The 55441-nt window shown below is 64.0% G+C and carries 52 protein-coding genes and 1 tRNA gene (1 of these 53 only partly in view); 26 read left to right on the top strand and 27 right to left on the bottom strand.

All coding sequences use genetic code 11. The annotated features are described in order from the left end of the window. Together pbpC and ISM_RS06865 are read right to left on the bottom strand one after the other, a co-directional pair. On the bottom strand, positions 1-1802 hold the 5' portion of the coding sequence (gene pbpC / locus ISM_RS06860; RefSeq protein ID WP_040617919.1) for a penicillin-binding protein 1C. 244 nt of this gene lie to the left of the window's left edge; the window shows 1802 of its 2046 coding nt (coding positions 1-1802); its start codon is at positions 1800-1802; its stop codon lies beyond the left edge, outside the window. 18 nt (positions 1803-1820) lie between these two features. After that, a complete protein-coding gene (locus ISM_RS06865) occupies positions 1821-7265 on the bottom strand; it encodes an alpha-2-macroglobulin family protein (protein WP_009813408.1) in 5445 nt (1814 codons plus the stop codon). A gap of 198 nt (positions 7266-7463) precedes the next feature. Between ISM_RS06865 and ISM_RS06870 the strand changes: the two genes are divergently transcribed. Continuing rightward, on the top strand, positions 7464-9653 hold the full coding sequence (locus tag ISM_RS06870) for an ATP-binding protein (RefSeq protein WP_009813409.1): 2190 nt from the start codon (positions 7464-7466) through the stop codon (positions 9651-9653). Here the strand turns inward: ISM_RS06870 and yaaA are convergent. The 3 genes from yaaA to ISM_RS06885 all read right to left on the bottom strand — a co-directional run bounded on the left by yaaA (position 9637) and on the right by ISM_RS06885 (position 12860). Then, positions 9637-10392 (bottom strand): peroxide stress protein YaaA, encoded by a 756-nt coding sequence (gene yaaA / locus ISM_RS06875; protein WP_009813410.1) that lies wholly within the window; start codon positions 10390-10392, stop codon positions 9637-9639. The genes ISM_RS06870 and yaaA overlap by 17 nt on opposite strands. Before the next feature lie 33 nt (positions 10393-10425). After that, complete coding sequence (recQ, locus tag ISM_RS06880) at positions 10426-12468, bottom strand: DNA helicase RecQ (RefSeq protein WP_009813411.1); 2043 nt, start codon at positions 12466-12468, stop codon at positions 10426-10428. Between the two features lie 104 nt (positions 12469-12572). Next, a complete protein-coding gene (locus tag ISM_RS06885) occupies positions 12573-12860 on the bottom strand; it encodes a YggT family protein (RefSeq protein WP_040617920.1) in 288 nt (95 codons plus the stop codon). Between the two features lie 126 nt (positions 12861-12986). Between ISM_RS06885 and ISM_RS06890 the strand changes: the two genes are divergently transcribed. The 11 genes from ISM_RS06890 to ptsN all read left to right on the top strand — a co-directional run bounded on the left by ISM_RS06890 (position 12987) and on the right by ptsN (position 21191). Next, positions 12987-13535: an acyl-CoA thioesterase gene (locus tag ISM_RS06890; RefSeq protein ID WP_009813413.1), complete on the top strand. Its 549-nt coding sequence runs from the start codon at positions 12987-12989 to the stop codon at positions 13533-13535. A 75-nt stretch (positions 13536-13610) separates the two neighbouring features. Next, the gene (locus ISM_RS06895) at positions 13611-14978 is read left to right on the top strand and encodes an MFS transporter (protein ID WP_009813414.1); all 1368 of its coding nucleotides are present in this window, start codon (positions 13611-13613) and stop codon (positions 14976-14978) included. A 26-nt stretch (positions 14979-15004) separates the two neighbouring features. Beyond that, on the top strand, positions 15005-15862 hold the full coding sequence (gene mepA / locus ISM_RS06900; protein WP_009813415.1) for a penicillin-insensitive murein endopeptidase: 858 nt from the start codon (positions 15005-15007) through the stop codon (positions 15860-15862). 121 nt (positions 15863-15983) lie between these two features. Next, on the top strand, positions 15984-16610 hold the full coding sequence (locus tag ISM_RS06905) for a queuosine precursor transporter (RefSeq protein ID WP_009813416.1): 627 nt from the start codon (positions 15984-15986) through the stop codon (positions 16608-16610). A gap of 257 nt (positions 16611-16867) precedes the next feature. Beyond that, positions 16868-17290: an alternative ribosome rescue aminoacyl-tRNA hydrolase ArfB gene (arfB, locus tag ISM_RS06910; protein WP_009813417.1), complete on the top strand. Its 423-nt coding sequence runs from the start codon at positions 16868-16870 to the stop codon at positions 17288-17290. Positions 17291-17376: 86 nt separating this feature from the next. Then, entirely contained in the window at positions 17377-17988 is a 612-nt protein-coding gene (locus tag ISM_RS06915; RefSeq protein WP_009813418.1) for a ribonuclease D, read from the top strand. 8 nt (positions 17989-17996) lie between these two features. Beyond that, positions 17997-18608 carry an LPS export ABC transporter periplasmic protein LptC gene (lptC, locus tag ISM_RS06920; RefSeq protein WP_009813419.1) on the top strand — a complete coding sequence of 204 codons (612 nt, stop codon included), beginning with the start codon at positions 17997-17999 and terminating at the stop codon, positions 18606-18608. Continuing rightward, positions 18605-19111 (top strand): LptA/OstA family protein, encoded by a 507-nt coding sequence (locus tag ISM_RS06925; RefSeq protein WP_040617921.1) that lies wholly within the window; start codon positions 18605-18607, stop codon positions 19109-19111. Before lptC ends, ISM_RS06925 begins: the two co-directional genes overlap by 4 nt. Further along, complete coding sequence (lptB, locus tag ISM_RS06930; RefSeq protein WP_009813421.1) at positions 19108-19866, top strand: LPS export ABC transporter ATP-binding protein; 759 nt, start codon at positions 19108-19110, stop codon at positions 19864-19866. Before ISM_RS06925 ends, lptB begins: the two co-directional genes overlap by 4 nt. Positions 19867-20115: 249 nt before the next feature. Then, entirely contained in the window at positions 20116-20679 is a 564-nt protein-coding gene (gene hpf, locus ISM_RS06935; protein ID WP_009813422.1) for a ribosome hibernation-promoting factor, HPF/YfiA family, read from the top strand. 47 nt (positions 20680-20726) lie between these two features. Then, positions 20727-21191 carry a PTS IIA-like nitrogen regulatory protein PtsN gene (gene ptsN, locus ISM_RS06940; protein WP_009813423.1) on the top strand — a complete coding sequence of 155 codons (465 nt, stop codon included), beginning with the start codon at positions 20727-20729 and terminating at the stop codon, positions 21189-21191. Between the two features lie 40 nt (positions 21192-21231). Here the strand turns inward: ptsN and ISM_RS06945 are convergent, their stop codons facing one another. The 8 genes from ISM_RS06945 to cysQ all read right to left on the bottom strand — a co-directional run bounded on the left by ISM_RS06945 (position 21232) and on the right by cysQ (position 30361). After that, positions 21232-22656: a nodulation protein NodH gene (locus ISM_RS06945; protein ID WP_009813424.1), complete on the bottom strand. Its 1425-nt coding sequence runs from the start codon at positions 22654-22656 to the stop codon at positions 21232-21234. A 6-nt stretch (positions 22657-22662) separates the two neighbouring features. After that, positions 22663-24363: a DUF5927 domain-containing protein gene (locus ISM_RS06950; RefSeq protein WP_009813425.1), complete on the bottom strand. Its 1701-nt coding sequence runs from the start codon at positions 24361-24363 to the stop codon at positions 22663-22665. A 19-nt stretch (positions 24364-24382) separates the two neighbouring features. Beyond that, complete coding sequence (locus ISM_RS06955) at positions 24383-25369, bottom strand: glycosyltransferase family 2 protein (RefSeq protein WP_009813426.1); 987 nt, start codon at positions 25367-25369, stop codon at positions 24383-24385. 169 nt (positions 25370-25538) lie between these two features. Further along, the gene (locus ISM_RS06960; RefSeq protein ID WP_009813427.1) at positions 25539-26582 is read right to left on the bottom strand and encodes a glycosyltransferase family 2 protein; all 1044 of its coding nucleotides are present in this window, start codon (positions 26580-26582) and stop codon (positions 25539-25541) included. Positions 26583-26658: 76 nt separating this feature from the next. Continuing rightward, positions 26659-27642: a UDP-glucose 4-epimerase GalE gene (galE, locus tag ISM_RS06965; RefSeq protein ID WP_040617922.1), complete on the bottom strand. Its 984-nt coding sequence runs from the start codon at positions 27640-27642 to the stop codon at positions 26659-26661. Positions 27643-27660: 18 nt separating this feature from the next. Beyond that, complete coding sequence (gene galU, locus ISM_RS06970) at positions 27661-28554, bottom strand: UTP--glucose-1-phosphate uridylyltransferase GalU (RefSeq protein WP_040617923.1); 894 nt, start codon at positions 28552-28554, stop codon at positions 27661-27663. A gap of 167 nt (positions 28555-28721) precedes the next feature. Continuing rightward, complete coding sequence (locus ISM_RS06975; protein WP_009813430.1) at positions 28722-29522, bottom strand: 3-deoxy-manno-octulosonate cytidylyltransferase; 801 nt, start codon at positions 29520-29522, stop codon at positions 28722-28724. Continuing rightward, on the bottom strand, positions 29522-30361 hold the full coding sequence (gene cysQ / locus ISM_RS06980; protein ID WP_420806182.1) for a 3'(2'),5'-bisphosphate nucleotidase CysQ: 840 nt from the start codon (positions 30359-30361) through the stop codon (positions 29522-29524). Before cysQ ends, ISM_RS06975 begins: the two co-directional genes overlap by 1 nt. A gap of 86 nt (positions 30362-30447) precedes the next feature. On the opposite strand from cysQ, the gene ISM_RS06985 reads away from it, so the two are divergent. Then, positions 30448-31269, top strand: coding sequence for an ABC transporter permease (locus ISM_RS06985; protein ID WP_009813432.1), 822 nt, complete (start codon positions 30448-30450; stop codon positions 31267-31269). A 40-nt stretch (positions 31270-31309) separates the two neighbouring features. Here ISM_RS06985 and glmM read toward each other — a convergent pair whose 3' ends face one another. Continuing rightward, positions 31310-32665, bottom strand: coding sequence for a phosphoglucosamine mutase (gene glmM, locus ISM_RS06990; RefSeq protein ID WP_009813433.1), 1356 nt, complete (start codon positions 32663-32665; stop codon positions 31310-31312). A 231-nt stretch (positions 32666-32896) separates the two neighbouring features. On the opposite strand from glmM, the gene ISM_RS06995 reads away from it, so the two are divergent. Further along, positions 32897-33292: a VanZ family protein gene (locus ISM_RS06995; RefSeq protein WP_050754121.1), complete on the top strand. Its 396-nt coding sequence runs from the start codon at positions 32897-32899 to the stop codon at positions 33290-33292. Here the strand turns inward: ISM_RS06995 and pncA are convergent. Beyond that, on the bottom strand, positions 33279-33875 hold the full coding sequence (pncA, locus tag ISM_RS07000) for a bifunctional nicotinamidase/pyrazinamidase (protein WP_009813435.1): 597 nt from the start codon (positions 33873-33875) through the stop codon (positions 33279-33281). The genes ISM_RS06995 and pncA overlap by 14 nt on opposite strands. A 112-nt stretch (positions 33876-33987) precedes the next feature. On the opposite strand from pncA, the gene trhO reads away from it, so the two are divergent. Then, positions 33988-34896: an oxygen-dependent tRNA uridine(34) hydroxylase TrhO gene (gene trhO, locus ISM_RS07005; protein WP_009813436.1), complete on the top strand. Its 909-nt coding sequence runs from the start codon at positions 33988-33990 to the stop codon at positions 34894-34896. A gap of 404 nt (positions 34897-35300) precedes the next feature. On the opposite strand, the gene ISM_RS07010 is transcribed toward trhO, so the two are convergent. Beyond that, the gene (locus ISM_RS07010; RefSeq protein WP_156783331.1) at positions 35301-35462 is read right to left on the bottom strand and encodes a hypothetical protein; all 162 of its coding nucleotides are present in this window, start codon (positions 35460-35462) and stop codon (positions 35301-35303) included. 637 nt (positions 35463-36099) lie between these two features. Between ISM_RS07010 and ISM_RS07015 the strand changes: the two genes are divergently transcribed. Beyond that, positions 36100-36753, top strand: coding sequence for a hypothetical protein (locus ISM_RS07015; protein ID WP_217622867.1), 654 nt, complete (start codon positions 36100-36102; stop codon positions 36751-36753). 200 nt (positions 36754-36953) lie between these two features. Here ISM_RS07015 and ISM_RS07020 read toward each other — a convergent pair whose 3' ends face one another. Next, a complete protein-coding gene (locus tag ISM_RS07020; RefSeq protein ID WP_009813439.1) occupies positions 36954-38279 on the bottom strand; it encodes a UDP-glucose dehydrogenase family protein in 1326 nt (441 codons plus the stop codon). A 185-nt stretch (positions 38280-38464) separates the two neighbouring features. Here ISM_RS07020 and ISM_RS07025 point away from each other — a divergent pair, with 185 nt between their 5' ends. Further along, a complete protein-coding gene (locus ISM_RS07025; RefSeq protein WP_050754122.1) occupies positions 38465-39445 on the top strand; it encodes a KpsF/GutQ family sugar-phosphate isomerase in 981 nt (326 codons plus the stop codon). Positions 39446-39701: 256 nt separating this feature from the next. Here the strand turns inward: ISM_RS07025 and ISM_RS07030 are convergent, their stop codons facing one another. After that, positions 39702-39926 carry a DUF1127 domain-containing protein gene (locus ISM_RS07030; RefSeq protein WP_009813441.1) on the bottom strand — a complete coding sequence of 75 codons (225 nt, stop codon included), beginning with the start codon at positions 39924-39926 and terminating at the stop codon, positions 39702-39704. 237 nt (positions 39927-40163) lie between these two features. On the opposite strand from ISM_RS07030, the gene ISM_RS07035 reads away from it, so the two are divergent. Further along, the gene (locus ISM_RS07035; RefSeq protein WP_009813443.1) at positions 40164-41237 is read left to right on the top strand and encodes an Mrp/NBP35 family ATP-binding protein; all 1074 of its coding nucleotides are present in this window, start codon (positions 40164-40166) and stop codon (positions 41235-41237) included. Positions 41238-41241: 4 nt separating this feature from the next. Here ISM_RS07035 and ISM_RS07040 read toward each other — a convergent pair whose 3' ends face one another. Continuing rightward, positions 41242-41763: a peptidoglycan-binding domain-containing protein gene (locus tag ISM_RS07040; RefSeq protein ID WP_040617926.1), complete on the bottom strand. Its 522-nt coding sequence runs from the start codon at positions 41761-41763 to the stop codon at positions 41242-41244. 253 nt (positions 41764-42016) lie between these two features. On the opposite strand from ISM_RS07040, the gene ISM_RS07045 reads away from it, so the two are divergent. The 3 genes from ISM_RS07045 to ISM_RS07055 all read left to right on the top strand — a co-directional run bounded on the left by ISM_RS07045 (position 42017) and on the right by ISM_RS07055 (position 43637). Further along, positions 42017-42340: a 2Fe-2S iron-sulfur cluster-binding protein gene (locus ISM_RS07045; protein ID WP_009813445.1), complete on the top strand. Its 324-nt coding sequence runs from the start codon at positions 42017-42019 to the stop codon at positions 42338-42340. A 32-nt stretch (positions 42341-42372) separates the two neighbouring features. Further along, positions 42373-43089: an FG-GAP repeat domain-containing protein gene (locus ISM_RS07050; protein ID WP_254655659.1), complete on the top strand. Its 717-nt coding sequence runs from the start codon at positions 42373-42375 to the stop codon at positions 43087-43089. Positions 43090-43178: 89 nt separating this feature from the next. Beyond that, positions 43179-43637 (top strand): DUF6789 family protein, encoded by a 459-nt coding sequence (locus ISM_RS07055; RefSeq protein WP_040617927.1) that lies wholly within the window; start codon positions 43179-43181, stop codon positions 43635-43637. Here the strand turns inward: ISM_RS07055 and ISM_RS07060 are convergent. Both ISM_RS07060 and purD read right to left on the bottom strand, forming a co-directional pair. Then, positions 43634-44521 (bottom strand): bestrophin family protein, encoded by an 888-nt coding sequence (locus ISM_RS07060; protein WP_009813448.1) that lies wholly within the window; start codon positions 44519-44521, stop codon positions 43634-43636. The two genes, ISM_RS07055 and ISM_RS07060, sit on opposite strands and share 4 nt — an antisense overlap. Before the next feature lie 141 nt (positions 44522-44662). Beyond that, positions 44663-45928, bottom strand: coding sequence for a phosphoribosylamine--glycine ligase (gene purD / locus ISM_RS07065; RefSeq protein ID WP_009813449.1), 1266 nt, complete (start codon positions 45926-45928; stop codon positions 44663-44665). A 148-nt stretch (positions 45929-46076) separates the two neighbouring features. On the opposite strand from purD, the gene ISM_RS07070 reads away from it, so the two are divergent. From ISM_RS07070 to ISM_RS07085, 4 genes are all read left to right on the top strand, one after another. Continuing rightward, positions 46077-46637, top strand: coding sequence for a type 1 glutamine amidotransferase domain-containing protein (locus ISM_RS07070; RefSeq protein WP_009813450.1), 561 nt, complete (start codon positions 46077-46079; stop codon positions 46635-46637). Positions 46638-46674: 37 nt separating this feature from the next. Next, positions 46675-48234, top strand: a complete 1560-nt coding sequence (xseA, locus tag ISM_RS07075; RefSeq protein WP_009813451.1) for an exodeoxyribonuclease VII large subunit — start codon at positions 46675-46677, stop codon at positions 48232-48234. Between the two features lie 170 nt (positions 48235-48404). Beyond that, the gene (locus ISM_RS07080) at positions 48405-49310 is read left to right on the top strand and encodes a LysR family transcriptional regulator (RefSeq protein ID WP_009813452.1); all 906 of its coding nucleotides are present in this window, start codon (positions 48405-48407) and stop codon (positions 49308-49310) included. Between the two features lie 207 nt (positions 49311-49517). Beyond that, positions 49518-50060 carry an NADPH-dependent FMN reductase gene (locus tag ISM_RS07085; RefSeq protein ID WP_040617928.1) on the top strand — a complete coding sequence of 181 codons (543 nt, stop codon included), beginning with the start codon at positions 49518-49520 and terminating at the stop codon, positions 50058-50060. Between the two features lie 10 nt (positions 50061-50070). Here the strand turns inward: ISM_RS07085 and ISM_RS07090 are convergent, their stop codons facing one another. From ISM_RS07090 to ISM_RS07100, 3 genes are all read right to left on the bottom strand, one after another. Then, positions 50071-51312 carry an NAD(P)/FAD-dependent oxidoreductase gene (locus ISM_RS07090; RefSeq protein WP_009813454.1) on the bottom strand — a complete coding sequence of 414 codons (1242 nt, stop codon included), beginning with the start codon at positions 51310-51312 and terminating at the stop codon, positions 50071-50073. A 123-nt stretch (positions 51313-51435) separates the two neighbouring features. Beyond that, complete coding sequence (ykgO, locus tag ISM_RS07095; RefSeq protein WP_005850168.1) at positions 51436-51561, bottom strand: type B 50S ribosomal protein L36; 126 nt, start codon at positions 51559-51561, stop codon at positions 51436-51438. An 82-nt stretch (positions 51562-51643) separates the two neighbouring features. Further along, positions 51644-51718: transfer RNA gene (locus ISM_RS07100), tRNA-Val, on the bottom strand. Between the two features lie 155 nt (positions 51719-51873). Between ISM_RS07100 and ISM_RS07105 the strand changes: the two genes are divergently transcribed. Then, positions 51874-52737: an N-formylglutamate amidohydrolase gene (locus ISM_RS07105; RefSeq protein ID WP_009813455.1), complete on the top strand. Its 864-nt coding sequence runs from the start codon at positions 51874-51876 to the stop codon at positions 52735-52737. A gap of 3 nt (positions 52738-52740) precedes the next feature. Here the strand turns inward: ISM_RS07105 and ISM_RS07110 are convergent, their stop codons facing one another. The 3 genes from ISM_RS07110 to ISM_RS07120 form a co-directional block, all read right to left on the bottom strand. Continuing rightward, on the bottom strand, positions 52741-54000 hold the full coding sequence (locus ISM_RS07110; protein WP_009813456.1) for a DNA polymerase IV: 1260 nt from the start codon (positions 53998-54000) through the stop codon (positions 52741-52743). 202 nt (positions 54001-54202) lie between these two features. After that, positions 54203-54913 (bottom strand): orotidine-5'-phosphate decarboxylase, encoded by a 711-nt coding sequence (gene pyrF, locus ISM_RS07115; protein ID WP_009813457.1) that lies wholly within the window; start codon positions 54911-54913, stop codon positions 54203-54205. A gap of 154 nt (positions 54914-55067) precedes the next feature. After that, complete coding sequence (locus tag ISM_RS07120; RefSeq protein WP_156783332.1) at positions 55068-55337, bottom strand: hypothetical protein; 270 nt, start codon at positions 55335-55337, stop codon at positions 55068-55070. Between the last annotated feature and the right edge of the window lie 104 nt (positions 55338-55441).

Below are 55441 nucleotides of genomic sequence, written 5' to 3' on the forward strand. Positions count from 1 at the left end.
GCGGGGGCAAAGGCCGCCTCGCGCCCGGTGAAACGGCGCAGCGGCTGCGGCAGGTTGGCGGTGGCCAGCAGCAAGGTCTCGGGCGGCGGCGGCGGCAAGGGCTCGGGCGCGGTGTCGAGCCGTTGATAGGCCTCGAAGAGCAGCGGCGCGGCGAGATCGCCGCCAAAGGCCCCGGGCACCGGCGTGCCATCGGGGCGACCGATCCAGACGCCGATCACATGCCGCCCGTCATAGCCCACAGCCCAGGCGTCGCGGTGGCCATAGGAGGTGCCCGTCTTATAGGCGAGCCGTCCGGGCGGCGCGCCCGGCGGCGGCGCGAGCGAGGCGAGGATATGCCCGACCTGCCAGGCGGCGGCGGGGCTGATGACCTGGCGCTGTGGCACGTCGGGCGCGACACCCTGGTGCCAATGGAGCGGCACGGTCTGGCCGCCCTGGGCCAGCATGGCGTAGAGCCGGGTGAGATCCATCAGGCTCACCCCGACGCCGCCGAGACCGACGGCGAGGCCCGGCTGATCGCCGGGCAGGGCGGGGCGCATGCCGCTCTGGCGCATGGCGGACATGAGATGGGCCGGGCCGATCTCATCGAGCAAGAGCGCCACGGGGATGTTGAGCGATTGGCGCAGCGCCTCGGCGATGGTGACCTCGCCGCGAAACTGACCGTCGAAATTCTGGGGCGCATAGCGGCCAAAGGCCACCGGCCGATCGGCGATGAGCGTTTGCGGATGGGCGAGGCCGCGGTCGAATCCCATGGCGTAGATCAGCGGTTTGAGCGTCGAGCCGGGCGAGCGCAGCGCCTGTGTCATGTCGACATAGCCCTGATGCGCGTCGCCGCTGGCATAGCTCGCCGAGCCCACCGCGCCGAGCAGTTCGCCCGTCTGGTGATCGGCGACGACCATGGCGAGGGACACGCTCGGCGGCAGGTCGCGCAGGGCGTTGCGCGCGAGGGTCTCGAGCCGCGATTGCAGCCCTGCGTCTAGGGTCAGGTGATGCCGCGTGGTGAGCGGATCAAGGGCGCGCGCCCGGTCCGACAGATGCGGCGCGAGGGCAGGAAAATCGCGACGTTGGGCGGGAACAGGGTCGAAAAGAGCCGCCTGAGCTTCGGGCTTGGGCAGGGTTCCGGCGCCGGTCATCCGCTCCAGCACCCGGTCGCGGGCGGTACGGGCGGTTTCGGGATGGCGGTCGGGGCGGCGGGCCTCAGGCGATTGCGGCAGGGCCACGAGCAGTGCGGCTTCGGCCGGGGTGAGCCGGGCGGGTTCCTTGCCGAACCAGCTCAGCGTTGCGGCGCGGATGCCTTCGATATTGCCGCCATAGGGCGCGTGGGTCAGGTAGAGCCCGAGGATCTGCCGTTTCGTCAGGCGGCGTTCAAGGGCGAGCGCGAGGCGCATCTGGCGCAGTTTGCCGGACCATTGGCCGGTGCCGCTATCCTCGAGGAGCCGTGCCACCTGCATCGTCAGGGTCGAGCTGCCCGAGACCACGCGGCCATGGCGCAGCGCCTGCCCTCCGGCACGGAGCATGGCGAGAAAATCGACCCCAACATGGCGGAAAAAGCGTTTGTCCTCGTAAGCGATCAGCATGTCGAGATAGCGCGGATCGACCTCTTCGGGGCTGACAGCGAGCCGCCAGCGCCCGTCATCGACCGTATAGACGCGCAGCATCTCGCCCGCGCGGTCGCGGATTTCGACCGAGGTTTCCGCGACGAGCGGCGGCAGGTCGGTGCGGTCGATCCAGAGGTCGATGCCGTCGCGGGCCAGCCCCCCGGCCAAGAGCAGGGCGACGGCGAGGAGGGGCGTCCTAGCGCGCATCGGAGGGGTGTGCGCCCGTCATGGCGCGGTGACCATGACCCGGCCCGTGTCGCTATGGGCGCGGTATTCGGGGCGGTACATGTCCTCGACCGTGGCAGCGGGGTGGTGGAAGCTGCCCGGGGTGACCGCGCGGACCATATAGGCGAGGCGGAAGGGGGCGCTGCCGCTCCAGTTCACCGCGGCGAGGAACCGGTCCGAGCGATATTCGGCGGTCTCGGTGGGGGCGCTTTGCAGCCAGTCGAGCCCGTTCGCCTGACCCGAGCGCAGGAGGTTCGGGTTGTCGATCTCGAGCCCGGCGGGGAGCGGGTCGTCCACCATCAGCCGCCCGGCGGTTTCGCCTGCCGGGGTGATCGTCAGCACCGCCACCAGCCGGGTGCCGGTGGCAACCGCGTCGAGGGTCGCGGGCTGGCCGTCGGTGGTGAAGTAGCTGCGGGCGATCTGATAGCCATAGCCGCCAGCGGGCTCGGGGATCTCCGGCACGCCGATCGTCGTGAGCGTGACCTGCGTGTCGCTGTTGCCGGTGTTGGCGATGGTCTGTGGCGCCATGGTGTCGGCCTCGAGCAGGCGGACCAGTGCGCCGGTGACCGCGTCGCCATTGAGGGTGAGCCCGGCGCGCGTCGGATCGTCGATCAGCGCATGGGCGGCGAGGAGCGTCCAGCTCTGTTCCTGGGTCGACATATGCGGGCCGGTCTGGCCGAGCGTGGCGGAGAGCTCGGAGAGCCCGCCCACCGTGCTGCCCGCCTCATGCATGAGCGCCACGACCCCGGCCCGGTCGCGGGCATGGGTGCCGTAATCGGCGCGCCAGAGCTGTGCTTCGCGGCGCGTGGCCTCCTGGGCGATGCGGGTCATGGCCTGGGCGAAGATCCGGTCGGCGCGGGTCTGATCGCCGTAGGAGGCGAGGGCCGCGCCGAGCTGGGCCAGCGCCAGAGGGGTGGCGAAAGCATCGGATTTCACGTCGGCATAGTAGCGCAGATCGCCCATCTTGGCGGCGCCTTCGCGGGCGAGCACCATCAGCGCATAGGCGATGTCTTCGCCGCCATCGTCGAACTCGGGGGCGTAGTTCACCCGGTTGCGCAGATTGTCCATCGCCATGGTGAAGGCGCGGTCGGGGATCGCATGACCGGCGGCGCGGGCGCGGGAGAGGAAATCGCCGACATAGGCATCGAGCCAGAAATCACCTGACTCAGCCCGCCAGAGGCCGAAGGCCCCGTTCGAGCTCTGCCGGGTCAGCACGCGGGTGATGGCGGCGTCGATGCTGGCGGTGATCTGAGCCTCGGTGCCGAGATCGAGCGCTTGGGCCACCTGGTTGAAGTAAAGCAGCGGCATCGCCCGTGACGTCACCTGTTCGGTGCAGCCATAGGGGTAGCGGTCGAGCGATTGGAGCAGCGCTGGCGCGTTCATCTGGGCCAGCGGTCCGGCGGAGAGCACGGCCTGCCCGCTGCCGGGGTGGAAGCCGGTGAAGATGTCGGGGCCGAGCGTCAGGCTCTGACCGGCGGCGAGGGCAATCTGACGGGTGGCCGAGATCGCGGGATCGTTGCGGCGCACCGGCAGGGTCAGCGTCTTGACCAGATCCTGACCGTCGGGCGTGGTCAGTGTCACAGTGATCACATGATCGCCCTCGGCCCCGGCGGTGAGCGGCAGCGACAGGCTCTGCTGGCCCGCCTCGGCGAGGGTCACGGTGGCGGGCACATCGCCCAGCGCGACACCGTCGGAGGCGACGCGAAGCTGCATCTCGCCTGCCGGGCCTTCGGTGTGGATCAGCTCGAGCAGCATCCGCGCCCGGTCGCCCGGGGCGAGGAAGCGGGGCAGCGAGGCGCTCAGCACCACCGGATCGCGGACGATCACATCGGCCTCGGCCGCGCCCACGGCGCGGGGCGTCCAGGCGATGGCCATGAGCCGCACGGTGCCGTTGAAATCGGGCAGATCAAAGCTTGCCTCGGCGGTGCCATCGGGGCCGAGCGCCAGCGGGCCGGTGAAATAGGCGACGAGTTCCTCGGTGGGCGGCGGGGCCTCGCGGCTCAGCCCATTGGCGGCGTCGCCGCCGGACCGAACGCGGCCTGCGGCACCGTTCATCCCGTCGATGAGACGGCCATAGAGATCGCGGATCTCGACGCCAAGACGGCGCTGGCCGAAGTAATGCCCTTGGGGATCGGGGCTGTCGAAGCCGGTGAGATTAAGAATGCCGAGATCGACGGCGGCGAGGGTGACAAAGCCCGTGTCCTGCGCGCCGAGACCCTCGACCGCGACCTTGGCGGTGAGCGGCCCGCGCGGTGCGGATTGGGCGGGGGTGTCGATGCGCACCGAGAGCGCCTTGTCGCCCGGATCGATGCTGGCATGGCTCAGCCCGAGAGCGCGGGCCGGGTTCTGACCGGCGGCAACATCCATCGGCCGGATCACCTGCGCGGTGACATAGGCCCCGGTGCCCCAATCGTCGGTGACGGGCAGGGTGATGATGTTTTCGCCTTCGCTCACCGGGACCGCCTGCATGTCGATGACGCGATGCGACATCACGGTGACGAGCGCGGTGCCCGCAAAGCGCGGCACGAGGCGCAGGGTCGCGGTGTCGCCGGGGCGATAGCCGGGCTTGTCGAGCGACAGTTCGAGCGTGTCGGGCGTTTCGCTGGCATCCGCCGGGGCGTACCAGCCTGCATAGAAATCCTCGGAGGCCGAGACATAGTCGGCACCTTCGCCGGTTTCGACGATCAGCTCATACTGGCCCCATTCCACCGGGGCGGAGATCACCAGCGGGTCGGCCCCGCTCTGGCCTTCGCCGGTGGCGACACGGGCGCGGGTCGTGATCGGCTCCCAGTTCCAGTTGCCATATTGCTGATACCATTGGTAGCGGGTGGTCACGCGGTTGAGCGTCCAGCGCAGAGGCGCGTCCCGGCGGGCGAGATCCGAGCCGAGGGCGATCACCTCGAAACGCGCGGTGCTGCCTTCGGGGGCGACGCCGTCAAAGCCGGGCTTGATCCCCAGAATGGTGCCCGAGGGCGCGAGGCGGTGGGTCATCACCCGTTCGACGGGGCGGCCCGAGCCTTCCTTGACGCTGGTGATGAACTCGGCCTCATAGGGGCGGTCGGTGATCTCGGAGGTGGGCAGATCGAGCGTGGCCTGCATCCGGCCCTGGGCGTCGGCGGGACCGGCGTCAAAATAGCTCGATCCCGGATAGGCGCGGGCGTCGTGGCGGCCAAAGACATAGCCCGGCGCGCTGTCGATCTGACGCAGCGGTTTGAGCCGGACGGAGCCTTCGGCGAGAAGCCCGGCCCCCGGCGCGCCGAAGAGATAGCGCGCGTCGATGGTGAGCGTGGTGCTGTCGCCGGGGCGCAGCGGGGTGTCGGGCAGGCTTTGGGTGAAGTCGATCCGCTCGGGCAGGAAATCCTCGACCAGGAGGCTCTGGCTTGCCAGCGGCGGGGCGTCGACATCGGCCTTGATCTCGAGCCGCCAGGTGCCGCGCGGTGCGGTGCTGCCGATGGGCAGGGTGAAGACATGGCCGCCGGCGCGGTCCTCGGCCGAGACATGGCGGCTATATTCCACCCCATCGGGGCGCGACAGGATCGCGGTGAGCGGCAGGCCGGGCAGCGCCTGTGCCTGCGCATCGCGGGCCAGCGCCGTGGCATGGATCACCTCGCCCGCGCGATAGGCGCCACGGTCGGTGGCGAGGAACAGGTCGATCGGGCCGGCGGGCGCGCGGCCCTCGACGCCGCGATCCGAGAGATCGAAGGCGGGATCGGTGAGCGGCAGGAAGGCGAAATCCTCTTCGCCGTTGCGGGCCATGACCATGGCGGGGGCGGCCCCGTCGGTGCCCCGGGTCAGGCCGGGATCAAAGAGCGCATGGCCCGCCGCATCGGTGGTGGCGCGGCCCAGCTCGCGGTTGGAGCGTGACAGCAAGGTCAGTTCGATCCCGTCGAGCGCTGCGGCATCCGAGAGACCACGGGCAAAGACATGCAGCCCCTCGGTGCCCTTGAGCGTGGTGAGGCCGAGATCGGTCAGCACGAACCATTGGGTGGCACCCGGATCGTCATAGAGCGGCACGCCCTCGATGCTCGCATGCAGCGTGTAGATGCCGGGAGCCATATCGGCCAGCACCTCGCCCAGCGGCAGGCGGGTGGTCATGGTCTGGTTGAGCGTATTTTCGACCTCGCCTGTGCCGGTCCAGACCTCTTCGGCGATCTCGGAGGTGAAATCCTTGATCTCGTACTCGGCCAGCGGGCGGCCGAAATACTCTTGCTGCATGGTGCGCAGCAGGTTGCGGTCGGAGACCCGGTGCAGGCTCAGTTTCACCTCGTCGAGATTGACGGTCTCGATCGGCAGCGCGGCCTCGGCGGCGCGGGGCAGCACATAGGCGCGGCCCGGAAAGCTCAGCTTGGGCGAGCGGTCGCGGACATAGAGGCTCAGCTCGGTGTCGCGCACGAGGCTCTCGCCGCTCTCAGAGGGCAGGCCCTTGCGCAGGGTGATCGTGTAGCGCGCGCCATGTTCGACGCCATCGATGCAGAGCTGATTGCCGTCGGCCTCGACCGCGAGACCCGGATCGGGCAGGCGCAGGAAGGTGGCGTAATCCACCCCGGCCTTGGCCAGCGGCTCCGAGAACTCGGCGCAGATGCGCGGCGCGGCGCTCTCGTTATCGGCGCGATGTTCGGTGACGCGGAAGCCGTATTTGCCGACCAGACGGTCGAGCGCGCTCATCACGTCCTGACGCGGCTGGATCGCCTCGGCAAGGCGCATGGCATGGAGCGCGTTGCGCCCCTGCCCGTCACGTTCGAGCGCCTCGGCCAGCAGCATCAGCGACGAGACCTGCGCCCCGTCAGAGGCCGCGCGCAGATAGCCATTGGTGGCGGCATAGACGGCGCGGGTGATGTATTTGTTGCGCTCGCTGCGGTTGGCCTCGGCAATGGCGAGCGACAGGCGGGCGTAATCGGCCCATTGATCGGCGGCATCGCTCAGCGACAGGGCGGCACCGGTCCAGCGCAGCGCGTTTTGCAGATCGCCCCCGGCCTCGCGGTCGCGGGCGGCGTCGAGCAGCGTCACCTCGTCCCAATCGCCGGCGGGGTGCAGGCTTCCGATGCGCAGGGCGAGATCATAGGATTTGTCGAGCGCGTAATCGGTCATGAAGCCGAGATCGGCGCGGCGGGTCGTGGCCCAGCCGAGCACGCGCGGATCGGTGTCGAGCACCCGGGCGGAATAGGCGCCATCATAGGGGGTTTCATCCGAGACGGCGGATTTCGGGAAACAGGCGCGGGATTTGGTGTTGTAGGTGAAGGCCCGGCAGGCGGCATTGCCGAAACAGGCGCTGCGGCAGCTGTCATAGCTGGTGTCGAAGATGGCCTGCAGATCGGCGCCGTAGAAATCCATATTGGCGGTCACCACAAAGCGCCGGTCGGGCACGGGCCTGTCCTGTGCCGCCGCGCCATGGCCGAGGCCGAGGGTCAAAGAGAAAGCGAGAAAAGCAATAAATCGGCGGAGCATGACACCCTCCTGCGTCCTGAGAATAGGCGCATGGTGGCATGGGCGGGGTTTGCTGGCAATGATTCCGACCCGCCTAAAAATTAGCGGGCGGGTTTGGCGAAAACGCCCATGACCGCGCGTCTGGCAACGATTTGTTCACCCCGCTCTGGCAGTCTGTGTCGCATGGACATGCCACGGTTGAGAAAGGGGACGACGGGGATGGGCCTTGTGGCGAAGCTCACCCAGGAACGTCGCGCGCGGCTGGCGGCGGAGCGTCTGCTGGAACAGAAACAGGCCGAGCTTTTTGCCGCGAACCGGCAGCTTGGCAAACATGCGCGCGCCCTGTCGGAAGAGATCGTCGAGACCCGCGAGCGGGTGCGCAGCATCGAGGATGAGAACGCGCGGGTGCGCGATGAGCTCAGCAGCGCCAACGACCGCATTCAGCTCGTCGAGCGGCGGCTCTGGCAATCGATCGAGACAATCCCCGACGGGTTTGCGCTCTTTGACGAGGATGGCCGGCTGGTGATGGCGAACCGGGCCTATCTCTTGCCGTTTGACGGGCTGACGGCGGTCGGGCCGGGGGTGTCCTATATGGAGATGCTGCAATTCTGCACCGAGGAGGGCATCGTCGATATCGGCGACATGGCCCCTGCGGCCTGGCGCGAATATATGCGCGAACGCTGGCAGAGCGATGCGCCCGGGCCGCGTATCGTCCGGCTCTGGAATGGGCGGGCGATCCGCCTATTGGATCAACGCGCGCCTTCGGGGGATATGGTGAGCCTCGCGCTCGATATCACGGCGGAGGTGCGCAGCAAGGAGGTGCTGCGCCGCGCCAAACACCGGGCCGAGGCGGCGAGCCGCGCGAAATCCGCCTTCCTCGCGAATATGAGCCATGAGATCCGCACGCCGATGAACGGGGTGATGGGCATGGCCGATCTGCTGCGCGAGACCGATCTCGACGAGGATCAGGCGCTCTATGCGACGACGATCCGCAATTCCGCCGAGGCGCTGTTGGGGATCATCAATGACGTGCTCGATTATTCCAAGGTCGAGGCGGATCGGCTCAGCCTGCAGCTCGACGGGTTCGATCTCGAACGCTGCCTGCATGAGATCATCCTGCTGATGCAGCCCAAGGCGCGCGACCAGGGGGTCGATGTCTGGCTCGATTACGATCTTTTCCTGCCGACGCGGCTGCGCGGCGATGGCGGGCGCATTCGGCAGGTGCTCACCAATCTGATCGGCAATGCGGTGAAATTTACCCCCGAGGGCCATGTTCTAATCCGGGTGGTGGGGGTGAGTGCCGAGGGCCGGGCCGAAATCCATGTGACGGTGGAGGACACCGGCATCGGCATTGCGCCCGACAAGATCGGCCATGTGTTTGGCGAGTTCAATCAGGTCGAAGAGGCGCAGAACCGGCGGTTCGAGGGCACCGGGCTTGGCCTTGCCATCGCGCAGAAGCTGATCCGGCTGATGGGCGGTGAAATCTGGGTCGAATCGGCGCCGGGGCAGGGCTCGGTCTTTGGGTTTACCATCACGCTCGACATCGAGGAGCCGCAGGGCCAAGAGCCCTGCCGCCTGCCTGAGGGGCTGCGGCAGGTCGTTGTGGCGGGGCGGCCCGAGGGGGCGCGGATGATCTTGGAGCGGCAATTGGCGCAGCTCGGGCTGGCAGTGCAGAGCTGTCATGGCGCGGAGGCTTTGGCGGATGCGCTGGGGGCGGGCGGCGATCTCGTGATCGTCATCCATGAGGGCGAGGCCTGGACCGATCGGGCGCTAAGGAAATTGCCGCCGGATCTGCCGGTGATCGTGATGGCCGCGTCGCGGGGCGCCTGGACCGGGACGCGCGGGCAGCTGTTGCAGATGCCGGTGGCGCGGCATGAGCTCTGCGCCGCGCTGGGGCGGGTCGGACAGGCGGTCGGGCAGGTGGAGCCGGAAAAGACAGTGCCCCAACGTGTCGAGCCGCCGCCAAAACCAGAGCCTGTTTCACCGCAATTGCGCAAATTGCGGGTGCTGGCGGCCGAGGACAACCGGACCAACAGGCTGGTGTTTGAAAAGATGGTGAAGGCGCTCGCGATCGAGCTGCGCTTTGCCGAGAACGGGCGCGAGGCGGTGGCGGGCTATGCCGCCTTTGAGCCCGATATCATTTTCATGGATATTTCCATGCCCGAGATGGATGGCAAGGAGGCAAGCCGCGCCATCCGCCGCCATGAGGGCCATGGCGCGCATGTGCCCATCGTGGCGATGACCGCCCATGCGATGCAGGGGGATGAGGCGGATATTCGGGCGGCGGGGATCGATCACTACCTGACGAAACCGCTGCGCAAGCCCGAGCTGATCGCGCGAATGGCCGCGGCGGTGGGGCCGGGCATCGCGCCGATCGAGCCGGAGGCGGCGATCAGCCCGGACGGGTGAAGACCATCTCGTCCTCGGAAGAGAGATCGGCGCGGTAGCCATAGCCACCGGCGTCGAATTCCTTGAGCGCGTCGGGGTCGGTCAGACGGCGTTCGATCACATAGCGGGCCATGGCGCCGCGGGCGCGTTTGGCGTGGAAGCTGACGATCTTGGCCTGGCCGTCCTTATCCTCTTTGAAGACCGGGGTGATGACCCGCAGCGAGAGCGCCGCGCGGTCGACCGCGCCGAAATATTCCTGGCTCGCGCAGTTGAGCAGGATGCTCGAGCCGAGCGTTTCGGCCTGGGCGTTGAGTGCCTGCGAAATCCGGCTGCCCCAGTAATCATAGAGCGATTTGCCCTGCGGCGTCGCGAGGCGGCTGCCCATCTCGAGCCGGTAGGGTTCGATCATGTCGAGCGGCCGCAACACGCCGTAAAGCCCCGAGAGAATGCGCAGGTGATCCTGTGCCCAGGCCAAGGCGTCGGCGTCGAGCGTGCGCGCCTCGAGCCCCTGATAGGTGTCGCCGGCAAAGGCCATCACCGCCTGTTTCGTCTCCATCGCGCCGAAATTCGCGAAACGGTCGGCGTTGAGCCGGGCGAGGTTTTCGCTGATCTTCATGAGCTTTTGCAGCCCCGCCACCCCGAGACCATTGGCATAGCCGGCCAGTTCCTCGGCCTCGGCGCGGAAATCCGGGCGGCTCTGGTCGAGGTCATGGGTGGGCTCCATATCGAGCTTTTTCGCGGGCGAGACGGTGATGAGCATGGTCGGTTTCCCAAAGTGTCTGGTGGCAGTGGTCTAGTCGGCCTCGGCGAGCACGTCCAGAAAGGCGGGGCCGAAGCGTTCGGCGCGTTTTTCGCCAAGAATGCGGGCTATGCCTTCGCCGTCGCGGGGCCGGGTGGTGGCGATCTTGGCGAGCAGGGAGGCCGAGCAGCTCAGCGGTTTGTCGGTGCCATTTTGGCCGTGTTTGAGACTGTTTTGCGCGTCTTGCAGCCGGTCAAAGAGCGACCCGGCGGGGCGACCGGCCAGCTTGCGGCGCTGCGGGTGGATGGCGTCGCCCGCGCCCGTGATCACCGCGAGAAAGGCCGCGCCATATTGGTCGAGCTTCTTGGCGCCGACCCCGGTGATCCCGGCCATGGCATCGAGATTGGCGGGCCGGGTCTGGGCCATTTCGATCAGGGTGCGGTCGTTGAAGACGATATAGGGCGGCACATTGGCGGCTTCGGCCAGGGCGCGGCGCTTGGCCTTGAGCGCCGAGAGCAGCGGCGCGTCCTCGTCGGAGACCAGCGCGCGGGGCGCGGGGCGGCGGGATTTCGATTTGAGCGTGTCGCGGCGCAGGGTCACCCCCTCTTCGCCGCGCAGGACGGGGCGGGCGGCCTCGGTCATGCGCAGCGCGCCATGGCGTTCGGGATCGGGGCGGACGAGGTCGAGCCCCATCATCTGCCGGAAAATCCCCTGCCATTCGGGGCGCGGCAGGTCGCGGCCGACGCCAAAGGTCGGCAGCCCGTCATGACCGCGGGCGCGGATTTTCTCGGTCGGATTGCCGAGCAGCACGTCGATCACATGCTGGGTGCCGAAATACTCGCCGGTGCGCAGGATGGCCGAGAGCGCCTTGCGCACGGCCTCGGTCCCGTCGAAGAGCTGGGGCGGGGTGTCGCAGAGATCGCAATTGCCGCAAACAGTCTCTGTTTCACCGAAATACTGCAAAAGCGTGGCGCGGCGGCACTGTTGGGCCTCGGCCAGACCCAGGAGCGCGTTGAGCCGGGCGTGATCGGCCATGCGGCGTTCCGGGGGGGCGAGGCCTTCGTCGATCTGAGAGCGGCGCAGGCGGATGTCGTCGGGGCCGAAGAGCGTCAGCGTCTCGGCGGGGGCGCCATCGCGCCCGGCGCGGCCGATCTCCTGATAGTAGGCCTCGATGGATTTCGGCAGATCGGCATGGGCGACCCAGCGGATGTCGGGCTTGTCCACCCCCATGCCAAAGGCGACGGTGGCGACGACGATCAGCTCGTCCTCGGTGTTGAACCGGTGTTCGACATGGCGGCGGGCGTCGGGCTCCATCCCGCCGTGATAGGCCACGGCGTTATGGCCGCCCTCGCCGAGCGCGCGGGCCAGCGTTTCGGTCTTGGCGCGGGTGCCGCAATAGACGATGCCGCATTGGCCTTTGCGGGCGCTGGCGAACTCCATGATCTGGCGGCGCGGGCCGTCCTTGGGGGCGAAGGCGAGGTGAATGTTGGGGCGGTCGAACCCGTGCAGGAAGCTCACCGGTGGGGTGCCGTCAAAGAGCTTTTGCACGATCTCGTCGCGGGTTTCGGCATCGGCGGTGGCTGTGAAGGCGGCGAGCGGCACGCCGAGCGCGCGGCGCAATTCGCCGATGCGCAGGTAATCGGGGCGGAAATCATGGCCCCATTGGCTCACGCAATGGGCCTCGTCGACGGCGATGAGCGACACGCCGATGCGGCGCAGCATGCCCATGGCCGAGCCCGCCGCGAGCCGTTCCGGCGCGATATAGAGCAGTTTGAGCCGGCCCTCGGAGAGCGCGTCCCAGACGGCGGCGGTCTCTTCTTCGGTGTTGCCGGAGGTGAGCGCCCCGGCCTCGACCCCAGCGGCGCGAAGCGCGCGGACCTGATCGCGCATCAGCGCGATGAGCGGCGAGATCACCACGGTCACCCCGTCGCGCAGCAGGGCGGGCAGTTGATAGCAGAGCGATTTGCCGCCGCCGGTGGGCATGATGGCGAGCACGTTTTCACCGCCGCTGACCGCCTCTACGATCTCTTCCTGACCGGGGCGGAAGGCGTCGAATCCGAAAACGTCGCGCAAAAGCGTGGCGGGATGGCCGGGCATGGCGATTGGACCTGCAAGATGTTGTGGTTCTGCTCTTGCAGGGACTTTTTCATATCAAGATAGGGTAGGCAAGGGGCGCGGGCGTCGCGGCCCCCCCGGACCGATCAGGCGAAGCCGAAGATCACTGGCAGGATATAGGCCTGAAGCGAGATCACGATGAGGAAGGCCACCAGCGGCGCGAGATCGAGCGGCCGCGTGTCGGGCAGGATGCGGCGCAGCGGGCCGTAGATCGGTTCGAGAATGCGGTTCAGCCCGTACCAGATCTGCGCGACGAACTGTTGATGCAGGTTGAGCACCTGAAAGTTGATCAGCCAGCTCATGATGACATGGATCAGGATCACCCAGTACACGACGGACAGGATAAGTTGCAAAGGTCCGTAAATCGCCAGCATGTCATTTCCTCTTAGGATCAATCGCCCCAGAGGTAAGGCGCAGGATGGCAAAGCGCAAGACTGACGCGCGGTCGCGGTTGACCTTTGCGTAAAGCAGCGCCATCTGCGGGGCGAAGGAGACCGCCCATGTACCCTGTCCCACGCCTGTTCTGGCAGATGTTCAAACATCGCAAGGATGCGCGCCTGCCGCTGACCGGCACGCATGTCTCGCATCATTATTGCCTGCCTTGGGATCTCGACCTGTGGTGGGAGCTCAACAATGGTCGCACGCTCACCCTGTTTGACATGGGGCGTATCCCGCTGGCGGGGCGCACCGGGCTTACCAAGATCTTGATGAAGAACCGCTGGGGCCTGACGATTGCCGGATCGATGGTGCGCTATCGCCGCCGCGTGCGGATGTTCGACAAGGTCGAGATCCGCAGTCGCGCGCTCTGCTGGGATCAGCGGTTTGTCTATCTCGAACAATCCATGTGGAAATCCAATGGCGAGTGTTCGAGCCATGTGATCTATCGCAGCGCGATCACCGATAAATCCGGCATCATCCCCCCCGAAAAGGTGATTGCCGCCCTGGGCGCGCCGCTCGAGAGTCCGCCGATGCCCGAGTGGGTCAAGGCCTGGGTCGCCGCCGAGGATCAGCGTCCCTGGCCGCCGATGCAGGACACCTTCGCGGGCTAAGGCCTGCACAACAATCGCTTGCCCCCCGGCCCGCCGCCCTGTCATATCGGGGGCAACGGGTAGCGAGGGGCAGGCATGGGCGAGATTTCCGCGAAGAAACGCATCTGGGGCTGGTTTTTCTTTGACTGGGCCAGCCAGCCTTATCACACGCTGCTTGTCACCTTTGTCTTTGGACCGTTCTTTGCCTCGGTCGCGACCGGGCATTTCGCGGCGCAGGGTCTCGACGAGATGGCCGCCGATGCGCAGGCGCAGAGCCTGTGGTCGGCCTGTCTCACCATCACCGGGCTGATCATCGGGTTTGGCGCGCCGGTGCTCGGGGCGATGGCGGATACGGCGGGCAAGCGGCTGCCCTGGATCGCGGGGTTTTCGGTGCTCTATGTGCTCGGCTCGGCGGGCATCTGGTGGATGCAGCCGGACGGGTCGAACCTCTATTGGGGGCTGATCACCTTTGGCATCGGGTTTATCGGCGCGGAATATGCGCTCATCTTTATCAATGCGCAGCTGCCCTCGCTCGGGACGCGCGAGGAGGTCGGCAAGATCTCTGGCTCGGGCTTTGCCTTTGGCTATGCCGGCGGGCTGACCGCGCTGATCCTCATGCTGGTGTTTTTCCTCGAGCAACCGAATGGCAAGACGCTTGTCGGGCTCGATCCGGCGCTAGGGCTCGATCCGGCGCTGCGCGAGGGCGCGCGGTTTGTCGGCCCCTTTGTGGCCATTTGGTTTGCGCTCTTCATGGTGCCCTATTTCCTGTGGGTGCGGGACCGGCCCGCGGCGCGGCGGGGCCGGGGCATGGGCGATGCGCTGCGCCTGTTGGGCCGGTCGGTGGCCAATCTGCGCCATCGCCTCAGCCTCAGCGCCTATCTCGGGTCGTCGATGCTCTATCGTGATGCGCTCAACGGGCTCTATGGGTTCGGCGGGACCTATGCGCTCTTGGTGCTGAACTGGAGCATCGTGCAGGTGGGGGTGTTCGGCATCATCGGGGCCTTTGCGGCGGCGGTGTTTTCCTGGGTCGGCGGGCGGCTCGATTCGCGGCTCGGGCCAAAGCCGGTGATCATCGGGTCGATCCTTGGGCTGATGGCGGTCTGTGTGGTGGTGGTCAGCATGAACCGCGAACAGATCCTGTGGATCCCGATCGCCGAGGGCAGTGTGCTGCCGGATCGGGTGTTCCTGTTTTGCGGGGTGCTGATCGGCGGTTTGGGCGGGGTGCTGCAATCGGCGAGCCGGTCGCTCATGGTGCGTCATACGGACCCCGAGGCACCGACCGAGAGCTTTGGTCTCTATGGGCTTTCGGGGCGGGCGACGGCGTTTCTGGCCCCGGCGCTGGTGTGGCTGGTGACCGAAATGAGCGGGAATGCGCGGATCGGTATTACGCCGGTAATTGGGCTTTTCCTCGTCGGTCTGCTGCTGTTACGCTGGGTGCGAGCAGAGGGGGACCAGACCATATGATCCGTGCTATTTTATTTGGTATTTCAATGGCCTTGGCCAGCGGCGGCCCGGGCTTTTCACAGAGCATTCCGAGCAATATGCAAGGCGTCGAGGCCAAGCGGCTCTTTGGCGCGAAGACCTCGGGGTCGAAGCAGCGGGCGCAGCCCTTTGGCGGCTATTCCAAGGGCTGTCTGGCGGGCGGCGTGCAGCTGCCCGAGACCGGGCCGACCTGGCAGGCGATGCGGCTCAGCCGCAACCGCAACTGGGGGCATCCCGAGCTTTTGAACTATCTCATCGGCCTGTCGCAGAAGGCCGCGCAGCAGCCCGGTTGGGCCGGGATCTATATCGGCGATCTGAGCCAGCCGCGTGGCGGGCCGATGCTCACCGGGCATCGCAGCCACCAGATCGGGCTCGATGCCGATATCTGGATGCTGCCGCCGAAGCGGCTCAACCTGAGCCGGGCCGAGCGCGAGAGCCTGTCGTCAATTTCGATGCGCCGGGCCAATGGGGCCTATGTCAACGACCGCTGGACCCGTCAGCATCACGAGGTGATGAAGGCGGCGGCGCAGGACCCGCGGGTGGCGCGCATCTTTGTTTTTCCGGGGGCCAAGGTGCAGATGTGCCGCGATGAAAAGGGCGACAAGAGCTGGCTGCGCAAGATCCGGCCGTGGTGGGGGCATCACTATCATTTCCATGTCCGGCTCAAATGTCCGAGCGGCATGCGCGGCTGTGTCGATCAAGCGCCCCCGCCCGCAGGCGATGGCTGCAAGGATGCGGAACAATGGGTGCGCAACATCCTCAACCCGCCGCCGCCCGACCCGAATGCGCCCAAGCCGAAACCGCGGCGCGAGCTGACCATGGCCAACCTGCCAGAGCAATGCGTCGGCGTGTTGCAGTCGCGCTAAACCGAGGTTTGCAAGCCTGATTGACGAATGGGCAGCGGAGGGCTAAACCCCCGCTGCCCTTGTCTGTTTTGCATGTGTGTGAGGGCCAAGTCTCCGCAACCTTGACGAAAACGGATCAACGATGAAACTTTTCCCGGGCGTGATCGCCATGGCCGCCATTGTGGTGGCCTCGAATATTCTTGTGCAATTTCTGCTGCTCGACGGGCTCCTGACCTGGGGCGCGTTCAGCTATCCGCTGGCCTTTCTGGTCACCGATGTGATGAACCGCATTTACGGGCCAAAGGCGGCGCGGCAGGTGGTTCTTGTCGGATTTGTCGTGGGCATCGTCAGCAGCCTGATCGGCACGCAAATCATCCTCGAGCATGGGCCGGCAGTGTCGCTGCGGGTGGCGATCGGATCGGCCACGGCGTTCCTCGTGGCGCAGCTTCTCGATATCGCGGTGTTCGACCGGCTGCGCGGCGGCAAATGGTGGCGGGCGCCGCTGGCCTCGACGGTGATCGGGTCGAGCGTCGATACGCTGTTGTTTTTCACCATCTCCTTTGCCGCATGGATCACCATTTTCGGGGCGGCGGCGGATGCCGATGTGAGCTGGGCCTGGCAGGGCGCGCCGCTCTTGCTCATCGGTCCCGAAGCGCCGCTCTGGGTGACCTTGATGCTGGCGGATTGGGTGCTCAAACTCCTTATCGGGCTGCTCGCCCTGATACCGTTTCGACTCATCGTCACCAAGGTTTCACAAAATATGGTGTGAAAAATTTTGACTTTAGCGAAATCTGTGGCAGTCTCCTAGATATGGATAACAGCCAGAAAGGAGGTGCCAATGATTATTGGGAAACAGGAGCAGCTGGTTAAGGATACGAGCGGGGTATTGGTTTAGAAGGCAGCCCTTCTATATCGAGCCTGGTTCCAGGTGCCTTTTACGGACCTGCTTACCACCTCCGATTCTCGAGGCGGGCCCCCTAAGGGGGCTCGTTCCGTTTTGACCCCCTGTCTGCTAGACCCTGCGCCATGCTGTATGTGACCGACGACATTTCGATAGAAGACTGGGAGCTGACAGAGCAATTTGTCCGGTCGAGCGGTCCCGGCGGGCAGAATGTGAACAAGGTCTCGACCGCGGTCGAGCTTCGGTTCGAGGCGGAACGCTCGCCCAACCTGCCCGATCCGGTGAAACGGCGGCTCAAGCGGCTGGCGGGGCGGCGCTGGACCGATGCGGGGACATTGGTCATCCAATGCGAGGAGACCCGCAGCCAGGCCCGCAATCGCGAGATCGCCCGGCAGCGTCTTGCCGAGTTGATCGCCAAGGCGGCGGTGAAACCCAAGCGGCGGATCCCGACGCGGCCGACGCTTGGATCGAAGAAACGGCGTCTCAAAGCCAAGAAAACGCGCGGCGAGGTCAAATCGCTGCGCGGCAAGGTCGATCCCGACGTCTAGCCGGGCTGATAATGTAACGTAAAATTTTGTAGCGTCTGTTTGACTGCCTATATATTCCCAGCGCAGCGGCGCGCATAAGGTTTGATATGACGAACACGGTTTATAAGGGCGATCTGCCCGATGATCTGGATCTCGGTCCCATCGTGGCGATTGATTGCGAAACCATGGGATTGCTGCCGCATCGCGACCGGCTCTGTGTTGTGCAGCTCTCGGGGGGCGATGGCCATGCGCATCTGGTGCAGGTGGCCAAGGGGCAGCGCACGGCGCCGAACCTCGTCCGGCTGTTGGAAAATCCCGATGTGCTCAAGCTGTTTCATTTCGGGCGGTTCGACATTGCCGCGATGCTGAACGCCTTTGGCGCGGTGGCGGCGCCGGTCTATTGCACCAAGATCGCGAGCAAGCTGGTGCGGACCTATACCGACCGGCATGGGCTTCGGAACCTGTTGCAAGATCTGCTCGGCGTCGACATTTCCAAGCATCAGCAGAGCTCGGACTGGGGGCGGGCCGAGCTCAGCACGGCGCAGATCGATTATGCGGCGTCGGATGTTCTCTATCTCCACCGGCTGCGCGAGGCGCTCAACGTGCGGCTTCTGCGCGAAGAGCGGATGGAGATGGCGCAGGCCTGTTTCGATTTCCTGCCCATGCGGGCGCAGCTCGATCTGGCCGGCTGGCCGGACGACGATCTTTTCGCACATTGAGGGCGGGCGTGGCACAGGGAGAGTTTCATACGCGCTTTGTGGGCTGGATGAAGATCATCCTGCCGGTGATCGCGCTCGGCCTGTTGTCGACGCTGTTTCTGCTGTCGCGCACCGTTGATCCGACGCAGGACATTCCGGTGACCGAGGTCGATCTCGAACAGCGGGCGCAGGATCAAGGCGCGAGCAACCCGAGCTTTTCCGGGGTGACGCAAGGCGGCGAACAGGTGACATTCGAGGCCGTCATGGTGCGCCCCGATCTCTCGGCCGATGGGCAGCTTCTGGCCGACCGGCCCAATGCCAAGATCACCCTCGAGGGCGGCACGGTGGTGACCGTCACCGCCGCCAATGGCCGCACCAGCCGCAACATGATGAGCGCAGAGCTCTTGGGCGAGGTGGTGGTAACCACTTCGCAGGGCTATCAACTCAACTCCAAGCGGATCGTGGCCGAGTTCGAGCCGCTGACCGTCGAAAGCCCCGGACCGGTGACCGGCAAAGGTCCGCCGGGGGATTTGGAGGCGGGTCGGATGCATCTTACGTCTTCTGAGGAAGAAGGCCGCACGCATTTGCTGTTCACCGGAGGGGTGAAACTGGTATATAAGCCGCGGGGAAACGAGGAATGACTGCCGTGATCCGAACAGTTCTGACTGTCGCAGCACTGGGGCTGAGCGCCTCTTGGCTGTCTGCGCAGGCGCAAGGCACGCAAGTGGCCTTTGGCGCCTCGCCTCATTCGCGCGACCTGCCGGTCGAAGTGACCGCCGAAACGCTGTCGGTGGATCAAAAGGACGGCACGGCGATCTTTACCGGAGATGTGCTCATTGCGCAGGGCGATATGCGCCTGTCGGCCCCTTGGGTCAAAGTGCATTATCAGGAAGGCCAGTCCGAGATTGAAAAGCTCGAGGCCAAAGAGGGCGTGACCCTGGTCAGCGGCGCGGATGCCGCCGAGGCGCAGCAGGCCGATTACAATGTCTCCACCGGCATCATCACCATGGATGGCGATGTGCTGCTCGTGCAGGGCGCGAGCGCGATCACCGGTGATCAGATGTTCGTCGATACCGTGGCCGGCACCGCGCGTATGGCGGGGCGGGTCAAGACCGTGTTGCAACCGCAGAGCCGCGGCCAATGACGCGACCCGAGCTGACCCTGGCCCATGACGCCTCTGGCCTGACGATCCGCAACCTGCGCAAAAGCTATCGCAAGCGCGTGGTGATCCGCGATGTGTCGCTCGAGGTGAAGCAGGGCGAGGTGGCGGCGCTGCTCGGGCCCAACGGGTCGGGCAAGACGACGACCTTCTATTCCATCGCCGGGCTGGTGTTTCCGGAAGGCGGCCGGGTCGAGATCGACGGGCGCGAAGTGACCCATCTGCCGATGTACCGCCGGGCCAAGCTCGGCGTCGGTTACCTGCCGCAGGAAATGTCGATTTTCCGGGGGCTGTCGGTCGAAGACAATATCATGGCCATTCTCGACATCACCCATGCCAGCCGCCGCAAGCGGCGCGAGCGTCTCGAAGAGCTTCTGTCGGAGTTTTCCATCGAGCATCTGCGCCGGGCGCCTGCGCTGGCGCTCTCGGGCGGGGAACGTCGGCGGGTCGAGATTGCCCGCTGTCTGGCGGCCGATCCGAAATACCTGCTTCTGGACGAGCCTTTTGCCGGGGTCGATCCGATCAGCGTTGGCGACATTCGCCATCTGGTGGCCGACCTCAAGAAACGCGGCATTGGCGTTCTCATCACCGATCACAATGTGCGCGAGACGCTCGAAATTGTGGATCGCGCCTATATCTTGCATGATGGGCAGGTGTTGATGTCGGGCACTGCGGATGACGTGGTGGCGAATGAAAACGTGCGCCGTGTCTACCTCGGCGAGAATTTCAAAATCTACTGAAAGAGATGGCCTCTCGGCGCGTTTTTGCACTGCAATGATGCGATGGAGATTGACAAAAGCCGCGCAACGGGCGTCAATTGAACTATGACAATCGCCGGTTTAGCGCTCTCTGAAAACGGCACCCCTTGCACAGGGGTCGGATCAGCACTTTCCCGGCCAATGTCATTTCCCAACGGTCGAACCTGACGCATCACAACCGGGTCCATAGCCCGGGTGCGACCTGTCGACCTGTCATATGAAGGAGATGAGATGCGGTACCAAATCAGTGGCAAACAAATCGATGTCGGCGCTGCCTTGCAGACACATGTCAAAGACTGCCTGGGCGCCGCCGTCGAGAAATATGCAGAACGCCCGACGGATGCGAATATCATCTTTTCCAAGAATGCGAGCGCCTATGCTTGCGAGGCGACGGTCCATCTGTCGACCGGGTTGACCGCACAGGCACGCGCGCAAGCCCATGAAATCTATGCCGCTTTTGATTCGTGCTGCGAGAAGATGGAAAAGCAGCTGCGCCGCTACAAGCGCCGCCTGAAAGACCATCACCGCGATCGGGTCCAGCCGGTTGAACTTTTTGGGGCTTCCTCGTATATCCTCGCCACGGAAGCTGAAGATGGGGAATCGGAACCGGAGACGCTGCAGCCCATCATCGTGGCCGAAACCGAGACGAGAATCCCGTCTCTGAGTGTTGGTGAAGCGGTGATGCAAATGGAACTTGCAGGGGCGCCAGTGCTGATTTTCCGTAATGAGTCAAAGGATGGGTTGAACGTCGTGTATCGCCGCGAAGACGGCAACATCGGCTGGATCGACCCCTAAAAAATATGAGGTCTCAGGCGCGCTGCGCCGTGCCTGACGGAGCTGACATGAATCTTGCCAATATCCTCGAGCCCGAGGCGGTGCGCGTTGTTGCGGCCGTCTCGAGCAAAAAACGCCTCATGCATGAATTGGGCGATCTGGCCGAGGCCACCTATGGAATCGAAGCCCATGCGGTGGTCGAAGCCCTGCTCGAGCGTGAGAGCCTCGGACCGACGGGCGTGGGACATGGCGTGGCCCTGCCGCATGCCCGTCTCGACGGGGTCGACAAGGTCTGTGGCGCGTTCATTCTGCTGGAAAAGCCGGTGGATTTCGACGCGGTAGACCGGCAGCCGGTCGATCTTGTCTTTGCGCTGTTCGCACCGCGCGAGGCCGGGGTCGAGCATCTCAAGGCGCTGGCGCTGGTGTCGCGGACGATGCGCGACAAGAGCATCTGCACCAAGCTGCGGTCGAACAATGACGCAGCCACGATCCACACGATCCTGACCGAAGCGCAATCGGTGCAGGCGGCCTGATCCGCCTGTTCACCGCCGCGCGACCAAGGCGTTGCGCGGCTCAGGCCCAGGGGCCGAACCCGAACTCCACATAATCTTTTTGGTAGATGTCGGCGACGCTGCTCTCGATCTCGGGATCATAGATTTCCGCGAGAGCGAAGGGCGTGTCGTCTTCTGCGCTGGCGGCTGTGCCCGCCTCATAGCCGAGCCGCGCGGCGAGCGCGGGCAGGGCAGAGCCAAGCTCGTCCTCACGCAGGATCTGATCGGGCAGGCGGAAGCCGCCGAACCCCTGCAGCACGGCGGTTTGCGTGGCCCAGTTGGGATCGACGCGAAAGCTCGTCTGGCCGCGCAGATTGGCCTTGATGATGTCGAGATAGGCGAGGAAGGCCGCGTGATGAGCGCGCCGGTCATAGCCATCGTCGGGGCCATTGCCGGGGATCGGCAGCTTGTGAAAATTGCGCATGACCCGGCGGATGGCGTCAAAGGACTGTGGCCCGGGGTGCAGGATACGCTGGCAAAAGGCGGCATGGGCGCGGGCGACGGGATGGCGCAGCACGGTAAAGCTGCGATGCCCGGCGGTGCTCCGCATCCAGTGGCGCAGATCCTTTTGCTTGAGTTGGGTCGGCAGGGTGTCGGGCGCGACACCATCGAGCGCCGCGAGCCAAGCGGTGACCTCGTCCGTGGGGCCAGAGGGCATCGGCATGAACAGGAGCGGCGCACGCACCCCGGTGATGAACTTGGGCACGGCGGGGCCACGGCGGGGTTCAAAATCCGGGGTGCGGGTCAGGTTGAACCGGTCCTCGCCCGCCAGCGCACGGGCCATGTCGTCGAAATTGGAAACCTTGTCCGAGAGCGGTTCGGGGTTCTGGATCTTGAGCTGCGTCTCGAGCGTCTCGAGCTGTGTTTCGCAGCCGAGGAACCGGGCCAGCCCGTTGAGAATGTCGAGATCGTTGAGGTCGTCGTAGCCGATGTAGAAACCGGTCTGCCCGGTGAGCTGCAGCTGCCGCATCAGCTTGCGCTGAAACTCCTGTAGGGCGCTGACATGGGCGTCGAATTCGGCCGCGTCGAACCGGGCCTTGGCATCGCGGCGGCGTTTGACATTGGTGAGCTTCCACTGGCCGGTTTCCTGCGCGATCTTGAGTGAAACATAGCTCTCGGCCGGATTGCGGTTGAGAATGATCTTGGCGCAGCGCGGATCGTTGAGACAATGATCGATGGCGCGGCTGTCGTGATCGTGGAAGAGACGAAAGCCGCCGAGCCCCTCGGAATGTTCGCGAATGGTCGCGATGAGCCGCAGCGGATCGGCATCGCGCATCGACTGGGTGATGCCGAGGATTTCGGTTTTGTTCGGATAGCCGATGAAGATCGGGTTGAACGCCTCGCCATGGCATTGCAGCCCGTCATAGGCGTTGAGATTGCTTTCCAGCAGGTTGGACCCTGTGCGCATCTCCGCAAAGATCACGAAATAATCGAAACGAGGGGACATAAAGGCTTACCGGACCAGATAGGGTTTGCGGGGGTTGGACTGTGTGTGCTGGGGGTCCTGAACCACGGGGAAATTGCCCATGAGATAGGGGTGCATGCCCTGATTCTTGAGGTTCTGCAGGAATTGTCCAAAGCCGGTGAGATCGGCCATTTGCGGCACTTCGGCGAGACCGCGCGTGGTCTGCGCCGGGCCGATTTCGTCGATGATGGTTTGCAGCGGCTCCATCGGGGATTCGATGAATTCCGCCATGGTCCAGATCCGCACCCGCGCCTTGGTCCAGGAGGACCGCAGGATTTCGAGATGCTTGCTCTCGATCTGTTGCAGGCGGGCCGCCTCGCGCCGGATATCGGCGAAATTCATGTTCGATTTAAAGAGCGGCACGGCCCAGCTGCCAGAGATGACGGAAATCTGGGCGTTGGGGTCTTTGGAAATGTGCCAATTGATTTTCTGGTTGTCGCGTGGCCCGAATTGGAAGCATTGGCGTTCGCCACGGGTGTTCCAGATCAGGTTGGCGAGAAAGGCGCGCGGGTTGTAGTCGCGCAGATGCGGGCTATCGCTGAGCGCGCCATTCATCACCATCTGGCCGTCGGAAAATTCGATCCGTTCCGGCGCAAAAAGATGCCCATGCACCCGCGTCCCGGTCATCCGGGCGAGCCAAGGTTCGAAATTCTCAAAGAGCTCGGCAAAGCCGTGGAAGACGGAATAGGGCGCCGAGGTCAGCCCGTTTTCGCGGGTTTCCACCGGAAAGCGGCTTTGCATATAGAGGCCGGGGCGGCCGCGCGTCCGGCGTTCCACCGCCTTGGCGAAGATGCGGTCGATCTTGCCGGGGTTGGGCTCGGACCGTTTCATCGCACCGGCGGCATCGGTCAGAAACGCCTCGTAGAGCTTGTTCGCATGGGGCCAGATCTTGCGCGCGACAAAGCAGTCGGAGCGGCGCAAAAGCTGTAGGTGGTCGTCGTAGAAAATATGCGGTTTGCCCTGATAGTCGAATTTCGACAGGGTCAGGGACCGGCTTTCAATCTGGCGCGAATATTGCCGGGCGAGCGTTTGAAAATAGCTCTCATCCGGGATCCAGACCCGTTTGAAATAGCGGTCATAGCGTTCGCGTTCCGGGTCTTCGAGGATCGCCGATAGCGTCTGCCGGGTCAGGCACCACCATTGCGAGCCCATATGCGGCACGAGCCCGTTCGGGATGCGCCGGCGAAAGCCGATCTTGCGCTGAAACTGCACATATTTATCAAAGAGATAGCGGTGCTTGCGCCAAGAGAAGGGAAACCGCAGCGTGAACCGTTCTTCGTCCAGCCCGCCGATGGTCCAGGGCACATCCGAGGTGGTGGCGCTTTCGATGAAATCGGTCTGCGGCCGGGCGGCGAGGTAGTCGAGCAGCTCTTGTACCGGGCGCAGCGGCAGGCAGGAGCCGGAGGCGAGATAGACATGACGCACCTCGCTGAACTCTTGCAGCATGACGCGCGAGGCGGATTGCGACGCGGCGACGAGACCCCAAGTGCCCCATTCGCAGCGGTGGCGTTTGCAGAAGCGCAGTTTCGGCACATCCGAGAGCGCCTCGACAAAGGCGGAATAGGTCTTGGAGGGCACCGAGCGGTCGACATGGATCACGATGGGACAGTCGGACGCCGCCCAGTGGCGTGCGACCTGTTCGGCCCGCCCCAGCGCCGTGTGGACCAGCATGATGATGCCCACGCTCATGCGTAACCTGCCCTTTTCCTCATGCCCAATTGCCCTTGGACATCAGCCCGAGAATTTCGAGTTGTCGCCAGTTTATATATTTCTCCGACCATTTGCACCACAGCTCTGGTGTGTCGCGCAATGTGTCGGCATAGGCCTTGTATTCGGCCGAGTTGCGGTAGTGTTGTCGGCGGCTGAGTTCTTCCTCGGCTTTGGCGGTGAACGTGTCGAGAAATTTGGCATGGAGCAGGATGCCCGAGGCCATTTCGCCGCCCCATTGGTCATAGACATGGTTGAGCCCGCGCGGCAGCAGCATATGGGTCGAGCTCACATAGGCGTAGCGGCGGTGCCATTTCACCAGCGGGATCTTGTTGAGCGCCGGCGATTGGCGCGGCGTTTCGGGGAAGAACACCCGCGCCCGTGGCCCGCCTTGAATCCACAGATTGCCGTATTTCTTGTTCTTCTCGATCATGTAATTGCCGGGATCGAACCAACCGGCAATCTCCATCGGGTTCTGTCCGATGCGGTAGGGCACCGCGTCGATCCGCCCCTTGGGATACATGTCGAGCAGCATGGTGCCGAAGCTCTTGATCGCGGAACTGTCGAGCCAATCGGTCAGCGCCTTGATCGGGCGGGTGTCACAGAACGGGTAGACAAAGAATTCGTCCGGATCGACGACAAGGGTCCAATGGCCATGGCCGTATTTCGACTGCAGCCAGTTGAGCCAATCCACACCAAAACGCGAGCCCTTGTAGCTTCCAGAGGTGCTCCAGACCGAAACATCGGGCTGTTCGGCGAGATAGGCGGCAGAGCCATCGGTGCTGTTGTTGTCGACGATGAGAAAATGCCCGATGCCAAGATCGCGGTAATATTTGAGGAAATAGGGCAGCCGGATATGTTCGTTGCGCATGGTCGAAAACAGCAGCACATCGCCAGAGCGGATCTTGCCGGTCTGGTCGACAAGTGCGGCCATCGAGAAATGCTTGCGAAAGGCGCGGGCCTTGGCGTGTTTGCGCCGGATGCGCATCTTGTATGACTGCCAGATACTCACGCTGGGCAGCCCTCGGGTCGGGTGCAGGAATGTCGGACACGGGAGGGCATATGGCTGTGGTTCCGTCCTTGTGCACGCGGGGCTGATTTCGCCAAAGCGAAGCCTAACAAGTCTTTTGTTTCCATAAGGTAAACAATCCTTCTCGTCAAAGCCACAGACCGCGGGACATGAGCCCCAGCGCCTCTAGATGTCGCCAGCCGCGATAGCGTCGCGAGCCAGAGCACCAAAGTTCGGGGTTCTCGATCAAACCGTCGTAATAGGTTTCATAGAGCTCAGAATTTGCGAAATGTTCGCCCCGCTGTTTTTCCTCGGCTGATTTCGCGGTGATGATGGGCAGAAATTTCGTGTGCAGCAACACGCCACAGAGCTTTTCTCCGCCCGCCTCGTCATAGACATGGTTGAGCCGCCGCGGCAGGATCGAATGGGTTGAGCTGACATAGGCAAAGCGGCGGTTCCATTTGACCAAAGGCACCTTGCCCATGGTGGGGGCGCGGCGCGGTTCCTTGGCGAAAAAGGCGCGGGCGCGGGGGCCGCCCTGTATCCAGAGGTTTTCCAGCCTGGGCTGACGCTGGATCATGTAATTGCCGCTGTCGAACCATTGCAGAACCTCGGTCGGGTCCTGCCCGGGACGATACTCGGCCTCGGCCAGCGCGCCCTTGGGGTACATGTCGAGCATCAACGCCCCCATCGAGCCGATCTGTCGATCGTCGAGCCAATCGGTCAGTGCCGCCAGAGGGCGGGTTTCGTGGAACGGGTAGATAAAGAGCTCGTCCGCGTCGAGCGTCAGGCACCAATGGCCATGGCCGTGGCGCATCTGCAGCCAGGTGAGCCAGTCGACCCCGAAACGCGACAGCCGATAGCTCGCCCCGCTCTGCCAGAGCGACACATCGGGTTGATCGCGGAGGTATTCGACCGTGCCATCATCGCTGCCATTGTCGACGATGAGAAAATGTCCGACGCCGAGACGCCGGTGATGATCGAGGAAATAGGGCAGGCGCAGCATTTCGTTGCGCATGGTGGAAAAGCACAGGATGGCATCGGGCGCGATCTGGTCGCTGCGGTCGCAGAGCGCGGTGATCTGACGTCTCTTGCGCCACGCGCGCAAAAGCAGCCTGCGCCGTTTCCAGCGCAGCCGATAGGCCATGAACAGCCGGCTCAGCCGATGTGTGTCGTCCTGCGGGTTCACCATTCGACCCTTTGCGTGGCATGGCGGTCTGGTCGGCAGTGTGACCGCCCGAGATGGCAGTCGAGGGGCAGAATCGTGCCTATTTCTCGTAATGTCCAGTTTGATGCCAGCGCCAGGCGTCCTGCACCATCTGCTTCATGGTCGAGCGGTCGGGCCGCCAGCCGAGTTCCTGACTGGCGCGGAGTGAGCCCGAGACGAGGCGGGTGCAATCGCCGGGGCGGCGGTCGCCTTCGATCATCGGAACCGGGGCGTTGGTCACATGACCGGCCTGATCGACCACCTCGCGCACCGAAAACCCGGTGCCGGTGCCAAGGTTGAACACCCGGCTCTGCTTGTCCTCGGAGAGCCATTTGAGACCGAGCACATGGGCCTCGACCAGATCCATCACATGGACATAGTCGCGGATGCAGGTGCCATCGGGCGTGTCGTAATCCGTGCCAAAGATCGTCAGCGCGTCGCGCTTGCCCGCCACCGCATCGAGCACCAGAGGGATCAGGTGGGTTTCGGGTTGGTGAAACTCGCCCACCTCGGCCTCGGGGTCGGCGCCAGCCACGTTGAAATAGCGAAAGATGACATGGCGCAGCCCATGCGCCGCCTCGAAATCGCGCAGGATGTCTTCGATCGCGCGTTTGGAGGCGCCATAGGCGTTGATCGGATGCTGGGCGCAATCCTCGTCGAGCACGACATTGTCCTGATCGCCATAGGTGGCGCAGGTCGAGGAGAACACGAAATTCTGGCAATTCGCGGCGACGGCGGCCTCGATCAGGTTGAGCGAGCCGGTGACGTTGTTGTGCCAGTAGAGCCCGGGTTTGACCATGCTTTCGCCGACCTGGCTCAGCGCGGCGAAATGCATTACGGCAGAGGGCTGATAGGCGGCGAAGACCTCGTCGAGCCGGGCCCGGTCGAGCAGATCGCCCTGCTCGAAGGGGCCGAACTTTACCGCCTCCTGCCAGCCGGTCGACAGGTTGTCATAGGTGATCGGCGTATAGCCCGCCGCGCGCAAAGCCTTGCACGCGTGCGAGCCAATATAACCAGCACCGCCAGTTACAAGTATATTCGACATAAGCCCCCCGGCGTCGTGTTATTGTGCTGCCTGCCGCGAATGAACGATGTCGCAGAGGTAGGATTCGAGCTCGTCCCGCAGATCGTCCCGTGCGAGCGCAAAGGCCACGGTGGCCTGCAGGAACCCGGCCTTGGAGCCGCAGTCAAAGCGCTGGCCCCGGAAGCGGAAGCCATAGACCTCTTCGCCGTCGGCGCGCGCGGCGTCAATGGCATCGGTGAGCTGGATCTCTCCGCCGGCGCCCGGGGTCTTTTTGTTGAGCTTCTGAAGCACCGTGGGGGTCAGGATATAGCGGCCGATCACCGCGAGGTTCGACGGGGCTTGCCCGGGGGCGGGTTTTTCCACCATCCCCTTGGTCGAGACGATCGAGCCCATGTCCTCCTTGATGTCGAGAATACCGTAGGACGAGGCCTTGTCTTCGGGTACTTCCATCGCGGCGACGATATTGCCCTGGGTTTCCTCGAAGGCCTCGACCATCTGGGCGAGACAGGGCTTTTCGGCGGCAATCACGTCATCCGGCAGGATCACGGCAAAGGGTTCATTGGCGATCAGACGGCGCGCGCACCAGACCGCATGACCAAGACCCAGCGGCTTGTGCTGGCGCATATAGGCGATTTCGCCCGAATCCATATTGGTGGATTTGAGGATCTCGAGCAGGTCGTCCTTGCCCTTTTTGCGCAGCTCGGCCTCGAGCGCGGGGGCGTTGTCGAAGTAATCTTCGAGCGCGCCTTTGCCGCGGGAGGTGATGAAGATGAACTCTTTGATACCGGCCTCGCGGGCCTCGTCGATGGCGTATTGGACCAGCGGGCGGTCCACCAAGGTCATGATCTCTTTTGGAACGGATTTGGTCGCAGGCAGGAAGCGCGTTCCCATCCCGGCGACTGGAAAAATTGCTTTGGTTACCTTAGATCGCATACCCATATTCCTCAGAACGCATTTATTTTTGTACCCACCCTACATTACGGAACGTAGGTGAGGCCAAGGATTAGTGAGAAAAGCGACGATTTTTGGGCGAGCTTGAGGGATTTTGGAAGCAGCACCGATATTTTGTGTGCAATGCTGCATAGTCCGCCCGCCTTTTGTCAGGACATTCCCATTTTTGCCATCATCGCCTCAATTCGCGGCACATCCTCAGGGTTGTTGAGCTCCCAGAATTCGCGGCCTTGGGCCTCGACTTCGACGCAGAGCAGGGGGGCGTTGTTCTCCAGAAACCGGAGCTGTTCGAGCCCTTCGAGCTGTTCCAGTATCCCGGCGGTATAGCGTCGGTATTGCGACAGTGCCTCGGGACGGTAGGCGTAGACGCCGACATGGTGGAACACCGGCGTCTGATCCGCAGGGGCAAAGGCCTGACCGGTGAAGGGAATGACCTCTTTCGAGAAATAGAGCGCGTGGCGGTTGGCGGCAAAGACCGCCGTGGTGCCGCCGACCCGGCCATTGCGGCGGTCCTCGAGAAAGCCGTTGAGCGCCGCCCCGTCACAACGCAGCACCGGGGTCGCGACCTGGGCGCTGCGGTCGTCGTCGAGACCCTTGATCAGGTCCTCGACGAACCAATGCGGGGTGAGCGGCGCGTCGCCTTGCAGGTTCACCACCATGTCAAAGCCCCCGCCGAGCACATCGAGCGCCTCGGCGCAGCGTTCGGTGCCATTGGCGCAGTCGGGCGAGGTCATCACCACCTCGGCGCCAAAGCCCTCGGCGGCCTCGCGGATGCGGTCGTCATCGGTGGCCACGACGACGCGGTCGACGCCCTTGACCTCGCAGGCGGCCTCCCACGAGCGCTGCACGAGGCTCTTGGCCTCGCCGGTGGCACCGGTCAGCGTGGCGAGCGGTTTGCCGGGATAGCGGGTCGAGGCATAGCGGGCGGGGATGGCGAGAAGAACGGACATCAGGCCTCTTTCAGGTCAACGGAGGGGGCATAGGCGATGAAGAACGGGTTGGCGTAATCTTCCTTGCCATAGGTGAGCGGGCTGTGATCGTCAAAACGCACCACCTGACCACCCGCCCCCAAGAGCACGGCGTGACCGGCGGCGGTGTCCCATTCCATCGTGCGCCCGACGCGGGGATAGATGTCGGCCTCGCCGGTGGCGACGAGGCAGAATTTGAGCGACGAGCCCGCGCTCTTCATGTCTTTGACGGCGTATTTGCCGATGTAATCGTCGGTGGCCTGATCGCGGTGCGATTTGGAGGCCACCACCAAGAGCGCGCTATTGTCGGCCTGGCTGACCGACAGGGGCGCGGTGTCGCCGATGCTGTCCTTGTCCAAGGGGCCGGTTTCTTCGACCGCGCGGCCATCGGCGAGGGTAAAGAACATGCGGCCCTTGGCCGGGGCATAGACCACGCCGCGCTGCGGGACGCCGTTTTCCACATAAGCGATGTTGACGGTGAAATCGCCGCGGCGGTGGATGAATTCCTTGGTCCCGTCGAGAGGATCGACGATGAGAAAGGTCTCGGCCCGCTGGCTGTGCGAGGCGGCCTGTTCCTCGGTGACGAGGGTCACATCGGGAAAGGCGGCGCGCAGACCGGCCGAGATGATGGCGTCTGCCGCTTCGTCGGCGGCGGTCACCGGGCTGTCGTCGGACTTGGATTTGATCTCGAAATCGTCGGCCTGATAGATTTCCATGATCTTGTCACCAGCTTCGAGGGCAAGGCGGCGCATCACTGTTACAAGTTGAGAATGGTCCAAGTTTCGTCTCCTTTTGGCCCTGCTGATGAGCAGTTGATCCATTTACAGTGCCCACTTATGGTACGGTGCTAACGGGACAGCAAGAATTCCGTCTTAACTATCGTGCAGCAACCCCTTCGGGTGAGGTCATGTTTCAACAAGTCAAACCCAAATCCCGATTGCAATCGGCGATCTCGATCCTCGAGCTGATCTATCACTCGGTGGTGCGCGATGTCCGCAAGGGGCATGGCAATGCCTTGATGGCGCTGGCGATCAACCTGTTTCAGGCCATTCTCTTTGTCGCGGCCTTTTACCTGATGTTCTCGCTTCTGGGGCTGCGCGGCGCGGCGCTGCGCGGGGATTTCCTGCTCTATATCATGTCGGGGATTTTCGTTTTCCTGACCCATACCAAGACTTTGGGCGCGGTGGCCGGGGCCGAAGGCCCGTCCTCGGCGATGATGAAACACGCGCCTATGAACACGGTGATCGCCATCACTTCGGCGGCGATTGGCGCGCTCTATATTCAGGTGCTGACGCTGTTTCTGGTGCTCTTTGTCTATCACGTGGGCTTTACCCCGTTCGAGATCGAACAGCCGTTCAAGGCCTTTGGCATGTTCCTGCTGGCCTGGCTCTCCGGGGTCGCCATCGGCGTGGTGCTCTATGCGATCAAGCCGTGGTTTCCCGGCTTTGTCGGCGTGTTCACCACCGTCTATCAGCGGGCCAATATGATCGCCTCGGGCAAGATGTTCGTGGCCAACACCCTGCCCGCCTATATGTTGGCAATGTTCGATTGGAACCCGCTGTTCCATTGTATCGACCAGATGCGGGGGTTTGTTTTCGTCAACTACCTGCCGCGCAATTCCTCGATCGAATACCCGCTCTACGTGACGATCGTCCTCATGATGATCGGGTTGCTGGGCGAGTTCTACACCCGTCAGCAGGCCTCGATCAGCTGGGACGCGCGCCGCTAGGGCACGCGTCTCTTGTGTCGGCGGTTTTGACGGGGGTCGTCTAGGCGGCGGTTTTCCCGGCCTCGCGCACGGCACCGGCAATCTCGCCCACCACCTCGCGCAGAAGCGTTTCATCCTCGCATTCCGCCATCACCCGGATCAGCGGCTCGGTGCCCGATTTGCGGATCAGGATGCGGCCGCGATCGGCGATGCGTTTTTCCTGCGCGGCAATCGCGGATTGGACGCGCTCGGCCCCGAGCGGATCGCTGCCCGCGTCAAAGCGCACGTTTTCGAGGATCTGCGGCACCGGGGCGAAATTCTGCACCAGCTCGCTGGCGCGTTGGCCGCTTTCGACCATGGCCGACAGGAATTGCAGCCCGGCGATGAGCCCGTCGCCGGTGGTGGCGAAATCGGTCATCACGATATGGCCCGATTGTTCGCCGCCGAGATTGAACCCGCCGGCGCGCATCCGTTCCACCACATGCCGGTCACCCACCGCCGTGCGCTCGAGCGTCAGCCCCTTGCCCTTGATGAAATTCTCGAGCCCGAGGTTCGACATCACCGTCGCCACCAGCGTGCCATGGGCGAGCGCGTTCTGTGCGGCCCAGCGGCTTGCGAAAAGGGCCATGATCTGATCGCCATCGGCGACCTGACCTTTTTCGTCGATCAAGATGATGCGGTCGGCGTCGCCATCGAGACAGATGCCGAGATCGGCCCCGTGTTTGAGCACTTCGCGGGCGGCGGTCTGCGGCGCGGTCGAGCCACAATCGGCATTGATGTTGAACCCGTCCGGCGTCACGCCCACCGGGATCACCTCGGCGCCGAGTTCCCAGAGCACCTCGGGGGCGACGTGATAGGCCGCGCCATTGGCACAATCGACCACGATCTTGAGCCCGCTCAGCCGCTGATCGCGCGGGAAGGTGGTCTTGGCATATTCGACGTAGCGGCCGCGGCCGCTCTCGATCCGTTTGGCGCGACCGATATTGCCGGGCTGGGCCGGGGTGACATCGCCTTCGAGAATGGCCTCGATCGCCGCCTCATCCGTATCCGAGAGCTTGAACCCGTCGGGGCCGAAGAATTTGATGCCATTGTCATGGTGAGGATTGTGGCTCGCCGAGATCATGATGCCGAGATCGGCGCGCATCGAGCGAGTGAGAAAGCCGACCGCGGGCGTCGGGATCGGACCCAGCAGCAGCACGTTCATCCCCGTCGATGTGAGACCAGCGGTCAGCGCGTTTTCCAGCATATAGCCCGAGCGGCGGGTGTCCTTGCCGATCACGACCCGGTGGCCGTTCAGCCCGTCCTTGCGAAAATGCCGACCGGCGGCGGCGCCGATGCGCAGCGCATTGTCGGCGGTCATCGGAAACTGGTTGGCTGTGCCCCGAATACCGTCGGTTCCGAAATATTTACGCGCCATGATATATCCTCTTCAAATCTCTGCCTCACTCATACGCGGCAGGGTCGCGCCGGTATAAGCCCAATCGGGTTTGCTGGCGAGTATGGAATTTATGACCTCGAATCGCGGCGGGACATCGCGCAGATTCCCGCCCAGAGCGGGTGGCCGGGGGGCAGACCCCTTGTGCGACGGGGCAATCACGGCCAGATAGTTGGCAATGACCCTAGCGTCGATCCGGCGCGGGGCACGCAGATGAGGCATGACGCAGTGGCACAACAGATTTCGCAAACCGGGGCGGTTCGGGCCGCCTGTCTTGTGACCGGGCTTATGGTCCTGGGCTTTGCCGTACTGGCCTTGATGCCTGTGGTGCCGGGTCTGCCGTCCGGGGCGAATGACAAGCTACTTCATGCCCTGGGCTTTGCGGTGCTGGTGGTGCCGATGACGCTGGCCCGGCCGATGGCCGCGCCGGGGATCTGGCTCGCGGCGGTGGCCTATGGGCTGCTCATCGAGATTGTGCAGCCCTATACGGGCCGTATGTCAGAGGCGGCGGATCTGATGGCCGATGCGCTGGGCGCGGCGGCGGGGATCCTCTTGGCCTGGACCTGGCTGGCGCTGTGGCGGATGCGGCGAGTGATCAGGCAAGCGTGACGCCGGCCTGTTTCATGCCCTGAAGCGCCGCCTCGAACGAGCCATCGAGATCAATCGCGCGGCAGAGACGGCTGTCGACCGAGACCGCATAGCCGAGACGCGCGGCATCCACCGCCGAGAAATTCACACAGAAATCCGTCGCCAGACCGACCATGGTCAGCGTGTCGATGGCGCGGGTCTGCAGATAGCCATGCAGCCCGGTGGGGGTCTGGCGGTCATTCTCGAAAAAGGCGGAATAGCTGTCGATGGCGGGGTTATAGCCCTTGCGGATGATGAGATCGGCGCGGTCGGTGGCAAGCGCCGCGTGAAATTCCGCGCCCTGGCTGCCCTGTACGCAGTGATCGGGCCAGAGCACCTGCGGGCCATAGTCCATCTCGACCAGATCGAAGGGCGCGCGGCCGGGATGGGCGCTGGCAAAGCTGCTATGCCCGGCCGGGTGCCAGTCCTGGGTCAGCACCACCGCGTCAAACCCCGCCATGATGTCATTGATCCCCGCGACGATGCTGTCGCCCTCGGGCACGGCGAGCGCGCCGCCGGGGCAGAAATCATTCTGCAGGTCGATCACGATGAGCGCATGGGCCATGGCGGGTCTCCTTTTCCGGTAAGCCTTTTCCGGTAAACAAGGGGTAGAGAGCGCGGCCTTTTGCGTCAATGCCGCCTTGCCCGGGACGCTGGGATTGCTTACATCGCGGGCCATGTTCACTATCGCCGCCCTCTATCATTTCACCCGGTTCGATGACCCGGCCGCGCTGCGCGGGCCGCTGTTGCAGCTCTGCGAGGCGGAGGGGATCAGCGGCACGCTCTTGTTGGCGCGTGAAGGGGTGAATGGCACGATTGCCGGGCCGCGGGCGGGGATCGAGCTTGTGCTGGCGCATCTGCGGGGGTTGCCGGGCTGTGCGGGGCTTGAGCATAAGGAAAGCCAGTCGGCCGAGCAGCCGTTTCGCAGGCTCAAGGTGCGGGTCAAGAAAGAGATCGTCACCATGGGGCAGCCGGATGTCGATCCCTTGGCCAAGGTCGGCCATTATGTCGAGCCCGAAGCCTGGAACGCGCTCATCCAGAGCCCCGATGTGGCGGTGATCGACACGCGCAATGATTACGAGGTGGCGATCGGCACATTTCAGGGCGCAATCGACCCTGAAACAGCCAGTTTTCGCGATTTTCCGAAATGGTGGGAAGAGAATAAGGCGCGGTTTCACAACAAGAAAATCGCCATGTTCTGCACCGGCGGCATTCGCTGTGAGAAATCCACCAACTACCTGATCGGGCAGGGGGTGGAGGAGGTCTATCACCTCAAGGGGGGCATCCTCAAATATCTCGAAGAGGTGCCCGAGAGCGAGAGCACCTGGGATGGCGAGTGTTTCGTCTTTGACGGGCGGGTGTCGGTGGGCCATGGGCTGCGCGAAGGGCCGCATGAGCTCTGCTATGCGTGCCGCCGTCCGATCCTGCCCGAGGACATGAAACGGGACGATTATGAGCACGGTGTATCCTGTCGGTATTGCGTCGGTGAAACGACGGTGGCCGATAAGGAGCGGTTTCGCGAACGTCAAAAGCAGATCGCCCTCGCCGAAGCGCGGGGCGACAAGCATATGCGGTTTCTCGACTGATCAGCCCATCTGAGCAGGGTTGCGGGCGACCCCGGCCAGAGGGCCGAGGCGGTTTTCGTCTGTTTCGCTTTGGCCTTGAAGTTCGGGAATCGCACATAGCCTAAGAATGCGCCGCAGCGGCCCCGCCTTTCCAGAGGCGAGTCATTCCGGCAGCTGGGGCAGGCTTTACATAAACGTAAGGGATCGCGCGGGAGACAGATCACGTCCTCGACGGAACCTCCCGGTACAGCCGTGGCCTTAGCCGCATGCGCAAGACGGTGCAGGGCGTCAGCCATTCGGGCGTTGCGGTCGTCCAGTCAGGTCTCGGGCGTGATCGGCATCGCCAGCCTCGGCGGGGCGCGCATCGGCGCCTCATCCAGGTTGCAGAACCGCCCGGGCTGGGCCTGCCAAATATCGCCTGAGCGTTAGCCCGCGTGCAGATAGAACAGGACCGCGATCTTTCGGAGCACGCTTGCCGCGTCTGCCTCCGCTTCCAGATACCGTAAAGGCGCGAAGTCACGGCGAAGGAATGTCAGCGGCAGGATCGCCGCCGTCGCCGTGTCCAGGATGATCTTGCTTGCTGCCATCAGCGGTTCCCTCTGGGGCGCGGCACAATTGCCGATCGCCGGCAGCATGCGAGGCACAACATCGGAAGCGATGATATCCGTACCCGAGACGCGCCATTGTATCAGCGGCGAATGTGTCGGACAATTGGGATGCTGTGGCGACAAGCCCCTTGAATAATTTCCAGATCGTCTTCTGTCAGCGTGTGGTGACTGCCATCCGCAGCAGGGGCCAGCCGCACGCGAAAGCATGGTCATCACCCGCGGCAAAGGCAAGCAGCGGGGCAAGCCGCCAAAGTTTTGACAAACCGCAATGCGATCTCTGTCGGATGCTTAGCACGGGCGACTATTCCACCAGCGAACTGGCTGAAGTGTTTTCCGTGTCTAAACCGTTTCCGAGACCCTCAATCGGCATAAGACCTGACGTTCGCAGCGCTCCGCCTGAATTCAAAGGATGCGGAGCTTAGCGAAATTTCTCTGCAAAATCTTCATGATACAGATTGGCCAGAAATAAGCGCGGATATTCGTTCTTGCAGTTTTGCTTCCATTTTGATCGAATTTCACAAGGCGAGTGTAAATATTTTAAAGGTGCCCTGTGAAATCCACGCGAAATTACCTAAAGCAATTCAGTAAGATTGCTGGTTTGGTTATTTTCGCCCTGATGCTTTTGATCAGCCCGCCTGCGATGGCCGACACCGATCAGGCCGCCTGTTACGGCGAAACTCTGGAAGTCTCGCTTCTCAGTTTGTCTAAGAACGATGGCAGAATCCGGGAAAGAACCGTTTTTGCGCTTCCCTCCCCCAACGCATGGTTGGTGATATCCGAAGGCGGTGAGCATCTGCATGATATGCCCTGCCAGGATGAACCGATAGACGTGAGCAAAATCTGGGGCGGATTTATTGATGCCAGAATGGGCCATGGGGATTTTGGTGTTCCGGGCATCGACGGCGTGCGGGTTAGATGGTTGAGACTATCAGGCGCCGGCGCGGAAATTTCGGGACGAATCGAACAGTTTTTCATTTCGGAAACGGTCAGTAATGGTGTGCTTTTTGAATCCGGTTTTTACCATCAGATCGGTCAAAATACGACTGCCACTGGCGGTGGCTGGGTGTTTCCTGAAGCGTATCAAAGTCCGATTGGCACAAAAATTCATATGGGCTGTACAGGAACGTGTCGTGTTGAATACCGCATCTTTTCAAACTTGAATCTGGCTTATGAGCTTTTGTTGGATGATGAAAACACGATCCCGGATTGGATAGCGATTGATCGATACGTGCGGTCGGTGATTTTAAGCTGGATTGTCGAGGACGAGTGATGCCGTTTACCTTTTCCCAAAGCTAGAAAGACGAACTTGACACTCTAATAGTTCAGGCACTTAGTGCTTTTGGCAGTGATCGTGGTGGCTCCGGGCTGTTTTCAAAAGTCTATGATGCGTTGCTGGGCATGATTTCCGATGAGGGGCTGGTGGGTGTAGCCGGCCCGGCCGGCGATGTGGTATCAAGCGGCTAAGTGGTCTCACGCCTCGGGGAAGAACCCGGCGCGGCCCACCGAATCATAGGCTTCGAACCCGGCGCGCTTGGCATCCTTGGGGGAATAGATGTTGCGCAGATCGGCCATGCGCGGGGTCTGCATCCGTTTCGCCAGCCGCTTGAGATCGAGCGCGCGAAATTCATTCCACTCGGTCAGGATCACCAGAAGATCGGCCTTTTGCGCGGCCTTGTAGGGATCGTCGACCCATTGCACGCCCGGCAAGAGCGCCTCGCCCTCGTGATGACCTTGCGGATCGCAGACCCGGACCTTGGCCCCGGCGCCCACCATGGCGGGCACGATGGTCAGCGAGGGCGCGTCGCGCATGTCGTCGGTATTGGGTTTGAAGGTCACGCCGAGCACTGCCACCGTCTTGCCATTGAACGAGCCGCTGCAGAGATCGAGCAGCTTGTCGATCATCCGGCGCTTCATCTCTTCGTTCACCGAGATGACCTTTTCGGTGATCTGCATGGGCAGCCCGTGTTCCTGGCCGATGCGGGCGAGGGCGCGGGTGTCCTTGGGGAAGCAGCTGCCGCCATAGCCGGGACCGGCATGGAGGAATTTATTGCCGATCCGCCCGTCGAGCCCGATGCCATGGCTCACCTTTTTCACATCCGCGCCGGTGCGTTCGCAGAGCGCGGCGATCTCGTTGATGAAGGTGATCTTGGTCGCGAGAAAGGCGTTGGCGGCGTATTTGATCATCTCGGCGCTTTCCAGATCGGTGGTCAGGATCGGGAAATCGCGCAGGTAGAGCGGGCGGTAGACCTCGGCCATGACCTCGGCGGCGCGGTCGCTCTGAACCCCGACGACGATGCGGTCGGGTTTCATGAAATCGTCGATGGCCGCGCCTTCGCGCAGGAACTCGGGGTTCGAAGCAACATCGAAATCGAGCCCGGGATTGGCCTTTTTCACCACCTGTTTGACGCGGCGGTTGGTGCCGACGGGCACGGTCGATTTGGTGACGATCACCACATAGTCGCTGGCGGCCTGGGCAATCTCTTCGGCGGCGGCCATGACATAGCTCAGATCGGCGTGACCATCGCCGCGCCGGGTCGGCGTGCCGACCGCGATGAACACCGCCTCGGCCCCGTCGACGGCGGATTTCAGATCGCCGGTGAACGAGAGGCGGCCCGCCTCGACGTTTTTCTCCATGAGCCGGTCGAGGCCCGGTTCAAAGATCGGCACCTCGCCGCGTTCGAGCATCGCAATCTTGTTGGGGTCCTTGTCGACGCAGACCACATCATGACCGAAATCGGAGAAACACACACCGGAAACAAGACCAACATAGCCCGTGCCGATCATCGCAATTTTCATGGGAAAGCCCCTTAGACTGGAAACGCTCGGTTTGGGGATGTTGTGGGCCATGGGCGCGCGCGAAGTCAATCGCGCCAAGGCCAAACCCCGGTGGTGGCGGCATATTTCCCGATGGGCGCGCCTTTGCTGCATCGCCAAGCCGGGGCTTTCCCTTGGGCCGGGGGCGGGGTATCACGCAAGGATATATGCCATTCCGGAGCCTGATGATGAGCCTGCCGCCGAAACCCGCCGAGATTGCCCGCGAGGTTCTGACCATCGAGGGCGAGGCCCTTCTGGCGATGCGCGAGGCGCTGTCGGAGAGTTTTGACCGGGTGATCGAGCTGCTGCTCGATGTGCGCGGGCGGGTGATCGTGTCGGGCATGGGCAAGTCGGGCCATATCGCCCACAAGATCGCCGCCACCATGGCCAGCACCGGCACCCCGGCGCAGATGGTACATCCCGGCGAGGCGAGCCATGGCGATCTTGGCATGATCACCGCGCAGGATGCGGTGATTCTCATCTCCAATTCCGGCGAGACCCGCGAGCTTGCCGATATGATCGCCCATACAAGGCGGTTTTCCATTCCGCTCATCGCGATCACCAAAAAGGCCGAGAGCACGCTTGGCCAGCAGGCCGATCATGTGCTCGAACTGCCGGATGCGCCCGAGGCCTGTGGCATCGGCATGGCGCCGACCACCTCGACCACCTGCACGCTGGCGCTGGGCGATGCGCTGGCGGTGGCGCTGATGACGCAGCGCGGGTTCGAGCGCGAGAATTTCCTCGATTTCCACCCCGGCGGCACGCTTGGGGCGCAGCTTCTCAAGGTGGGGAGCGTGATGCACAAGGGCGATGCGCTGCCCATCGTGCATGAGCATAGCAGCATGGGCGAGACCTTGATCGAGATGACGGCCAAGGGGTTTGGCGTGGCGGCGGTGGTCGAGCGTGGCATTCTCACCGGGGTCATCACCGATGGCGATTTGCGGCGCAACCTCGATGGGCTCATGGAGCGCAAGGCGGGCGAGATCGCCACGCGCCACCCGCGCAGCACGCGGCCCGATATCCTGTTGACCGAGGCGCTCGGCGTGATGAACGCCAACAAGATCAGCGCGCTTTTCGTGGTGGATGCGGAGGGCCGGCTTCAGGGTCTGGTGCATATCCATGACGCGCTGCGTGCGGGCGTGGCCTAAGCGGCATTGCGGGGCGTTTGCCCGATTCTCTGGCCAATTCCCTGGCCTGATCGCTGACCGAATTTCTGACCGGCAGACATAAAAAAACGGTGACGCCAGGGAGGAGGAGGGCGTCACCGTTTCTGAACGTTGGTTCTAAAGGGAGGAGCGAACCGAACGTGATCCGGAGTGGACAGTGGCTAAAGGGAGGAGAAACCACTGAGCTCCGGTATGTTGATGCCCCTAAAGGGAGGAGAAACGGGGCATCTAAACCAGCTTAGGACTGGTAACCGTAAACCGCCTTGCGCGAGATGGCGGTGATTTCGCCGCGGCTGATGCCGAGATCAGCGAGCGAACGATCGCTCAGGCTGGCCAGCTCGTTGCGGGTCTTGTTGTATTCGCGGCGCAGGTGCACCTTGCGGACCAGAGCGGCAAAGAAGCCGTCTTCGGCGCGTTTCGTGGCATAGCTGCGACCGTTCAGGATGTCGGATGCGAAAACCATTTTTTCTACCTCGGATGCGGGGGCGTTTGCTGCCGGCCCGCCGTGTCGTTTCTGTTGACGCTTAGATAAACCAATGCTGCATCTGCACAATCCCCGTTTGTACAATGCCGCTATGCAGAAAATGCATAAGAGGGGCTGACATAAAAACGTCATGTTTATCAGGGCACAGAACGGCCCGCCCTTGCGCCCGGCGTCAAACCTGCCAAGTAGGGATGAGCAATCGAGGGAGGCCCAGAGATGGTGACGCGCGCGACAATCGAAGAGCAGTTGAGCCGGTTCGATCTGCCGGGGGGTGGCAATCTCGTGTCACGCGACATGATCCGGGCGTTGTCGGTCGAGGGCGGCACGGTGCGCTATGTGATCGAGGCGCCGAGCCCCGAGATCGCCCGCCAGATGGAGCCGCTGCGCGCCGCCACCGAACGCGCCATCGCGGCGCTCGAGGGGGTGGTGCATGTCTCGGCGGTGCTGACCGCCCATGGCGCGGCCCCGGCCCCGGCCAAGGCGCCGCCCAGCCTCAAGATCGGAGGTCATCCGAAACCGCAGGAGGGCAGTCTCAAGCCGGCGAGCGTCAAGTCGATCATCGCGATCGGGTCGGGCAAGGGCGGGGTCGGCAAATCGACCGTATCGTCGAACCTTGCGGTGGCCCTAGCGCGGGCGGGCAAGAAAGTGGGGCTTCTCGACGCCGATATTTACGGGCCGAGCCAGCCGCGGATGATGGGTGTGTCGGGCCGCCCGGCGAGCCCCGATGGCAAGATCATCGAGCCGCTGCACGCGCATGGGGTGACGATGATGTCGATCGGCCTGATGCTCGACCCGGACAAGGCGGTGGTCTGGCGGGGGCCGATGCTCATGGGGGCATTGCAGCAGATGATCAGCCAGGTGCGCTGGGGGGAATTGGATGTGCTGCTCGTCGATCTACCGCCGGGGACGGGCGATGTGCAGCTCACGCTCTGCCAGAAGGCCGAGCCCACCGGTGCGATCATCGTCTCGACGCCGCAGGATGTGGCGCTCTTGGATGCGCGCAAGGCGATGGACATGTTCCGCACGCTCAAGACGCCGATTCTCGGGATGATCGAGAATATGTCGGCCTTCCATTGCCCCGAATGCGGGCATGAGGCGCATATTTTTGGCCATGGTGGCGTGGCGGCAGAGGCTGAGACGCTCGACCTGCCCTTCCTCGGGGCGCTGCCGATTGATCTCGACACGCGGCTGGCGGGCGACAATGGCACGCCGGTGGCGCTGGGCGACGGGCCGGTGGCCGGGGCCTATGCGGCGCTGGCGGATCGGTTGATCAAGGGCGGTCTGGTCTGAGCGACTAGCCCGCCTCGGGCCGTTCCACCGCCACGAGGCCGAGCTTGCGCGCCGCATCGAGCGAGAGAATCCCGCTGTCGAGCCCACCCGGGGCCTGAAAGGCGCGGATCGCAGCGCGGGTGCGGCTGTCCATCTGTCCCGAGATCGGCCCGCGATAGAGCGCACGCACCTTGAGCGCGCGCTGCACCGAGGCCACGAATTCGGGCGTCATGGCCGCCGCACAGGGGGTCTCGAACCAGGTCACCTCACGTTCCTTGACGATCTCTTGGCGGGTCTCGGTGCGATAGCTCGCGGGGCTCTGGACGCTGCCATCGGCGGCGAGCACGGCCGGTTGCACCAGAACCTGATCTGTCACGGTTTCGATCACCGCCGGTGTCGCCACCTTGCCCCAGCAAGTGCCGGGCGCGGCGCCGGGCGGGGATTCGGCGAGGTTCTGCACGATTTCCGGATCGTCTGCGGGCAGCGGTGCCTGACAGCCCATGAGCGGCAGGGTGCAACAGAGTAGCAGGGCGAAAGGACGGGTCATGCTCGGGCCTTTGGGGCGATTTTTCGAGCAGTCTAGCGGCATTGGCAGAGCGGTGAAAGCATCGCGCGCAGCGGGCGGCAAACAGCCCCGAGGGCGGGCAGCGCCGCAACAGCGCCGTCGGAATGTCGGAACACAGCAAGAACATGGCGATTTTGTCGCAACTCTTTCCTATGAGAGTCGCAAAATGGTCTGGCGCGACATATCTGCGCTTTGTAGGAACCCCAGAGCAACGCAGGAATGGGAGCCGGACATCATGGCGAAAATCACCTATATCGAGCATAACGGCACCGAGCATGTCGTGGACGTGGCCAATGGCCTGACGGTCATGGAAGGGGCGCGCGACAACAACATCCCCGGTATCGAGGCCGATTGCGGCGGTGCCTGCGCCTGTTCCACCTGTCATGTCTATGTGCATCCCGACTGGGTCGAGAAACTCCCCGGCAAGGATGACATGGAAGAAGACATGCTCGACTTTGCCTTCGAGCCGGATGCGGCACGGTCGCGCCTGACCTGTCAGCTCAAGGTGACCGATGCGCTCGACGGTCTCGTCGTGCAGATGCCCGAAAAGCAGATCTGATCATGGCGGCGCGGCCTCTTCTGTCGCGCCTCATGGCTCTTTTTGCCCTGTTGGGGCCTTGTGTCACGGCCAGCGCGGTGCTGGCCGGATCGCCTGCCATTGTCGAGGCCCGGTTCACCGATCCCACCACGCATTACGCCCATGGCGTGCTCGGCGATGGGGTGGAATATGCGGGGCTTGAGGCCAGGGATGCGGCGGGAGAGCGGCATCGCGTCCGCTTTGCGCCCAACACCCGTGTGTTCGAGGATATCGCGCCGCGCCTGTGGGATGTGACAGGCGATGGCGCGCCCGAGATCGTCGTGGTCGAGACCGACCCGGCGCAGGGCGCACAGCTTGCCATCTATGCGCTGGGGTCCGGGGGTCTCGTGAAGCGGGCGGCGACCCCGCATATCGGATCGCCGAACCGCTGGCTCGCGCCGATTGCGGCGGCGGATTTCGATGGCGATGGCCGCATCGAGATCGGCTATATCGACCGGCCGCATCTGGCCAAGCGGCTGCGGCTTTGGCGCTATGAGGCGGGCGAGCTGCGGCATCTGAGCGATCTTGACGGGCTGACCAACCACCGCATCGGCTGGGACCATATCCCCGGCGGGCTGCGTCTCTGTGACGGGGTGGCCGAGATGATCACCGCCGATGGCGGCTGGCAGCGGATCATGGCGGTGCGCTTTGCCGGTGGGGCGCTGCAGCCGCGCGTCTTTGGGCGCTATGACGGGCCAGAGAGCCTCAACCGCGCGACGGAATGTGAGTGATCTCTCACGGCGCTGTGGGGCGATGTGATTTGTCCCGCGCCTCTCTGCGGTCTAGCCGGTGGCCAGACATGAATCCGAAAGGCCGCCACATGACCCTGACCCCGATGCAAATCCTTCGTCTCACTCTCATTGGGGGGCTGGCTGGCGAGATCGCCTTTGAGGCCTTTGCCTTTGGGCTGGGGCCGATCCTGACCGGGCGGGTGATGGAGCCTGCCTATCTGGTGATCGCGCTGGCGCGGCTCTTGGGGGTCGAGATCGGCTATGTCGGGGGCTGGATCGGCCATCTGATTGCGGGGCTCATTCTCTTTCCGCTCGGCTATCTCGCCTATCTGCGCCTGACACCGCCGCAGCCCTGGGCCATGGCCGGGCTGATCTGGGGGCTGATCCTCTGGGCGGTGGCGCAGGGCGTGCTGGCGCCGCTGGCGGGGCGCGGTTTCATGATGGGGTTTGTGAGCTACACCTGGGCGTCGCTCGCGGCGCATATGCTCTATGGGCTGGTGGTGGCGGGCGCGCTGCGCCGGGCCATGCCGGGGCTGACCCGGGGCTAGCTCAGGTAAAAGCCGACGGGCACCCGGGCCTCGGGCACCTCTTCGCCGAGATGCGGCGCGAGCGAGCGTTCCACCGTGCGGCACATCGCGTCGAGCGGCAGCCCGTTCACCGTTTCGCCAAAGGGATGGGCGAGCTCTTCGGTCACTTCGGCGAGGCCGAAGAACACATAGGCGATGATCGCCGAAAAGAGCGGCGCCATCCAGCCGGCGCCCTCGAGCAGGGCAAAGGGGATCAGCAGGCAGTAGAGATAGGTCGTGCGGAACACCAGAAGCGAATAGACGAAGGGCAGTGGCGTGGTGGCGATGCGTTCGCAGCCCGCCTGCGCCAGCGACATCGAGGCCAGCCGTTCGGCAAGCGCGCGGCGGGCAAAGCCATCGGGCGCAGTCGCGGCCAGATGCCGGTTGAGCGTGTTGAGCGCGGCGCAGGGCGGGTGATGGGCCTCGGCGAAGGCGGCGCTGTCGGCGGCCCAGCGGCCCGCCGAGCCATCGTCGGGCATGCGGCGCAGATGCAGCCGGTGCAGATGCAGGAAGGCCAGCGCCAGCCGCAGGGCGCGTTGCCGCGCCTCGGGGTCGGGGAGATACATTTCGACCTCGCGCCCGAGCGAGCGCATGTCGGCCACCAGCCCGCCCCAGAGGCGGCGGCCCTCCCACCAGCGGTCATAGGCGGCGTTGTTGCGAAAGCCGAGAAAGAGCGACAGCGCGAGGCCAAAGACCGCGAAGGGCGCGGCATTGGTATGGGGCAGGCGCAAGAGCGCGCCGTCGATCCAGACCACCAGCGCGGCAAAACCCGTGGCGAAGAGAATGCGCGGCAGGATGCGCGGCAGCACGGAGCCGCGAATGGCGAACATCAGTTCCAGCAATCCGGGTTTGTCGCGGACAATCATCGTCGGGCTCCTTGCAGGTCTCGCCCGCGTTAGAGCCCGAAGATCATTGGCAAAACAGTTCGCAAGCGGCCTTAGCAGCCAATTTTGCGCCAAACCGGGGCGGCTGTGTTTCCGATCCGCGTCACCGGTCGCGCGGCGGGCTTAGCCCAACGCGCGCCAGCCGATGTCGCGGCGGTAGAACCCGCCGGGCCAGTCGATCCCCTCGACCATGCCATAGGCGCGGTCGCGGGCCTCTTGCAGCGTCGCGCCGCGGGCCGTCACGTTGAGCACCCGGCCGCCGGTGGCGACGATCTTGCCGCCCGTCTCGGCGGTGCCGGCGTGAAACACCATGTGGTGGCTGTCCTCGGGCATCGTGTCGAGCGCGCCGATGGGCGTGCCTTTTTCATAGTCCCCGGGATAGCCCAGCGCCGCCATCACCACGGTGAGCGCGTGATCCTCGGCCCAGGTGACGCTCATCTCGTTCAGGCGGCCTTCGGCGGCGGCGTGCAGCAGGTCGAGCACCTGCGCCCCGAGCCGCATCATCAGCACCTGGCATTCCGGGTCGCCGAAGCGGACGTTGTATTCGACGAGACGGGGCTGGCCGTCCTTGATCATCAGACCGGCATAGAGCACGCCTTGAAACGGCATGCCACGGCGGGCCATTTCGGCCATGGTCGGTTTGACGATCTGCTCCATGGCGATGGCTTCGATCTCGGGGCTGAGCACCGGGGCGGGGGAATAGGCGCCCATGCCGCCGGTGTTGGGGCCGGTGTCGCCGTCGCCCACCCGTTTGTGATCCTGCGCGGTGCCGACCGACAGGATGTTCTCGCCATCGCAGAGCACGAAGAGAGAGGCCTCTTCGCCCTCCATGAACTCTTCGATCACCACTTCGGCCCCGGCGCCGCCAAAGGCCCCGCCGAACATGTCGTCGATGGCGGCGAGCGCCTCGTCTTCGGTCATGGCGATGATGACGCCCTTGCCGGCGGCGAGACCGTCGGCCTTGATCACGATGGGCGCGCCCTTGGCCCGGACATGGGCGCGGGCGGCTTCGGCCTCGGTGAAATGGCCATAGCCTGCGGTGGGGGCGTTGGCCGCATCGCAGATTTCCTTGGTAAAGCTTTTCGAGGCTTCGAGCCGTGCCGCGCCCTCGGAGGGACCAAAGCAGAGCAGCCCGGCCTCGCGCAGCCGGTCGGCCACACCCACGGCGAGCGGCGCTTCGGGGCCGACGATCACGAAGTCGATGGCGTTTTCCTCGGCAAAGGTCACCACCGCGCCGCCATCCATGATGTCGAGCTTGGCGCAGTCGGCGATCTGAGCGATGCCGGCATTGCCGGGGGCCACGATGAGCCGGTCGCATTTCGGGTTCTGTTTCACGGCCCAAGCGAGGCTGTGTTCGCGCCCGCCGCTGCCAAGGATCAGAATGTTCATCAGGCGGTCCCCTACCGTTCGGTCCTCATTTGGCGCCTGAATAGGCGCGCGGGCGCGCGGAGGCAAGGCTGAGGGCCCTTTGTGCGGAACATCGCGGGCCGCGCCGGGTTGGAAGAGATGAAAGTCATCACCGACGAAAGGAAATCCCATGCCTGATATCAAATCCGCCAAGATCGCCATTCTCGCCACCAATGGCTTTGAGCAATCCGAGCTTGAGCAGCCGCGCGACGCGCTGCGCGAGGCGGGCGCAGAGGTGCATGTGATCTCGCCCGATGGGCAGGACATTCGCGGCTGGGAAGGCCCCGATTGGTGCCGCACCGTCGAGGTCGACCGCAAGCTGTCGGAGGTGAACTCCACCGATTACGATGCGCTGGTGCTGCCCGGCGGGCAGATCAACCCGGACCTGCTGCGCGTCAATGACGAGGCGCTGTCGTTCATCCGGGCCTTCTGGCAGGCGAAGAAGGTGATCGGGGCAATCTGCCATGCGCCCTGGCTGTTGATCGAGGCGGGCATCGCGGAGGGCCGCGACATGACCTCCTATCATTCGATCAAGACCGATGTGAAAAACGCCGGGGCCAATTGGACCGATGCCGAGGTCGTCACCGATCATGGTCTGGTCACCAGCCGCAACCCCGACGATCTGCCGGCCTTCTCGAAAAAGCTCATCGAAGAGATCGAGGAAGGCCGCCACGATCAGCGCGCCGCGTGATCTTTTCATCTGGCGCGGGATCGGTCATTGATGGGGCATGTCAGACCTGATTGATGATCCGCTTCCGGGCCAGAACATGCCCGAATACACCGTCTCGGAAATCTCCGGCGAGGTGAAGCGCACGCTCGAAGGCAATTTCGGGCGTGTGCGCGTGCGTGGCGAGGTGGGCCGCGTGTTCAAGGCGCGGTCCGGGCATCTCTACTATGATGTGAAGGACGACAAGAACGTCCTCGCCTGCACCACATGGAAGGGGCAGGTGGCGGGTCTGTCGGTCGAGCCTGAAGAGGGGCTCGAGGTGGTGGTGACCGGGCGGCTCACCGCCTTTGGGGCGCAGTCGAAATACAATCTCAACGTCGATGAAGTGGCCGTGGCCGGGCAGGGCGCGCTCATGGCGTTGCTGGAGAAACGGCGCAAGGCGCTGGCGGCGGAGGGGCTCTTTGATGAGGGGCGCAAGCGGCCGATCCCCTATCTGCCCGAGATCATCGGCGTCGTCACCTCGCCCTCGGGTGCGGTGATTCGCGATATTCTGCACCGGCTGCGCGACCGGTTTCCGCGCAAGGTGCTGATCTGGCCGGTGGCGGTGCAGGGGCAGAGCTCTGCCGCGGAAGTGGCCCGGGCGATTGCCGGGTTCAATGCGCTGACGCCGGGCGGGGCGCTGCCGCGGCCCGATCTGATCATCGTGGCGCGGGGCGGCGGCTCGATCGAGGATCTGTGGGGGTTCAACGAGGAAATCGTGGTGCGCGCGGCGGCGGCGTCAGAGATCCCGCTCATCTCAGCCGTGGGCCATGAGACCGACACCACGCTGATTGATTTTGCCTCGGACAAGCGCGCGCCGACGCCGACGGCGGCGGCGGAGCTTGCGGTGCCGGTGCGGCTCGACCTGTTGGCCTGGCTCGACGGGCAGAGCGCCCGGCTGAGCCATGCTCTGTCGAGCGGGGTCGAGCGGCGCGGTCAGCGGCTGCGCGATCTGGGACGGGCCTTGCCCCGGGTGGACAGCCTGCTCGACGGGCCGCGCCAGAGGCTCGATGTCTGGGGCGAGCGGCTTCCGGCCGCGCTCATCCGGTCGGTGCAGATGCGGCGGGTGCGGTTGTCGGATGCGGCCGGGGCGCTGCGCCCGGCGGCGCTGCGCGGCAAGCTGCGCGATCAGGGGCAGCGGCTGACACAGACCGGCGAGCGGCTTGGTCATGCGCTCGGCGCGCGGACGGAGCGCGGGCGCGAACGCTATGATGCGATGAGCGCGCGGTTTGGCCGGGTCGAGCCGCATGAGGCGCTGCAGCGGCGGCGCGAGGATCTGACCCGGCTCAGCGACCGGTTCGGTCAGGTGGGGGCACGCCAGATCAAGGATTGGCGCGATCGGCTCGACGCGCTCGACCGGCTGCGCGAAACGCTCAGCTATAAGGCGACGCTCGAGCGGGGCTATGCGGTGGTGCGCGGCGATGGCGATCTGATCAAGAGCGCCGCCGCAGCGGGCCGGGCGCAGAATCTCGAGATCGAATTTGCCGATGGCGTGCATAAGGTCGGCCAGCCGGGGGCGCCCGCGCCCAAGAAACCGGCCAAGCCGCAGACCCCGCCCGGCGATCAGGGCAGTCTTTTCTAGGCCCGCGTCAAGAACGCAAACGCCCGATTCCAGCGGTGGAAACATTTGTTTCCCTGTTTCCCGGTTAAGAACGATCCGCGATAAAACCCAGATATTGTCTGGTGGCCGCCCCAGTTGCGCCCGATTTGACGCCGATACCCAAAGCAACAGAAATACAGAGGTATCGAGCAATGGATCGTCTCACCGAGATGGAAGCGTTTGCCACGGTCGTGGATCAAGGTGGATTCACTGATGCGGCGCGGAAAATGGGGATTTCCAAATCCGCCGTATCGAAACACGTGTCGTCGCTCGAGGCGCGTCTCGGGGCGCGTCTGCTCAACCGGACGACCCGCCGCGTGAGCCCGACGGAAATCGGTCTCGCCTATTATGACCGGGCGCTGCGCGTTCTCAATGATGCGGGCGAGGCGGATGCGCTGGTCAGTTCGATGCAATCTGATCCTTCGGGTCTGCTGCGGATTTCGGTGGCGACGGATTTCGGCGTCAATCATCTGAGCCCGGTACTCGGCAGTTTCCTCGATGAATTCCCGGATATCACCGTCAATATGGTGCTCAACAACCGCTATGTAGAGCTCATCTCGGAAGGGTTCGACATGGCGATCCGCATCGGCGAGCTCGAGGACAGCACCCTGCGGGCGCGCAAGCTCACCGAGACCACCAAGCGGATGATCGCGAGCCCGGCCTATCTCGAGAAATACGGGCGGCCGACCAAGATCGACGATCTCAACGAGCACAAGCTCTTGCATTATTCGAGCCAGGCGGGCGGCAGTGTCTGGAAGCTCACCGCGCCGTCGGGCGAAAAGCGTCAGGTGCGCACCGCGGGCGGGCTGTCGGTCAATGACGGGCAATCGCTGCTCAACGCCGCGATCTCGGGTCTGGGCATCGCCTACCTGCCGAGCTTTCTCTATTCCGAGGCGCTGTCCAAAGGTCTGGTCGAGGATGTGATCCCCGATCTGCCGATGGAAACCCAAGGCATCTATGCGGTCTATCCGCCGGGCCGGTTCACCCAGCCCAAGGTGCGCGCCTTCATCGATTTCCTGGTCCATGTCTTTGCCGAAAAAGGCCCGACGGACTGGTAAAGCTTCCCCCTCGCTCATAAGAGCCACCTTCGCCCCCGGCACGGTTCCCGTGTGCGGGGGTTTTGTTTGTCCGTGCACTATTTCTTTGATTTTCGAGGCGATTGCGCGGAGGGCGCACAGGCGCTGTGCGGTGGGTCGGGTTGCGTTGGGGGCGCGGACCGGGGCACGGTGGGGGCCAGGAAATATGCAATCACCAAGGGGCGTCCCATGTCAGAACCAGTGCTACTCACCATCAGCGGCTCGCTGCGCGAAGGGTCGTATAACCGGATGCTCTGCCGGGTCGCGGCCGAGGCCTTTGGCCCGGCGAAAGTGGTGGTGGGGGATCTCGATCTGCCGCTCTACAATGGCGATCTGGAACAGGCCGAGGGCATCCCCGCCAAGGTGCAGCTGCTGGCCGATCAGATTGCCGGGGCTGATGCCATCGTGATTTCGGCGCCGGAATATAACAAGGGCATCTCGGGCGTTCTCAAGAACGCGCTCGATTGGGTCAGCCGGACCGAGGGCAATGCCTTTGCGGGCAAGCCCACGGTGGTGGTCTCGGCCGCAGCGGGGCGGACCGGCGGCGAGACGGCGCAATTCATGACCATGGCCTGCCTGCTGCAGCTACAGGCGCAGATCATTTCAGGGCCGGCGGTTCTGGTGGCCGGGGCGTCGAAAGAGTTCTCGGACGCGGGCGCGCTGACCAATGACCGCTATCACGACACGCTCAAGACCCGGATGGCGGCGCTGCGCGCGGCGATCAAGGCCTGATCAAAAGGGCCTAATCGAACCGGGCCGGATCGTAATAGCTCATGTCGCCATTGGGTTTGCGTCCGGCGATCATGTCGGCGATCCAGCGCCCGGTTTTCGGCCCGCCGGTGAGCCCCACATGCTGATGCCCAAAGCCGAGATGCAGCCCGGTGGCACCGCGTTGGCCAATGAGCGGCAGGCTGTCCGGGGTCGACGGGCGGTGGCCCATCCATTCCTCGGCCAGCTCATACTGCAGATCGGGAAAGAGCTCTGACAGGTAGCGGCGGATCAGCGCGAAGGGCTTGGGCGAGCGGGGCGCGTCGACATGGGCGAGCTCGACCGCGCTGGTACAGCGCAGCCCGTGCTCCATCGGGTTGAAGGCACATTTTCCGGCCACCATGATCGGATTGTTCGGCACGTGGGATGGCGATTTCAGATGCAGGTGATAGCCGCGCTCGGCCTCGAGCGGCAGCTTGATCCCGAGCTTGCGCAGGATCGGTTTCGACCAGATGCCCGCCGTCACCACCGCATGATCGCAGGGCAGCGTGCCCTGATCGGTTTCAACCGCCGTAACGCGGCCATCGCGCAGGGTGATGTCCTTGGCCGTGGCCACGAGAAACCTGCCCCCCTCAGCTTGGAAGACCTCGGCGAGTGCTTTCATATAGGCGCCGGGATTGGCGATATGGCCCTGATTGCGCAGCACCGCGAGACAGCCGATATTGGCCCCGAGCATCGGCTCGGCCTCTTGCACGGCGGCGCCTTCGATCAGCTCTGGCACATAGCCCGCGTTGCGCTTGATCGCCCAGGCATAGCTGTCGCGCGCATAGGCGGCGCGGTCGGCATAGGCGTAGGACAGATCGCTGTCGGTGACAAACCGCGCGGCGGCGGTGCCCTGGGTCAGGGCGCGGTGCTGTTCGACACTGTCATGCAGCAGATTGTGCAGCCCCGCCGCCATCCGCTGTGTCCGTGTGTCGGTGCCCTGCGCCACATAGCGCAGGAGCCAGGGCAGCAGCCGGGGCAGGTAGCTATATTGCAAGAAAAGCGGCGCGTTCGGATCGGCGAGGCTCTTGATTCCCTGGCGGATGATACCCGGCGAATTGATCGGCGCGATGGCCCATTGCGCCAGCAGCCCGGCATTGCCATAGGACGCGCCCGCGCCGGGGCCTTCGCGGTCGATCAGCGTGACTTCATGGCCGTCGCGGCGCAGCCAGATGGCGGCGCTCAGCCCACAGATGCCGGCGCCGATAACGATGATCTTTGCAGGGGTATTCATGCCCGTCCTCTCCCAAGACTGCGCGCAGTTAAGCGGTCTTTGTCAGGCGGGGCAATATGGCAGCACAAAAAGAAAAACCCCGCCCGAGAGGGGCGGGGTTTTCAAATCTGTCCGAGCGTTTGCTCAGCCCTGACGGGCTTTGAAACGGCGCTGGGTTTTGTTGATCACGTAGACGCGGCCTTTGCGGCGCACGACACGGCAATCCCGGTGCCGGTTCTTGAGCGAACGGAGCGAGTTGCGAACTTTCATCGTTCTTTCCTCTGTCTGTCGCGGCGCGGGCCAGCGCCTTAGGTTACGGGCGTTTCGCACGCTTTGCGAAACAATGAAATCATGGTGGGCGATACTGGGATCGAACCAGTGACCCCTTCGATGTCAACGAAGTGCTCTACCGCTGAGCTAATCACCCCTATGGACCTTGGTCTGGATTCGTGCCCCTAAAAAACAGGGGCGCGGAAATCCGCGCCGCAGCGTCGCTGTCTATAAAAGGAGTCGCGGAGGTGATCAAGGGCTTTCGGTAACAGTTTTTTTCAGGCTATCCTATAAGCCAATCGGGGAGGTCGAATGCCCAAGCTTGCGTATCAGTTGGAGTTTCCGAGGAAAAGGACCACGAGCGTGGTCTTTGCCTCGCCGCATTCGGCGCGGGACTATCCGCAGTGGTTTCTGGATCGGTCGCGGCTCGACGAGGTGACGATCCGGTCCTCCGAGGATGCCTATGTCGATATTTTCCTCGATTCTGCGCCACGTCTTGGCGCGCCCTTGATCTGTGCCGGCGCGCCGCGCGCCTTTATCGATCTCAACCGGGGTCCCGATGAGCTCGACCCGGCCTTGATCGAAGGGGTGCGGATGGTCGGGCATAATCCGCGCGTGGCCTCCGGGCTTGGGGTGATTCCGCGTGTGGTGGCCAATGGACAGCCTATTTATACAGGGAAATTGACCCGCGACGAGGCGATCGAGCGGATCGAGACCTATTGGCATCCCTATCACAATGCGCTCGCCCAGCAGCTCGATCAGGCCTGGGAGATGTTTGGCGAGGCCATTCTTCTCGACTGTCATTCGATGCCACATGAAGCGATGGATGCGGCGATGCACCGGGGCGGCAAACGCCCGCATGTGGTGCTCGGCGACCGGTTCGGGGCCTCGGCCGCGCCCGAGATTGTCGAGCGGGTGGAGGCGGCGTTTCAGCGCGCCGGGCTGGTCGTGGCGCGCAACGCGCCCTTTGCCGGGGCCTTTGTCACACAGAATTACGGGCGGCCCTCGCGGGGGCGGCATGCGGTGCAGATCGAGATTGACCGGGCGCTCTATATGGACGAGCGGCGGATCGCGCCGAACCAGAATTTCGAGGCCTTCCGCGCCATGATGCGCGATATTCTGGCAGAGTTGGCGGATATTGGCCGACCGGTGCAGCAGACGCTGGCGGCGGAATAAGCGCTAGCGCAGGGCGCGGCCTTTAACGATCGCGTCAGAGCCGAATTTCTCCCGAATGGCATCGGCGGCGCGTTCGGCCTGGCTGCGTTTGCGGGCCTGAGGGTCGAGCAGATCGCCCGAGAGATCGGCCGCCTCTTCTGGCACCAGATCGGAAATGCCGACGCCGATGAGCCGGTAGGGCACCTGATGATCCACCTGATCATAGAGATTGCGGGCGGTGCGGTAGATCGTGTCGGCGAGCTGGGTCGCGTCGCGCAGGGCGAGGCGGCGGGAGATCAGCGAATGATCGGCGCGCTTGAGCTTGAGCGTGACGACGCGGCCGGCGAGATGGCGGGCCTTGGCGCGGTCGGAGACCTGCACGGAGAGCCGCCAGATATGGCCATCGAGCAGCTCGGTATGGCCGGTATCCTCGAAAAACGTGGTTTCCTTGGAGATGGATTTGACCGGCGCGCGGGCGTCGACACGGCGCATGTCCTGACCCCGGGCAAGATGCCAGAGCCGGTTGCCGAGCGAGCCAAACCGCGCCACGAGATCCTGCCGCTCCCACCTTAACAAATCGTTAAAGCTGCGGATGCCGGCCTTGTCCAAGGCGGTTTGCGCGGATTGGCCGACGCCCCAGATCATTCGGACCGGTTTGTCGCGGAGAAATGCGGCGGTCTCGGCGGCACCGATGACAGAAAATCCACGCGGTTTATCCAGATCAGACGCGATCTTTGCTAAGAATTTATTATGGCTGAGGCCAATCGAGCCGGTGACGCCCAGTTCCGAGCGCATCCGCGCCACCAGCCGGGCCAGCATCACCGCAGGCGGCGCGCCATGCAGGCGGGTGGTGCCGGAGAGGTCGAGAAAGGCCTCGTCGAGCGACAGGGGTTCGATCACCGGGGTGAGGTCGAGCATCATGGCGCGGATCTGGCGGGAGACCTCGGCATAGACCTCCATCCGGGGTTTGAGCACCACCGCGTCAGGGCAGAGATCAAGCGCCTTGAACATCGGCATGGCCGAGCGCACGCCGCGAATTCGCGCGATATAACAGGCGGTTGAGACGACGCCACGGCGGCCGCCGCCGATGATCAGCGGCTTGTCCGCGAGCGCGGGATTGTCGCGTTTCTCGACGCTGGCATAGAAGGCATCGCAATCCATATGGGCGATGGTCAGCCCGTAGAGCTCGGGATGCGAGAGCACGCGCGGGCTCTGACAGCCGGGGCAGCGGCGGGGCGCGGGATCGGGCAGGTTTTGCAGGCAGTCGCGGCAAAAAGCGGGCATGGCGGGCGATCACATCCGGGTGTCGGGGGTCCATGTTAACAGGTTGGCGAGGCCACGGAAATCGACCTTCGGCAAAGCGTCGGTATTACGTCGGTATTGCGTCAGTGGGTGATTCGGGCTTTTCCGGCCAAAGCCGCGAGTGTGCGCCGCGCGCCCGGGGCGGCGGCGATTTATTAACCAATGGTCATGGCGGAATCGCGGCTTAAGGCAGCTCGGCCAGGATGGCGCGGGCGGCGGCGGGGGCATCGTCAGCCGCCCAGATCGGACGCCCGACGACGATGTGATCGGCCCCGTCCTTGAGCGCCTGTGCCGGGGTGGCCACGCGTTTCTGATCGCCGAGCGCCGCGCCCGCGGGGCGCACGCCGGGGGTCACGATGAGACGGCCCTTGGCATTGGGCAGGGCGCGGATCATCGCCGCCTCTTGCGGCGAGGCGATGACGCCATCGGCACCGGCGTCGAAGGCGCGGCTGGCGCGTTCGCAGACCAGATCGTGAATGTCGCCCGCGCGGATCAGCCCGGCGTCGAGATCGGCCCGGTCGAGCGAGGTGAGAATGGTCACCGCGAGGATTTTCGTCGATTTGCCGCCGACGCCCTCGCGGGCGGCGCGCACCACATGCGGATCGCCATGGACGGTGAGGAAATCGAGATCGAACTGCACCAGACCGCGCACGGCGTTTTCGACGGTGGCGCCGATGTCGAAGAGCTTCATGTCGAGGAAGATGCGCTTGCCATGTTCCTGCTTGAGCTCGTTTGCCACGGCGAGCCCGCCCCCGGTGAGCATGCCGAGACCGATCTTGTAGAAGCTGACCGCATCGCCGAGCCGTTCGGCGAGTTGCAGCGCCTCGATGGCGTTGGGCACGTCGAGCGCGACGATCAGCCGGTCATCGGCAAGGGTGGAGGAGGTGGCGGTCATGGGCGGCCCCTTTGCAAAACGCGCGGCAAAACTCGCGCCCTTGTGGCCGCCACATGGCAACAGGTCAAGGGTCTTGGGCCGGGGGGCTTGGTCCGGGGGGCTTGGGCCGGGGTCTTGAACTGGGGGCCGGGGGGTCTTGAACTGGGGGGCCGGATCAGGAGGCCCGCTGAAATTCCTTGGGCGCGTCTTCGGCCACTTGCACGGCATCGGCCTGACGGCGGTATTCCGGCATGCGCCGGATCTGACGCAGCGCGTCCTCGGCCAGCGCCTCGGCCAGTGAGGCGGGCGGCACGTCGGATTGCAGCTTGGCCTTGGTCATCAGGCAAAGCGTGCTGATATCGGTGGTCAGGATGGCGATGGCGCGATGCTCTTCCGCATCAGGAGAGAATCGCAGGTCATCAAAGCGGAATTGGCGAATAATCATCACAGGCACCATTACAAACAAGAACCAAATACCGGTTAACGGTACAGGCTTCAGGGTGAATATCAAGCGCCTCTTCCCCGAGGGGGTTGTGCCGGAGGGGGTGG

The organism is Roseovarius nubinhibens ISM (assembly GCF_000152625.1).
Taxonomy (GTDB): Bacteria; Pseudomonadota; Alphaproteobacteria; order Rhodobacterales; family Rhodobacteraceae; genus Roseovarius; species Roseovarius nubinhibens.

What these genes read in the sequence shown, in the direction of transcription:
- ISM_RS06865 (WP_009813408.1), bottom strand. Translation starts at nt 7,265, where the DNA reads ATGCTCCGCCGATTTATTGCTTTTCTCGCTTTCTCTTTGACCCTCGGC.
- ISM_RS06870 (WP_009813409.1), top strand. Translation starts at nt 7,464, where the DNA reads ATGGGCCTTGTGGCGAAGCTCACCCAGGAACGTCGCGCGCGGCTGGCG.
- yaaA (WP_009813410.1), bottom strand. Translation starts at nt 10,392, where the DNA reads ATGCTCATCACCGTCTCGCCCGCGAAAAAGCTCGATATGGAGCCCACC.
- recQ (WP_009813411.1), bottom strand. Translation starts at nt 12,468, where the DNA reads ATGCCCGGCCATCCCGCCACGCTTTTGCGCGACGTTTTCGGATTCGAC.
- ISM_RS06885 (WP_040617920.1), bottom strand. Translation starts at nt 12,860, where the DNA reads ATGCTGGCGATTTACGGACCTTTGCAACTTATCCTGTCCGTCGTGTAC.
- ISM_RS06890 (WP_009813413.1), top strand. Translation starts at nt 12,987, where the DNA reads ATGTACCCTGTCCCACGCCTGTTCTGGCAGATGTTCAAACATCGCAAG.
- ISM_RS06895 (WP_009813414.1), top strand. Translation starts at nt 13,611, where the DNA reads ATGGGCGAGATTTCCGCGAAGAAACGCATCTGGGGCTGGTTTTTCTTT.
- mepA (WP_009813415.1), top strand. Translation starts at nt 15,005, where the DNA reads ATGGCCTTGGCCAGCGGCGGCCCGGGCTTTTCACAGAGCATTCCGAGC.
- ISM_RS06905 (WP_009813416.1), top strand. Translation starts at nt 15,984, where the DNA reads ATGAAACTTTTCCCGGGCGTGATCGCCATGGCCGCCATTGTGGTGGCC.
- arfB (WP_009813417.1), top strand. Translation starts at nt 16,868, where the DNA reads ATGCTGTATGTGACCGACGACATTTCGATAGAAGACTGGGAGCTGACA.
- ISM_RS06915 (WP_009813418.1), top strand. Translation starts at nt 17,377, where the DNA reads ATGACGAACACGGTTTATAAGGGCGATCTGCCCGATGATCTGGATCTC.
- ISM_RS06925 (WP_040617921.1), top strand. Translation starts at nt 18,605, where the DNA reads ATGACTGCCGTGATCCGAACAGTTCTGACTGTCGCAGCACTGGGGCTG.
- lptB (WP_009813421.1), top strand. Translation starts at nt 19,108, where the DNA reads ATGACGCGACCCGAGCTGACCCTGGCCCATGACGCCTCTGGCCTGACG.
- hpf (WP_009813422.1), top strand. Translation starts at nt 20,116, where the DNA reads ATGCGGTACCAAATCAGTGGCAAACAAATCGATGTCGGCGCTGCCTTG.
- ptsN (WP_009813423.1), top strand. Translation starts at nt 20,727, where the DNA reads ATGAATCTTGCCAATATCCTCGAGCCCGAGGCGGTGCGCGTTGTTGCG.
- ISM_RS06945 (WP_009813424.1), bottom strand. Translation starts at nt 22,656, where the DNA reads ATGTCCCCTCGTTTCGATTATTTCGTGATCTTTGCGGAGATGCGCACA.
- ISM_RS06950 (WP_009813425.1), bottom strand. Translation starts at nt 24,363, where the DNA reads ATGAGCGTGGGCATCATCATGCTGGTCCACACGGCGCTGGGGCGGGCC.
- ISM_RS06955 (WP_009813426.1), bottom strand. Translation starts at nt 25,369, where the DNA reads ATGCGCATCCGGCGCAAACACGCCAAGGCCCGCGCCTTTCGCAAGCAT.
- ISM_RS06960 (WP_009813427.1), bottom strand. Translation starts at nt 26,582, where the DNA reads ATGGTGAACCCGCAGGACGACACACATCGGCTGAGCCGGCTGTTCATG.
- galE (WP_040617922.1), bottom strand. Translation starts at nt 27,642, where the DNA reads ATGTCGAATATACTTGTAACTGGCGGTGCTGGTTATATTGGCTCGCAC.
- galU (WP_040617923.1), bottom strand. Translation starts at nt 28,554, where the DNA reads ATGCGATCTAAGGTAACCAAAGCAATTTTTCCAGTCGCCGGGATGGGA.
- ISM_RS06975 (WP_009813430.1), bottom strand. Translation starts at nt 29,522, where the DNA reads ATGTCCGTTCTTCTCGCCATCCCCGCCCGCTATGCCTCGACCCGCTAT.
- cysQ (WP_420806182.1), bottom strand. Translation starts at nt 30,361, where the DNA reads ATGGATCAACTGCTCATCAGCAGGGCCAAAAGGAGACGAAACTTGGAC.
- ISM_RS06985 (WP_009813432.1), top strand. Translation starts at nt 30,448, where the DNA reads ATGTTTCAACAAGTCAAACCCAAATCCCGATTGCAATCGGCGATCTCG.
- glmM (WP_009813433.1), bottom strand. Translation starts at nt 32,665, where the DNA reads ATGGCGCGTAAATATTTCGGAACCGACGGTATTCGGGGCACAGCCAAC.
- ISM_RS06995 (WP_050754121.1), top strand. Translation starts at nt 32,897, where the DNA reads ATGAGGCATGACGCAGTGGCACAACAGATTTCGCAAACCGGGGCGGTT.
- pncA (WP_009813435.1), bottom strand. Translation starts at nt 33,875, where the DNA reads ATGGCCCATGCGCTCATCGTGATCGACCTGCAGAATGATTTCTGCCCC.
- trhO (WP_009813436.1), top strand. Translation starts at nt 33,988, where the DNA reads ATGTTCACTATCGCCGCCCTCTATCATTTCACCCGGTTCGATGACCCG.
- ISM_RS07010 (WP_156783331.1), bottom strand. Translation starts at nt 35,462, where the DNA reads ATGGCAGCAAGCAAGATCATCCTGGACACGGCGACGGCGGCGATCCTG.
- ISM_RS07015 (WP_217622867.1), top strand. Translation starts at nt 36,100, where the DNA reads ATGCTTTTGATCAGCCCGCCTGCGATGGCCGACACCGATCAGGCCGCC.
- ISM_RS07020 (WP_009813439.1), bottom strand. Translation starts at nt 38,279, where the DNA reads ATGAAAATTGCGATGATCGGCACGGGCTATGTTGGTCTTGTTTCCGGT.
- ISM_RS07025 (WP_050754122.1), top strand. Translation starts at nt 38,465, where the DNA reads ATGCCATTCCGGAGCCTGATGATGAGCCTGCCGCCGAAACCCGCCGAG.
- ISM_RS07030 (WP_009813441.1), bottom strand. Translation starts at nt 39,926, where the DNA reads ATGGTTTTCGCATCCGACATCCTGAACGGTCGCAGCTATGCCACGAAA.
- ISM_RS07035 (WP_009813443.1), top strand. Translation starts at nt 40,164, where the DNA reads ATGGTGACGCGCGCGACAATCGAAGAGCAGTTGAGCCGGTTCGATCTG.
- ISM_RS07040 (WP_040617926.1), bottom strand. Translation starts at nt 41,763, where the DNA reads ATGACCCGTCCTTTCGCCCTGCTACTCTGTTGCACCCTGCCGCTCATG.
- ISM_RS07045 (WP_009813445.1), top strand. Translation starts at nt 42,017, where the DNA reads ATGGCGAAAATCACCTATATCGAGCATAACGGCACCGAGCATGTCGTG.
- ISM_RS07050 (WP_254655659.1), top strand. Translation starts at nt 42,373, where the DNA reads ATGGCTCTTTTTGCCCTGTTGGGGCCTTGTGTCACGGCCAGCGCGGTG.
- ISM_RS07055 (WP_040617927.1), top strand. Translation starts at nt 43,179, where the DNA reads ATGACCCTGACCCCGATGCAAATCCTTCGTCTCACTCTCATTGGGGGG.
- ISM_RS07060 (WP_009813448.1), bottom strand. Translation starts at nt 44,521, where the DNA reads ATGATTGTCCGCGACAAACCCGGATTGCTGGAACTGATGTTCGCCATT.
- purD (WP_009813449.1), bottom strand. Translation starts at nt 45,928, where the DNA reads ATGAACATTCTGATCCTTGGCAGCGGCGGGCGCGAACACAGCCTCGCT.
- ISM_RS07070 (WP_009813450.1), top strand. Translation starts at nt 46,077, where the DNA reads ATGCCTGATATCAAATCCGCCAAGATCGCCATTCTCGCCACCAATGGC.
- xseA (WP_009813451.1), top strand. Translation starts at nt 46,675, where the DNA reads ATGTCAGACCTGATTGATGATCCGCTTCCGGGCCAGAACATGCCCGAA.
- ISM_RS07080 (WP_009813452.1), top strand. Translation starts at nt 48,405, where the DNA reads ATGGATCGTCTCACCGAGATGGAAGCGTTTGCCACGGTCGTGGATCAA.
- ISM_RS07085 (WP_040617928.1), top strand. Translation starts at nt 49,518, where the DNA reads ATGTCAGAACCAGTGCTACTCACCATCAGCGGCTCGCTGCGCGAAGGG.
- ISM_RS07090 (WP_009813454.1), bottom strand. Translation starts at nt 51,312, where the DNA reads ATGAATACCCCTGCAAAGATCATCGTTATCGGCGCCGGCATCTGTGGG.
- ykgO (WP_005850168.1), bottom strand. Translation starts at nt 51,561, where the DNA reads ATGAAAGTTCGCAACTCGCTCCGTTCGCTCAAGAACCGGCACCGGGAT.
- ISM_RS07105 (WP_009813455.1), top strand. Translation starts at nt 51,874, where the DNA reads ATGCCCAAGCTTGCGTATCAGTTGGAGTTTCCGAGGAAAAGGACCACG.
- ISM_RS07110 (WP_009813456.1), bottom strand. Translation starts at nt 54,000, where the DNA reads ATGCCCGCTTTTTGCCGCGACTGCCTGCAAAACCTGCCCGATCCCGCG.
- pyrF (WP_009813457.1), bottom strand. Translation starts at nt 54,913, where the DNA reads ATGACCGCCACCTCCTCCACCCTTGCCGATGACCGGCTGATCGTCGCG.
- ISM_RS07120 (WP_156783332.1), bottom strand. Translation starts at nt 55,337, where the DNA reads ATGATTATTCGCCAATTCCGCTTTGATGACCTGCGATTCTCTCCTGAT.